This window comes from Paenibacillus sp. J22FR83, from assembly GCF_059691955.1.
The window spans coordinates 1-57,671 of the sequence record NZ_JCAUAM010000006.1 but is presented as its reverse complement, the minus strand read 5'-3'; the positions used below and the strand labels follow the sequence as shown (position 1 = coordinate 57,671).

Annotated in this window: 42 protein-coding genes and 2 pseudogenes (1 of these 44 running past the window's edge); 37 read left to right on the top strand and 7 right to left on the bottom strand. The window is 45.4% G+C overall.

The window, feature by feature from the left end; all coding sequences use genetic code 11:
• Positions 1 to 2,197 carry the 5' portion of an OmpL47-type beta-barrel domain-containing protein gene (locus tag AC58PV_RS12520; protein ID WP_497432566.1) on the bottom strand. 1,919 nt of this gene lie to the left of the window's left edge, so 2,197 of the gene's 4,116 nt are visible here — the first part of the coding sequence; the start codon lies at positions 2,195 to 2,197; its stop codon lies beyond the left edge, outside the window.
• A gap of 260 nt (positions 2,198 to 2,457) precedes the next feature.
• Between AC58PV_RS12520 and AC58PV_RS12515 the strand changes: the two genes are divergently transcribed.
• From AC58PV_RS12515 to AC58PV_RS12475, 9 genes are all read left to right on the top strand, one after another.
• Complete coding sequence (locus tag AC58PV_RS12515; RefSeq protein ID WP_497432565.1) at positions 2,458 to 4,341, top strand: alpha-galactosidase; 1,884 nt, start codon at positions 2,458 to 2,460, stop codon at positions 4,339 to 4,341.
• Between the two features lie 39 nt (positions 4,342 to 4,380).
• Positions 4,381 to 5,331 carry a carbon-nitrogen hydrolase family protein gene (locus AC58PV_RS12510; protein ID WP_497432564.1) on the top strand — a complete coding sequence of 317 codons (951 nt, stop codon included), beginning with the start codon at positions 4,381 to 4,383 and terminating at the stop codon, positions 5,329 to 5,331.
• Between the two features lie 27 nt (positions 5,332 to 5,358).
• On the top strand, positions 5,359 to 6,324 hold the full coding sequence (locus tag AC58PV_RS12505; protein WP_497432563.1) for a PLP-dependent cysteine synthase family protein: 966 nt from the start codon (positions 5,359 to 5,361) through the stop codon (positions 6,322 to 6,324).
• A 68-nt stretch (positions 6,325 to 6,392) separates the two neighbouring features.
• Positions 6,393 to 7,316 (top strand): Gfo/Idh/MocA family protein, encoded by a 924-nt coding sequence (locus AC58PV_RS12500; protein WP_497432562.1) that lies wholly within the window; start codon positions 6,393 to 6,395, stop codon positions 7,314 to 7,316.
• A 1-nt stretch (position 7,317) separates the two neighbouring features.
• The gene (locus tag AC58PV_RS12495; RefSeq protein WP_497432561.1) at positions 7,318 to 8,589 is read left to right on the top strand and encodes an enolase C-terminal domain-like protein; all 1,272 of its coding nucleotides are present in this window, start codon (positions 7,318 to 7,320) and stop codon (positions 8,587 to 8,589) included.
• Positions 8,590 to 8,605: 16 nt separating this feature from the next.
• Positions 8,606 to 9,514 carry a DMT family transporter gene (locus AC58PV_RS12490; protein ID WP_497432560.1) on the top strand — a complete coding sequence of 303 codons (909 nt, stop codon included), beginning with the start codon at positions 8,606 to 8,608 and terminating at the stop codon, positions 9,512 to 9,514.
• Between the two features lie 84 nt (positions 9,515 to 9,598).
• The gene (locus AC58PV_RS12485; protein WP_497432559.1) at positions 9,599 to 10,378 is read left to right on the top strand and encodes an SDR family oxidoreductase; all 780 of its coding nucleotides are present in this window, start codon (positions 9,599 to 9,601) and stop codon (positions 10,376 to 10,378) included.
• Positions 10,379 to 10,535: 157 nt separating this feature from the next.
• Entirely contained in the window at positions 10,536 to 11,003 is a 468-nt protein-coding gene (locus AC58PV_RS12480; protein ID WP_497432558.1) for a DUF2975 domain-containing protein, read from the top strand.
• Positions 11,004 to 11,213: 210 nt separating this feature from the next.
• Positions 11,214 to 12,059, top strand: coding sequence for a hypothetical protein (locus AC58PV_RS12475; RefSeq protein ID WP_497432557.1), 846 nt, complete (start codon positions 11,214 to 11,216; stop codon positions 12,057 to 12,059).
• A 175-nt stretch (positions 12,060 to 12,234) separates the two neighbouring features.
• On the opposite strand, the gene AC58PV_RS12470 is transcribed toward AC58PV_RS12475, so the two are convergent.
• Positions 12,235 to 12,480 (bottom strand): hypothetical protein, encoded by a 246-nt coding sequence (locus tag AC58PV_RS12470; protein WP_497432556.1) that lies wholly within the window; start codon positions 12,478 to 12,480, stop codon positions 12,235 to 12,237.
• Positions 12,481 to 13,018: 538 nt separating this feature from the next.
• Here AC58PV_RS12470 and AC58PV_RS12465 point away from each other — a divergent pair.
• Positions 13,019 to 13,594 carry a VanZ family protein gene (locus AC58PV_RS12465; protein ID WP_497432555.1) on the top strand — a complete coding sequence of 192 codons (576 nt, stop codon included), beginning with the start codon at positions 13,019 to 13,021 and terminating at the stop codon, positions 13,592 to 13,594.
• A 138-nt stretch (positions 13,595 to 13,732) separates the two neighbouring features.
• Here AC58PV_RS12465 and AC58PV_RS12460 read toward each other — a convergent pair whose 3' ends face one another.
• Positions 13,733 to 14,902: an MFS transporter gene (locus tag AC58PV_RS12460; RefSeq protein ID WP_497432801.1), complete on the bottom strand. Its 1,170-nt coding sequence runs from the start codon at positions 14,900 to 14,902 to the stop codon at positions 13,733 to 13,735.
• A gap of 128 nt (positions 14,903 to 15,030) precedes the next feature.
• On the opposite strand from AC58PV_RS12460, the gene AC58PV_RS12455 reads away from it, so the two are divergent.
• The 15 genes from AC58PV_RS12455 (at position 15,031) to AC58PV_RS12385 (ending at position 39,001) form a co-directional block, all read left to right on the top strand.
• Positions 15,031 to 15,384: a winged helix-turn-helix transcriptional regulator gene (locus AC58PV_RS12455; RefSeq protein WP_497432554.1), complete on the top strand. Its 354-nt coding sequence runs from the start codon at positions 15,031 to 15,033 to the stop codon at positions 15,382 to 15,384.
• Between the two features lie 40 nt (positions 15,385 to 15,424).
• The gene (locus AC58PV_RS12450; RefSeq protein ID WP_497432553.1) at positions 15,425 to 16,000 is read left to right on the top strand and encodes an LURP-one-related family protein; all 576 of its coding nucleotides are present in this window, start codon (positions 15,425 to 15,427) and stop codon (positions 15,998 to 16,000) included.
• A 153-nt stretch (positions 16,001 to 16,153) separates the two neighbouring features.
• Complete coding sequence (locus AC58PV_RS12445) at positions 16,154 to 16,456, top strand: hypothetical protein (RefSeq protein ID WP_497432552.1); 303 nt, start codon at positions 16,154 to 16,156, stop codon at positions 16,454 to 16,456.
• A gap of 314 nt (positions 16,457 to 16,770) precedes the next feature.
• Positions 16,771 to 18,786 (top strand): MGH1-like glycoside hydrolase domain-containing protein, encoded by a 2,016-nt coding sequence (locus tag AC58PV_RS12440; protein WP_497432551.1) that lies wholly within the window; start codon positions 16,771 to 16,773, stop codon positions 18,784 to 18,786.
• 258 nt (positions 18,787 to 19,044) lie between these two features.
• A complete protein-coding gene (locus AC58PV_RS12435; protein WP_497432800.1) occupies positions 19,045 to 19,902 on the top strand; it encodes an ABC transporter permease in 858 nt (285 codons plus the stop codon).
• Between the two features lies 1 nt (position 19,903).
• Positions 19,904 to 20,776 carry a carbohydrate ABC transporter permease gene (locus AC58PV_RS12430; protein ID WP_497432550.1) on the top strand — a complete coding sequence of 291 codons (873 nt, stop codon included), beginning with the start codon at positions 19,904 to 19,906 and terminating at the stop codon, positions 20,774 to 20,776.
• Between the two features lie 64 nt (positions 20,777 to 20,840).
• Positions 20,841 to 22,397 carry an extracellular solute-binding protein gene (locus AC58PV_RS12425; protein ID WP_497432549.1) on the top strand — a complete coding sequence of 519 codons (1,557 nt, stop codon included), beginning with the start codon at positions 20,841 to 20,843 and terminating at the stop codon, positions 22,395 to 22,397.
• 83 nt (positions 22,398 to 22,480) lie between these two features.
• Positions 22,481 to 24,739 carry a helix-turn-helix domain-containing protein gene (locus AC58PV_RS12420; RefSeq protein WP_497432548.1) on the top strand — a complete coding sequence of 753 codons (2,259 nt, stop codon included), beginning with the start codon at positions 22,481 to 22,483 and terminating at the stop codon, positions 24,737 to 24,739.
• Between the two features lie 272 nt (positions 24,740 to 25,011).
• Positions 25,012 to 33,666, top strand: coding sequence for a cadherin-like beta sandwich domain-containing protein (locus tag AC58PV_RS12415; protein ID WP_497432547.1), 8,655 nt, complete (start codon positions 25,012 to 25,014; stop codon positions 33,664 to 33,666).
• A 337-nt stretch (positions 33,667 to 34,003) separates the two neighbouring features.
• The gene (locus AC58PV_RS12410; protein WP_497432546.1) at positions 34,004 to 34,573 is read left to right on the top strand and encodes a nucleotidyltransferase family protein; all 570 of its coding nucleotides are present in this window, start codon (positions 34,004 to 34,006) and stop codon (positions 34,571 to 34,573) included.
• A gap of 292 nt (positions 34,574 to 34,865) precedes the next feature.
• Complete coding sequence (locus AC58PV_RS12405) at positions 34,866 to 35,261, top strand: VOC family protein (protein WP_497432545.1); 396 nt, start codon at positions 34,866 to 34,868, stop codon at positions 35,259 to 35,261.
• Between the two features lie 351 nt (positions 35,262 to 35,612).
• The gene (locus tag AC58PV_RS12400) at positions 35,613 to 36,524 is read left to right on the top strand and encodes an aminoglycoside phosphotransferase family protein (RefSeq protein ID WP_497432544.1); all 912 of its coding nucleotides are present in this window, start codon (positions 35,613 to 35,615) and stop codon (positions 36,522 to 36,524) included.
• 136 nt (positions 36,525 to 36,660) lie between these two features.
• On the top strand, positions 36,661 to 37,707 hold the full coding sequence (locus AC58PV_RS12395) for a YkvI family membrane protein (RefSeq protein ID WP_497432543.1): 1,047 nt from the start codon (positions 36,661 to 36,663) through the stop codon (positions 37,705 to 37,707).
• A gap of 29 nt (positions 37,708 to 37,736) precedes the next feature.
• A complete protein-coding gene (locus AC58PV_RS12390; RefSeq protein ID WP_497432542.1) occupies positions 37,737 to 38,264 on the top strand; it encodes a GNAT family N-acetyltransferase in 528 nt (175 codons plus the stop codon).
• A gap of 311 nt (positions 38,265 to 38,575) precedes the next feature.
• Positions 38,576 to 39,001, top strand: coding sequence for a hypothetical protein (locus AC58PV_RS12385; RefSeq protein WP_497432541.1), 426 nt, complete (start codon positions 38,576 to 38,578; stop codon positions 38,999 to 39,001).
• 190 nt (positions 39,002 to 39,191) lie between these two features.
• Here the strand turns inward: AC58PV_RS12385 and AC58PV_RS12380 are convergent, their stop codons facing one another.
• Positions 39,192 to 39,635: a DUF4395 domain-containing protein gene (locus AC58PV_RS12380; protein ID WP_497432540.1), complete on the bottom strand. Its 444-nt coding sequence runs from the start codon at positions 39,633 to 39,635 to the stop codon at positions 39,192 to 39,194.
• Between the two features lie 193 nt (positions 39,636 to 39,828).
• Here AC58PV_RS12380 and AC58PV_RS12375 point away from each other — a divergent pair, with 193 nt between their 5' ends.
• The 8 genes from AC58PV_RS12375 (at position 39,829) to AC58PV_RS12340 (ending at position 50,682) form a co-directional block, all read left to right on the top strand.
• Positions 39,829 to 40,638 carry a phytanoyl-CoA dioxygenase family protein gene (locus tag AC58PV_RS12375; RefSeq protein WP_497432539.1) on the top strand — a complete coding sequence of 270 codons (810 nt, stop codon included), beginning with the start codon at positions 39,829 to 39,831 and terminating at the stop codon, positions 40,636 to 40,638.
• A gap of 202 nt (positions 40,639 to 40,840) precedes the next feature.
• Positions 40,841 to 41,869: a LacI family DNA-binding transcriptional regulator gene (locus tag AC58PV_RS12370; RefSeq protein ID WP_497432538.1), complete on the top strand. Its 1,029-nt coding sequence runs from the start codon at positions 40,841 to 40,843 to the stop codon at positions 41,867 to 41,869.
• A 755-nt stretch (positions 41,870 to 42,624) separates the two neighbouring features.
• On the top strand, positions 42,625 to 44,229 hold the full coding sequence (locus AC58PV_RS12365) for a type 2 periplasmic-binding domain-containing protein (RefSeq protein WP_497432537.1): 1,605 nt from the start codon (positions 42,625 to 42,627) through the stop codon (positions 44,227 to 44,229).
• 89 nt (positions 44,230 to 44,318) lie between these two features.
• Positions 44,319 to 45,278 carry an ABC transporter permease gene (locus AC58PV_RS12360; protein WP_497432536.1) on the top strand — a complete coding sequence of 320 codons (960 nt, stop codon included), beginning with the start codon at positions 44,319 to 44,321 and terminating at the stop codon, positions 45,276 to 45,278.
• 36 nt (positions 45,279 to 45,314) lie between these two features.
• Entirely contained in the window at positions 45,315 to 46,205 is an 891-nt protein-coding gene (locus AC58PV_RS12355) for a carbohydrate ABC transporter permease (RefSeq protein ID WP_497432535.1), read from the top strand.
• An 18-nt stretch (positions 46,206 to 46,223) separates the two neighbouring features.
• On the top strand, positions 46,224 to 47,243 hold the full coding sequence (locus tag AC58PV_RS12350) for a zinc-dependent alcohol dehydrogenase (RefSeq protein WP_497432534.1): 1,020 nt from the start codon (positions 46,224 to 46,226) through the stop codon (positions 47,241 to 47,243).
• A gap of 75 nt (positions 47,244 to 47,318) precedes the next feature.
• Complete coding sequence (locus AC58PV_RS12345; RefSeq protein ID WP_497432533.1) at positions 47,319 to 49,055, top strand: sensor histidine kinase; 1,737 nt, start codon at positions 47,319 to 47,321, stop codon at positions 49,053 to 49,055.
• A 25-nt stretch (positions 49,056 to 49,080) separates the two neighbouring features.
• Entirely contained in the window at positions 49,081 to 50,682 is a 1,602-nt protein-coding gene (locus AC58PV_RS12340) for a response regulator transcription factor (protein ID WP_497432532.1), read from the top strand.
• 340 nt (positions 50,683 to 51,022) lie between these two features.
• Here the strand turns inward: AC58PV_RS12340 and AC58PV_RS12335 are convergent, their stop codons facing one another.
• Positions 51,023 to 52,483, bottom strand: coding sequence for an esterase-like activity of phytase family protein (locus AC58PV_RS12335; protein ID WP_497432531.1), 1,461 nt, complete (start codon positions 52,481 to 52,483; stop codon positions 51,023 to 51,025).
• A 251-nt stretch (positions 52,484 to 52,734) separates the two neighbouring features.
• Between AC58PV_RS12335 and AC58PV_RS12330 the strand changes: the two genes are divergently transcribed.
• The gene (locus AC58PV_RS12330; RefSeq protein WP_497432530.1) at positions 52,735 to 53,520 is read left to right on the top strand and encodes a TetR/AcrR family transcriptional regulator; all 786 of its coding nucleotides are present in this window, start codon (positions 52,735 to 52,737) and stop codon (positions 53,518 to 53,520) included.
• 541 nt (positions 53,521 to 54,061) lie between these two features.
• Here the strand turns inward: AC58PV_RS12330 and AC58PV_RS12325 are convergent.
• Both AC58PV_RS12325 and AC58PV_RS12320 read right to left on the bottom strand, forming a co-directional pair.
• Positions 54,062 to 54,844 carry an ABC transporter permease gene (locus tag AC58PV_RS12325; RefSeq protein WP_497432799.1) on the bottom strand — a complete coding sequence of 261 codons (783 nt, stop codon included), beginning with the start codon at positions 54,842 to 54,844 and terminating at the stop codon, positions 54,062 to 54,064.
• Between the two features lie 59 nt (positions 54,845 to 54,903).
• On the bottom strand, positions 54,904 to 55,794 hold the full coding sequence (locus tag AC58PV_RS12320) for an ATP-binding cassette domain-containing protein (RefSeq protein ID WP_497432529.1): 891 nt from the start codon (positions 55,792 to 55,794) through the stop codon (positions 54,904 to 54,906).
• A 227-nt stretch (positions 55,795 to 56,021) separates the two neighbouring features.
• On the opposite strand from AC58PV_RS12320, the pseudogene AC58PV_RS12315 reads away from it, so the two are divergent.
• The 3 genes and pseudogenes from AC58PV_RS12315 to AC58PV_RS12305 all read left to right on the top strand — a co-directional run.
• Positions 56,022 to 56,534: pseudogene (locus AC58PV_RS12315) on the top strand (TerD family protein); the annotation flags it as partial.
• Between the two features lie 129 nt (positions 56,535 to 56,663).
• Positions 56,664 to 57,278 carry a vWA domain-containing protein gene (locus tag AC58PV_RS12310; protein ID WP_497432798.1) on the top strand — a complete coding sequence of 205 codons (615 nt, stop codon included), beginning with the start codon at positions 56,664 to 56,666 and terminating at the stop codon, positions 57,276 to 57,278.
• 198 nt (positions 57,279 to 57,476) lie between these two features.
• Positions 57,477 to 57,671, top strand: a pseudogene (locus AC58PV_RS12305) (hypothetical protein); the annotation flags it as partial.

The window sequence follows — 57,671 nt, the reverse complement described above, 5'->3', positions numbered from 1 at the left end:
TTTCCTTCGCCGTAATATCAATGGCGTTTCCGCCATAATTGAACACACCGAGAACGATAGATTCGCCAGGCTCATTGTACACCCAAGCTACAAATTTATATTCTGTATCTGGTTTAAGACCTGTGATTTTCTGCTCCACACCAGCTCCGCCAGGGCCCAACTTTAATCTGAATTGTCTTCCTCTGACTTGCCAGTCAGGTGATGCAGGTACAGATTGAACATCAGTCGTCCCATTGGTCGTCCATTTGAGCCAGCTATCGGTAGTCCCGTTGAAGCCGCTGTTCTTGATCAAGTTCATATAAGGCGTATTGATCTGGGTGTAGGTCACGCTTGGAGGATTGACGAAATCCGGTCCTGCCTTCCAATCAACCCCACCGAATTCAAAAGCTCCTGCATCTGGTGCTGGACCTACGTAACCGTCCGTGACTCCTGCAATGACAGCCCCTGAGTTAATAGCTGTTGAACCAGAGTTTAACCGGTAGTCGTTAGCAGAGGGATTTACAAAATTCACACCCGTACTCGATGTCGTGTTATAGCCGTTTGCTGTATCTGTGGTTAAGGAGACACTGTTCGTAAAAATATTGTTATACACCCTAGATCCAAATAGCTCTTGGTTATACGGTGGAGATCCCCAGAAGCCTATGCTGCTGGTTCTATGATTCACAACCGTGTTGTTATAGATGAGTCGGTAGTTACCGGGCGTATTCATTTGAATCCCCACGTCGTTGTTGTAAATGACGTTATGATGCGCGACCACATTGTTCGCATAGTTGTCGAAATAGAGGCCGACGCTCATATCGGAGCCTTTGCTGTCGTGAATAAGATTGTGGTGAATGTCGCTGTTGCCCATATCAAGACCCCAACTATATAGCAGGGCTCCGTCTCGGGAAAGCCACATCCCATTAGAGATGTCGTTGTAAGAAATTTCTCCGCTGCCTGATCTCCAATAAATATTGAATCTTCCGGAGTCACGAATTTCATTGTAGCTGATCAGGTTGCTGGTCCCACTTGAAAGCTTCACCAGGGGATCATAGGAGGCCATATAGCTGCCGTTATGAATGATGTTGTTCACGATGCGGTTGCTATTCCCCTCAATATTGATCAACGTTCCCGAAGAGTAGCCGATTTTACTGTTCTTGATTTCGTTGTTATCTCCAACGATGCTAATTCCGCCATTAAGTTGATCAGCGTTCGTCGTATTCTGTGAGTAGTTCGAGAAATAGACATAATCAGCCTGTATGCCATCCAAAACGTTATTGCTTGAACCATTCATCGTGATGTTGGCAGCGAAGGTACGAATTCCCTTCATTTGAATGAAAGATTTTCCGTTCAAATTGAATGCGGTCTTGCGTTTTTTCACTTCAACATTGGACGGAACCCCGCCATCCGGTGCCCATAAATAGACTTTATGAGCAGCCTCATCCACATACCATTCATTTGGTGCGTCTAATGCGCCCAAAACTCCGCTGAGGAAGTACGTGCTGCCTAGTCGAGGATACAATTCCTGATAATCACCCGTAATCGGTTCGTACGTCAAAGTATGGGTCGCACTATTGTAGCCTGTTACTTTGCTGGTCATGCCTTGATAAGCGTTCCCGCCTCTTTCCCAGACTAAAGCGTTCTTCCAAAAGTCCGTAGGCTGCGTCAGATCCGAATCAACAATCGAGGTCGCCGATCCTGCGTCTGCAGTTGCAACGCCTGCTTTTAAGCCTGGCAGCGTGTATTCGCTGATATTTGGCCACCGTGCTTCCCATAGAGGAGCAACAGCCGAACCATTGTTGACGAAAAGCTGATTTTCTTTTCCTAGACTCCATGTTAGATCGGTTTTATAAATTTGTCCTGTGTGTTGCGTCCAGCCGCTAATAGGTTCGGTACCGCTTACAATTACGTTCGCACCAGGAGCTGGCTTGAATGTAATGGGTTGGCCGTTAGTTCCAGATGCAGCTGGTGTAACTGTCTCGCGATACGTACCTGATGCGATAACACAGGTGTCACCGGGCAACATGACTTGGGCGCATTTATTGATGGTTTTAAATGGGGTCGCCTCAGAGTTTTGAGCTGCGGCATCATTTCCGTTCGTAGCCACGTAGTAGGTCGTTGCAGCTGCAAATGCGCTTGGTATTGGCAGTAGCCCGCCGACAAAACCTAGCGTCATTGTTAACGCCAAGCTATAACCAAGCTTCGTTTTTTTTCGCATTACACAGTCCTCCTTGATTGATTAATATGGACATTATCCATACTTCTACCATATCAACTGGGCAAATAATAAAAAGTCAAATATCCGTACTTTACTCCTGAATCGTGCTGAATATTTTATATTTTTGTGAACCGTGGTTTCTGGGCAGTTCGAATTTACAACATAGAGTTCCATAAGAGAGAAAAGTGCAGATCTTGCACTTTTCTTTTGTTTGTATTCCAGTTTATGTTGGAAGAGTGTATGAATGGGGGGACATGGTCTTGCAGTTATTCAATCAGTTTCAATGGGATCGGGCATTATTGCGAATCGAGTGTGCCGATCGAACATTCCAATGTGGAGACGCGATTATAGAGGAAGATGTGGAGAGTGGCCAACGGACATGGCGATGGGATGCTATGGCTGTCACGATGAGTTGGAGTCATAATCAGGTGCGAAGCATAACCTTTCATAATCATGGCGTTCATGATATGTATTTGCGCACGATTAGCTTGGAATGGAAACCGATGGCTGAATATCCTTATCTAGATGCTAGAAACTATGTTCAGCTCCATCATTCTCAATGTTTCGAAAAACTTGCGGGTGTACGTCCTGTTCATCGTCCCAACGATTGGTCAGATCCGACGGAAGCTTCTTCCATGGTTACTGTCCTATCTCACAGACTGCCTGGCGAAGCTTTGTTGTTAGGGGCTGTGCCTCCATATGAAGATTGCTTGGTTAGCTTCCCGATTGGGCACGAAAGCGCGCATCGAGACGGCGCCTTCGGCATAAGCGTTCAGTTAGCCTCACCTCGCCGAGTAATTGGGAATTCATTAGTGGTGCTGGCTCACTTGATCATGCTTCACGGCAAGGACGGGAATAGCTTGTTAGAGCAATATGCGGAGCTCATTCGAAATTGTCTGCCTCCATCTCTGTTGAGCAAAGGGCGGGTAACCGGCTGGAATTCCTGGGATTATTATGCGGGAGCTGTTTCAGAACACGATATTGTGGCGAATGCACGTACATCGCGACAACAATGGGCAGACTCGATTCGCTATATTGTAGTCGACGAAGGATATCAGTCCCAATGGGGGATTTGGGAAGCGGGTTGGAAATTTCCCAACGGGCTTCATGCGCTTTGTGAATCGATTCGTGCGGAAGGCTTCGAGCCAGGAATCTGGACGGCGCCGCTCATGGTGAATTGTTCTACTTCCTTATATAGGGAGCATCCAGATTGGTACGTCAACGATAAAGTCGGCAACCCTTATATCGTAAGTATTGGGTATGGTTCCAATGCTTTACTCGACATCACCCATCCTGAAGTAAGGGAGCATCTACGTAGGGTATACACCCAGTTGCGGCAAGCCGGATTTACGTACTTCAAGTGCGATTTCACGCAGATGCTGCTAGGTGCTTCCCGTTTCTCACGTGATGATATAACACCCGCTGGTATGCTTCGTGAACTATTCTGTCTTATCCGTGATTCGATTGGGGAGGATCCCTATTTACTAGCATGCGGGGCTCCTTATGAGACGGTCATCGGTATTGCCGATTCGCACAGAACGACAGGAGATATTCACCATTACTGGAGCCATATCCGGCAAAATATAAGATCTATGTTTGCACGTTGGTGGATGCAAGGAGCAATTGGAAACACTGATCCTGATTTCGCTATTGTCAGGTGTGACCGCACGACCGAGGATCTTCTCTTGAGTCGGCGATTGCCCAAAAAGCCATGGCACTTGGGAGCCAATTGGTATGCCGGACGAGAAATGAATGTGGCTGAAGCACAGACACTGCTGCTTGCGTGCTATTTGACCGGCGGTGATATGGTTCTAGGTGATGCGCTCCATCATGTAAATGAAGCAGGATTGGCTATGCTGTCCACAGTCCTCCAGGAGCCGGTTAAACGTGGAGTGCCGATCAATCTTTTTGAATACGATGGAGATGATATGCCGATCGTAGTTGCGCAGGGGGAGGGCCGTAAACTTCTAGCACTATTCAATCTTAGCGATGATTATAGGCCGAGGAAGCTGCCTCAGCCGTTTGCGGGATTGAAAGGATCGCACGAAGAATTTTGGAGCGGGAAACCCATTACTATTTTAGAAGAGGAAGAAATCATCATGGAGCCGCATACAGCGCAAGCTTGGTGGGTCTCCATCATCTAAATCGAGGGTTCTATACCTCATGCAAGTGGGAGGGCAACGATGGCGAATTATGTAACGATAAGTTGTTTGGGTCCTAGACCTTTGGTGATCGAAGCCGATGTGACAGCTCAAGAAGCAGTTGAACGGATGATCGAACATTGGCAGAGTCAGCTGGACCAGGTGCTGCCGGATCGTCCGGATCTGATTGTATTGCCAGAAGCCTGTGACAGGCCAGATCAAAGGAAATACCCGCAAGATCATAAACTAGCGTATTATCGGGTCCGAAAAAATCAAATCCGTGATTTCCTAGCTGGCGTTGCCAAAAAGCACCGTTGTTACATTACGTATCCAGCACATATAGAAGCTGAGGACGGCAGTTGGCGCAATGCGATGCAGTTGATTGATCGCGATGGTCAAGTGATGGGTGCCTATCATAAAAACCACCTAGTGCCTGATGAATATAACAAGAACCATATTCTTTATGGGAAAGAAGCTCCGATCTTCGAATGCGATTTCGGGAGAGTGGCATCAGCGATATGCTTTGATTTGAACTTTGATGAGCTTCGGCAGCAGTATGTGAAAGCAAAGCCGGATCTGATCGTATTTCCTTCCATGTATCATGGTGGACTTATGCAAAACTATTGGGCTTATTCTTGCAGATCTTATTTTGCCGGAGCGATAGCGGGGTTACCTAGCACTGTTATAACGCCATTGGGAGAGGTGGCTGCGATGAGCACGAATTACTATTCCTTTATGACAACTAAGATTAATTTGGATTACGCGGTTATTCATATTGATGAGAATAGCGCACATTTTCTTAAGATTAAACAGAAATATGGGACAAAAGTTAAGATTCATGACCCTGGTTTTCTTGGCTGCGTGCTGTTGACTAGCGAATCGGCGGACTTAACTGTGAAAGAGATTATTGCTGAGTTTGGACTCGAGCTCATGGATGATTATTTCCGTCGAGCTGAAGAGTCCCGGTGCATGCCTGGGCGAATAGAACCTTAAATTGGTCGTGTAGAAGGAGTGGGGTACATGGTCGACTATCGTCAAACCATACTGGATGGCGCGCATCAAGCGATTGGTAACACACCGATGGTTAGATTGAGCCGTTTAACTAAGGAACTCGAGGGAGAGATCTATGCCAAGCTTGAATATCTCAATCCAGGCTTTAGTAAGAAAGATCGTATTGCGCTTCAAATCATAGAAGAAGCCGAGCAGGATGGCACGCTTACGCCAGGACAGACGGTCGTGGAACTGACTAGCGGCAATACCGGAACGGGGCTTGCTATCGTTTGTGCAGTGAAAGGGTACCCCTTTGTTGCGGTTATGTCAAAAGGAAATTCAATGGAGAGAGCGCGAATGATGCGTGCGCTTGGTGCTGAGGTCGTTCTTGTCGATCAAGCATCGGGCTCAATGCCTGGTCAAGTGTCTGGCGAGGATCTTGCGCTGGTAGATGCGGCAACTCTCCAAATCGTTCGCGAACGACGCGCATTTCGTGCGGATCAATTCCATCATCGAGGGAGTTTGCTTGCGCATGAGTTGCATACAGCAGAAGAGATATGGGAGCAAACGAAGGGGGAATTTGATGTATTTCTTGACTTTGCAGGGAGTGGTGGAACGTTTGGCGGTTGTGCCAAAAGGTTGAATGCCTATAACCCTGCCATTCGCAGTTATGTGGTAGAACCGGAAGGGGCACCTTATCTGGCGGGTGGAACGCAGTCCAATGCGAGCCACAGGCTGCAAGGCGGCGGATATAGTATGGCGTTGCCATTGATCGATCGAAATTTGATCTTTGATTTCTTGACGGTTACTGACGAGGCTGCAATGGAAGCTTGTAGGAGATTAGCGCGCGAAGAGGGGATTTTTGCGGGTTATTCGTCTGGGGCCAACGTTGCGGCAGCCTTGCAATTGTTGAAGTCGCGAGAGAAGGGGGCGCGGATCGTATTGACTATTAATGATTCGGGACTGAAATATTTAAGCACCGATCTGTACGCATAAATGAATAATGGCGAACAAGCATAGGCCAGTAACCTGGGCGAATAGAGTTTGGAGGAGGAGGATGAAGCATGCAATCGCTACGAATTGGAATTGTAGATTTGGACACCTCACACCCCGGTAATTGGGTGCCAATCATCAAAGAATTAGGTCATCAAGTAGTTGCCGTATTCGACGGGGGAACTGTTCATGAGGAAGGCTATGCCTCACAATTTGCCGAGAAATACGAAATTAAGACCGTTTGTGAATCGTTAGAAGACATGGTTCAACTCGTAAACGCCGTAATCATCCATAGTGTGAACTGGGACTTGCACGTGGAGCGTGCACGTCCTTTTGTCCAAGCGGGTAAAGCGATATTGCTGGATAAGCCGATGGCAGGGAACATACGAGACATTAGGCAGCTCCTGGAATGGGAGCGAACTGGTATTCGTCTAATAGGGGGTTCTTCGTTAAGTATCTGCGAAGAGGTCAAAGAATGGCATCAGCAGCATGACCTGGATGACCCCATTGTGACGATGTTGGCGGGTTGTTCTGTTGATGATTTTAACTACGGCATACATGCTTTCTATTTGCTGCAAGCCATCATGGGACCGGGAATCGAAAGCGTCCGCTCCGCCGGTCTTCATCTTCAACATCATATTGAACTTAACTGGCAGGATGGGCGCAAAGGATTCCTTAGTATTGGCGCGACACAAGGGTATTTGCCCTTCTATGCTACGATTGTGACGGAGAAAACAGTTAAGCATCTCCAGGTGGATAGCAAGCGACTGTATCGTTCTTTCTTGGAAGCAAGCTTGCCATACTTAGCTGGGGAGGCAGAACCTTTTCTATCCATCCATCAACTGCTTGAGGCGGAACTTGCTGCGTTGGCCGCTAGGAAATCGTTCTTGTCAGGCGGCGAAGAGATAGCCTTAAAGCAACTATCAGAGGAAGATCAAGGTTACGAAGGAGCCGCTTTCGCTGTACAGTATCGAATGAAAGTGAAGGGACACTAGAATGATAACGATTAAGAAGACGAATCTCAGTGTTGAACGTGAACCGTTACTTGCCCCATTCGGTTTCAAAGGCGGCTATGTGAATGAGCTCTGGCAGTCCCGCGTTTCCTTGGAAGATACAGAGGGGAATATCGGTGTGGGGCTGGGCGTTCAGAGCATTCTGTGGTCTGACCCACAGGTTTACACGGGGTGGGGCAATGAACGAGGCAATGTATTCATGAAGGAGATCACCCAACATGCGTTGTTAGCCGCTCAGCATATGACATTCGAAACCCCAATGGACATCTTGGATCCTCTAGTGGGGCAGGCTTATGCATATGCTTCCCGTATCTGGGAGGGGAACTCCCTCCGAGTTACCTTTGCGTTAAATGCCTTAGTTCCTATTGATCATGCAGCTTGGATGCTGCTGAGCCATCAAACACCCGGCGCTCGCTTCACAGAGCTGATCCCAGAAGAGTACAGATCCGGCTTGGTTGCTCGGCATGAACGGCTTGCATGTACGCCAGTCGTTTCGTATGGGATGACAGAGGAGGATGTTGTGGCTCTGCTTGATGAGGGCTATTTTGTGCTGAAAATAAAACTGGGTTCGGATCCAAAACAGGACGGAGATCCCGAGAAAATGATAGAATGGGATATACAAAGATTGAAAGAGATTCATCGTATCGCAGGGAACCGTACCTGCCTTCACACAGTCAACGGACGCATTGCGTATTACTTAGACATCAATGGGCGGTACGAAAGCAAGGAGCTCCTCTGGAGACTGGTGGACGCTGCAGAGCGAGTGGGGGCACTTGCCCACATTTTATTGGTAGAAGAGCCATTTCCGGAGCATATTCACGTGGATGTTTCTGATTTGCCAGTCAGAGTGACAGGCGATGAAAGTGTCCATGATGAAAAGGATGCTTTGGAACGAATTCAAATGGGGTACGGGGCTTTTGCCTTAAAGCCGGTAGCCAAGACGATGAGCATGAGCTTGCGAGTGGCGAAGCTAGCTAGTGAATATGGCATTCCTTGCTTTTGTGCTGATTTGACTGCAAATCCAGTTATGGTTGATTGGAATAAGAATCTTGCAGCGCATCTGCTGCCTGTGCCTGGACTCTCCATGGGCTTAATCGAATCCAATGGCAAACAAAACTATGCGAACTGGGAAACAATGAAGGGAAAGCATCCCATGCCTAATGGCAGCTGGATACAAACCGTTGATGGGCAATTTCATCTGCTCCCTGAATTTTATGAGCACAATGGCGGTGTATTCGGTCGAAAGGGGAAGTAAATAAGGAGGCAGTGACTTGTTTGGATATGTGGCCGTGCTTGGCGCGGTATTGATCTGGGGGCTATCCTACATCGTAATGAAATCCACAACTGCTGAGTATCCCCAACTGCTGTTTCAATTTTGGCGGTATGTTGCTGTGTCGTTGGTGTACTTCGCTATCTTCCATCGATCACTGCGGGCGATGCCGGGGCGAATCTGGCGATTGGGCTTGGTCCACCTAGGATTGGCCAATTTCGTGCTGAGTTTCTTCTCTATTTATGCGGTACAGCTTACGACTCCGACGCGCGTTGTGGTCATCAACAGCTTCATCATTTGCGTGGTACCGCTCTTGCGCTGGGTGCATGACCGATGCAAACCAACAGGGCAAGAGAAAGCGGCAATTGCGATTGCGATTGCCGCTATTGCCTTTTTGATCGGGCCACAAGAACAAGGCATGAATCTTGGCGATGGATTAGCTTTTATCGGCATGATTGGGTATGCGTATTCGATCGTCTTGACCCATCGATTGCTAGCGAAGGAGGGGGCAACGGTATCCCAAGTTTCCGTTTTGGGTATCGTGGGCTGCATGTTGTTTTTCGCTGTGGCGGCAGCGGTCTATGCTTGCTTCAACCAAGAAGCGGCAGCACTATCGGCTTTGACCTCTCAGCCTGAGACACTCGCAGGCATCGCCTTTATGGTTGTGTTCGTGTCGCTCGCAGCGAATCTCCTGCAGGTGCACGGTCAACGCCGGTTGCCTCCGGTCACCGTCTCGATCCTGTTCTGCCTGGAGCCAGCCGTTACGGCGGTGCTTGATTATGCATTGCTCGGCAACAAACCGTCGATCCGTGTGCTGCTCTGCGGCTTGCTGCTAATCGCGGCGACCCTGACGGCCACCCTGCCATTCAAATCCAAGAAGCGGAGCAAAGAAGCTACGCTTGATTTGTAGAATGCCTTCCTATCGATATCAACTTCATGTAAACTTATGGGTAGCATGTATCATGGATGGAATGGAAGGGACGGTTGGAATCTGATGAAAATGAGCGGCAATACCGTTCTTATTACTGGCGGATCTTCCGGCATTGGCTTCGAATTTGCAAGTCAGTTGTTGGAGCTTGGGAATACCGTAATTATCACGGGGCGGGATCAAGTTAAGCTAGATGCAGTTAAGCGAAAGCTGCCGAATGTACATACGTTTCAGAGCGATGCGAGAGATCCTGGGGCGATTGCGGCCTTGTATACCGCGGTGGTGAAGCAATTTCCGAAGATCAATGTCTTGATCAATAACGCCGGACTTATGCGAAAAGTAAATCTGCATGAAACGAATGTCGATCCAACGGATTTGAACAGCGAGATCGCTACGAACCTTAGTGGCCCGATCTGGATGGTACAGCAATTCCTGCCGCATCTGAAAATGCAAGAATCCGCTGCGATTGTAAATGTCTCATCAGGCCTTGCCTTCGTTCCTCTTCCGATCTCGCCTATTTATTGTGCAGCAAAGGCCGGCATTCATTCTTATACGCTGTCGCTAAGAGCTCAGTTGAAAAATACCAAGGTTAACGTATTCGAACTGGCTCCGCCATTGACAGAGACACCACTGGTGGATGCCTTCGATCCAACCGATATGTCCGGTTCCAAGGCGATGCGAGTTACTGATATGGTGAGTTATGCAATTAAAGGAATCAAGAGGGACCAATACGAAATCAGGCCAGGCCAAAGCAACGCTTTGAAAATGATGAGCCGAATCGCGCCGAATTTTATCTTTGGCCAGCTGAGTAAAACCGTTGACCGTATGCTGGGTACGTCCAAATAGTCACAACTAAAAATTTGTCAGAATGAAGTCCGCGTAAATCGCGGGCTTTTTTTGATTTATAACAATAATAATGTAATAAAAAACAATCTAAATTTATTGTTAAACAATAAATAATATGCTAAGATCATGATGTCATTAAATAAGCGAGGTGTTTTAAATGAATGTGAAACGAGGTTCAACCACGTTCTTGAAGGTCATAATTTTTCTCTTTGGAATTGGCGTGCTTGCTTTATGTATCTGGTTGCCTGTCATAGCTGTTAGAGATGCTAGGATCCATCCCGATACAGCGTACTTTGTGATCCCCTTTTTGGTATGTTCATACGGATTCTGCATTGCATTTGCTGTAGCTTTGTATCAAGCCTATAAACTATTAACCTACATTGAAAAGAACAATGCCTTCTCAGAATCGTCCTTTATATCCTTACAGATTATCAAGAGATGTGCGTTTACTGTCATTGGGCTCATTGTGATAGGAATTATAAGCTTGAGAATTCTTGCTGTAGTTACAGTTAGTGATGATGCCGCGGGCCCTACATCCTTATGTCTAATGGGAATTCTAGTAACAAGTATATTTGCAGCCATTGTGGACGTAATTCAAAAGCCATTAAGAAATGTAGCTCGATGAACGGATGTAAAAACTACAGTTAAATTACGGAAGTCGTTTTATTATGTATGGGTCAATAAAAGAGGCGTTTCAATAAGTCTACACAGACTTTAGAGACCGCCTCTTTTTGTTTGATTTTACATGTAAACGAAAGGATCAATGTAGTTTCTGTATATAATTCCCATAATAAGAAAGGATAGTGGATATGACAATGAATAGGAGGAATTAGTAATGTCTCATCATGCATTTTGGTATATGGGACTGAGTGTACTATTCTTGATTTTACTTGCCCTTGTGTTTTATAAACAAAGAAGCATGCATACTTTATTTCAATTTCTAGTCCTAGTTGAAATTGCCTACCTCATAGAGGCCGTCATCTATATTTTCTTAGGAAGCTATCTGTATCATCCCAGAATTATTAAATACAATACCTATTACGATAGTCATCTCGGTGCTATTGCTTCAAATATGCTTGCTGTTCCTGTGGTTGCACTGATCCTATCCGTATTTAGGCTGAGTTGGCTTTGGATTATAATGGGGATCGGATTGCTCGCCGGCATTGAATGGTTATTCGTGGAGCTTCAAATATACACCCTGCACTGGTGGCGAAGAGTATACACAGTTATAGGTCTACTGGTATATTTTCCACTTGCTAAACTAATATATCGGCGGATTATCATGTCAATGGGTGGGTTCCTTCATGCCATTACTTTATTTTTGTGCATCGGCCCCTTATCCGGTACGTTGCATTTTCTCCCCATTATGCTCTTCTCAAATCGAATTTACACGCCGGGATGGTATAGGAATCCCTCCTATGATACAAGCGCGTTCTCCGTTGTGTATTACGTAAGTATTTGTATAATCATAGTTGCTTTGGTGAAGATGATCTGGATACCGAAGTGGTTAAAATGTGTATTCATCCTGATGGTTACAGTAACAGTGACTTACGCCTTAAAAAAACTAGGGATTTTGTATAGTGCTGTTTGGTGGGATACATGGTACTACATGTTGATTCCGGTACCGCTTGTACTTGTAGCTGAGGCGTTCAGCAAACGTTTATATGAGGGTCGACGGTGAACGAAACTAAACGAATGTCGCACGGGTGTAAATATTTGTTACAGGATTGCAATCTAATTTTCATCTGGCATTAATGATTAAAGATTATAATAAAACTCGACCCCCTTTTAAAATATAAAACTTAGACCCACAGCCCGTTGCTGTGGGTCTCTTTTTGGTATTAAGCCGCTACTGTTTAGTCATCGTAAAACTTAATTTTATAGCTAGTTCCGTCGTAGAGCTCAATCTTAAACTCTGCTAGAGCTCTCCATTTGATATGGTCTAACCACGCCGATAGCATTGCTTCTCTTTCGATTGGACCTTGTGCTACATCAAATGATAATTTTGCTTCTTTCCCATTAAAATATTCCGCTTTAATCTTCCTAAAAGTCTCGATATCGAGTAACGACAATATACTTTCAACTAAGGAACGCTTTGACATTTAAAACACCTCCCATAATTTGGATGTAAAGTCTTTATATAGTATAAGATAGAAGTTCTAATAGTGTTTGTGCATAGATACTGGTAGATACGTGGATTTTTTAATAGGGAAATAAAGGGATTTGAACGGATGCATGGAAGGGTATGGGTATTATTATGGAAGGTAGATAACGAGGGAGATCAGATCAGGGAGAGGGGGAAGAATTTTCAAAAAAACAAGTTATGTAACAATCATTATCGCTCTGTTCTTGTTCGTGATGGCTTTGACAAGACCGAGCTCTAGAGATTACCAAATGTACTTGCTTAACATCCAGGGGATTAATTGCGAACCAGCCGAAAGCACGAATTGCTTTCATACGAAGAATGATTTGATGACTTCCAAACTAACCCATCTCATTTTCTATATGACAGCGGAATCTTATATTTTCGGAGATGAGGACAATTAAATACGTGTAATAGGTATGTTCAATCATTTCTTTGTCATCGAAAACCATCTTCACCCTTAGTGATGAACAATTGTTGCGGAGTTGAAAGTGATTATGTTTACAAGACGAAATCTGATTTCATTTATATTATTTGGTGTATTTCTAATAGCTTATATCTATCTGTTTCTGCTTATATTTCTTTTTAAATATGTTTCGCCATTCGAACTATTTAGTCCAGACAGAATGTACCATAGATCGGTAGATGTAATCCCCTTTAATACAATACATAGTTATCTATCGAACGAAAAGAATGTTTCACCGATTATCGTAATGTCGAATATTTTGGGTAATATTTTATTGTTTATGCCGTTGGGCTTGTATCTACAATTATTAAAGAAGAACAAGAAAATATCTATCAGCATAGGTATTGTTTTTCTAATCAGCGTACTTATTGAGATGTTCCAGTATGTATTTGGCATTGGGGCAACAGATATTGATGATATTATTTTAAATACTGTAGGTGGATTACTTGGGATTGTAGTGTATAAAGGTTTATTATTACTCTTCAAAGATGAGGGGAAAGTACGTCTGGCCATTGTAGTAGCAGGACTTATGGTTATTTTGATTGCTATTACTTTCAAAGCGATATTATTTTATACGGCGGGTATTAGAATAAGATTGTTGCCGTAGTGGTAAAGAGAACATATCCTTACACGAAACTCTTTGGACTCTTTATGCCCGTTCATCATAGATAGGACTTGCTTCGACGGCAGGTCCTATTTTGTCTATTTATGAGGGAGGAGAGGGAGCAAATCTATTCTAAGATAGTTAATTCTGAGCTTGTCTTCGACCAGTCTTCCCCACCCTAAAACTAATGAAAGCAGACACGAGTGCTAACACAACAATAATACTTGCCAGCCATGGATTATAGAGGACAGTGGAATTGGCGCTTATCATCGCTCCACCCGCTCCAGCGCCAGACGCCAACCCTACATGAATAATAGAGGTGTTCAAGCTAAGAATGAGATTGGAAGATTGGGGGGCTTGTTGAATAAAATACGTTTGAGTAGCTGGGCCGGCCATGAACAGAGAGACCATCATAAGTGAAATCAGTAGTAAACCGATGAGAGTCGCCCCGGCAAACAGAGGTAGAAGAGCCAGAATAACAACGTGTGCGATAGTGCTGAAAGCTATGATGCGTGCTGCGCCCCAACGATCAATTCCGTAACCACTAAAGCGGGTACCAATTGCACCAAATATACCAAAAACAAGCATGGCGATACTGATATTGGACGCTTTAAGTTGAAGGATGTCTTGCATAAAAGGGGTCAAATACGTAAACAGCACGGAATTTCCTGATTCTCTAAAAAAGGTAAGAAACAAGCCACTCACAACTACGGCACTGCCCATCACTTTGAATTGTTGTTGGAATGACAACGGTTCGTCCCCATCAATCTCTGGCAGCATACGGAAAATAACGAAGGCAATGAGCAGGCTTATCAGTCCTAAAATTAAGAAAATAGCTTGCCAGTTCAGCCAGTTCGTAATGGTTATACCGATGGGCACACCTAGAATCATCGCGCTGCTGAAGCCAAGAATGATCGTGCTCATTGCACTGCCTATCTTCTCGCGAGGAACGATTTTGGCGGCTGCACCGAATGCTGCAACAAGATAAACACCTGAACTTACACCCAGAATAATGCGTGACACCATCAAGGTGGAGATATTCGAACTCCAGAAGGAGAGCAAGCAGCCCATAATAAAAGCTGCCAATGTACCTAAGAGCACTTTTCTGCGTCCCATACGGGACGTCAGCGATACTAGGATAGGCGTCCCAATAGCAAATGATAGTGAATAGGCGGTAATTAATTGTCCCGCAAAGGCGATGGAAATATCTAAGTCTGTAGCGAGTACACGCAGGATTCCAGCGACAACTAACTCGGAGGTGGCTGTTAAGAATACCCCTAGAGCAAGTATGTAAATCGTCCATTTATTCATTGCTTTCATTCCCTTCCATCTGATTTATTGTCATTATAGAAGGGTTGCGTTAATATTGTAAGAAGGCAAAGTATTCGGATATAATCAATCTATTTTGACTAACTTACTTTTTGTTAGGGGGAAAACGGATGGCTGAGCCAACGAATTCCGAATCCTGTTTGGTAACGGGGAGTTCTGACATCTGCGAAGTATTGCAAATTCTAGGAGCTAAGTGGGCGTTTCTTGTACTGAACGAATTGCTGCGCGGGCCACAGCGATTTAATCAGCTGCAAAGGAATGTTGCTATTATTAAAACGCAGTCACTTACGGATACACTCCGCCATTTGGAACACAATGGTCTCGTCCTGCGCCAAGTTTTTCCTACTGTACCTGTAACTGTGGAATATTCCTTAACAGAAAAGGGATTAGATTTCCAAACGGCACTGAGCGAAATGAATAAATGGGTGGTAAAGTGGGGGAAGCCACAACAGGGCAACGGGTAAACCAATATTGCTCTTATTACATATAGCAGGGGGTGAAGACTTGAATACGAAATTTAACCTTAACCAGTTCGTGGTTAGAAAACAGATCCTCTCACTAGTCGGCGCTAAAATCGATATATTCGACGTTAATGAAAGGGCCATTCTGTTCTCGAAGATGAAAGCCTTCAAGCTGAAGGAAGACATTCGAATATACGGCGATGAAACGATGCAAAATGAATTGATCAGCATTCAAGCGCGAGGCGTTATTGATTTCTCGGGCGTCTTTGACGTAGTGGATGTAGAAACCGGGCACAAGGTAGGTTCATTGCGTCGCAAAGGGATGAAATCAATTCTCAAGGATGAATGGGTCATTATGGGCCCTAATGATACGGAGATCGGATTGATGAAGGAAGATAACTCGCTGCTTGCTCTTCTGCGAAGGTTCCTTACAAATTTGATTCCGCAGCATTACAACATTGAGATCGGCGGGACCAAGGTCGCAGAGTTCAAACAAAATTTCAACCCGTTTGTCCAAAAGTTAAATCTTGATTTCTCTGCTGACGATAACAAGCTAGATCGCAGATTGGGGTTAGCCGCCGCGATTCTACTAATCGCCGTAGAGGGCAATCAAGGTTAGAAGTAGTATACAACAGACTGTCTCAGAAGGTCCGAATGACCTAAGAGATAGTCTTTTTTGCTTGATAAACATGAGTCTAGTATCTCTCCTGAAAGTAGGGTATAGTTAGAAAAATTATTTGTGAGGAGAGACACTGAATAGGAGATTGATGATATGGCTTTCGGAGTATCCCGACAAGAGCTGAATGAATGGAAAAACAAATGCTCACAGGGGGAAATTGCCTTCTTGACGCATTATTGGATAGAACCTCGCTTTCCAGGCGTGAAGACCATCACTAAGGTAGGATGCTGTGATCTGGAACGCTTGAAGGCATGGTGCCTGGCGAATGGCTTAAATCCAGATTACATCCATCATCGCGATGAATATCCACATTTCGACCTAATAGGAAGCAAGCAGATTGAAATCTTAGAACGAGAACATTTGACAGATCATTTGGTTAGATTCAAGCTTCGGTAAGTCGACAAGGTAGTTAGTACAGACTTAGCTTCCAGAAGAGTTATTTACTTACGAAGAACGATAGTTGAAATAAAGCACCCCCAAAAAACACCTTTCTTGAAATCACTTTCAACAAAGGTGTTTTTTTCTATCCATTCGTGCAGAAAATGACAACGAAATAACAGATGATGATTACTTTAAGCTTGTACTATCAGCCTATCGGGGCAATAGATCCAAGAACCAACAGAATGAATATCGACGGAAACAACGTACGCTCTTTAAGATGAGGTGGTCGATGCACGACGGATGGCAGATGGAAAAGGAACGGTGAAACGATGAAGTATCAATTGAACGAGTTTGCATTTGATTTGCGAGCCAGTGTAGCTCCTGCGAATCACTTATGGGTATGTAGCGGATATAGCACGGTTGCTCCATTAGCAGGGACTGTTGCTGGCGTCAGCGGGCTATTCTCTCCACCTTTCGGCGCACAAGATATGGAAGTGCTGCTTGATTTCGTGGCAGACGGACATCTCATTAGCGATACAGGCAATAAGGGAAAAGGGGATTGCGGTCTATTGTATGCAGGCGGCGAGTGGCGGCCTGACCGGATAGAACGAACAGGAACGTACCACTACTTTGTGGAAGAACGCCTGATTTCACTCTCCGTGCGAAGCGTACTTGTTCCGCTTGCGGACCGTGCTGGGTTTGTCCTAACCGTGAAGGTTATTAACCGGACAGACCGTAGTATCCAGTTGAACATCGTTCCGAGGGTTACGCCTGGTCATCCAGGTAGCCAGTCCCTGAACGATTGGGATTTCGGCCACCCTGCTATGGGCGCGGAGGTTCATGAAGTTGAAGCGGGCATATGGGAGAACGATGAGGTAAGGGTTACTTTTTTACAAGAGACAAGGGAACCTGACTTACTCCCATCTGGGCAAGAGGCGGTTTATCGTGTAGCCATCCTGCTGACCAAGGCCGGAGAATCTGTATGCTTGGATGATAATTTAGCGGTATGGGAACAGCGAACGTATGAAACGTGGAAGAACCGGATTCAGCGGTACTGTGGCTCTATTCCCAAGTTGACCAGCGACATTCCCGGTCTAGAGGATTACTATCGGCGATCGCTCGTCAGCGGTCTCATCTGTCTATGGGAGCATCCGGATTTTGCCATGCAGCCTTTTCCGGTTGTAGCGGGGCTGGAGGGCGCCGGAATCTGCTGTTATCCGTGGGATACCGGAGGTTATGCAGCCCGGGTGCTAGGACTGATGCTGGGCAGTGATAAAGTGATCGAGCTGGCGCACATGATGGCGCGGAGCGGTATTGAGCGTCATTCGAGATTCGCCCCTAGCGGTCTAGGAAAGGATGTTCCCTATTCGTACAGTCTATGGTCCTTTTACAACTTGGTCTGGTGCAATATAACTCAGTATGGGGAAGGTTTGGAACAATATGAGTTGCTAAAAAATCTACTGCTGCACGATGAAGAACGGTTGCCGGCCTGGGGTGAATTGCTGGATTATGGCAAGCAGCATAATCTGCTCGAAATGAGGAGCGCAGCCCATGAGCATGTCGTATCCAGCCCCAATGCCGAAAGAGCGTGGTGTTATGATCGTTTGGCCGACATGGCAGAATGTCTTGAACATGAGGAAACCGTAACATGGCGTGATAAAGCCAGCCGTATCCGAGCGGCGATTCGGGATCACTTATGGGATACAGAGAATGGATGGTTTCTATGCAGACACCCGAACGGTCACGTAGAGCGGGTGTACACGATTCAAGCATTCGATACGTTAAGAATGGGTGTTTGCGATGCAGAGATGGCCGAGTCTTTATTGCTGCATTTGAAAGATGGTGCTTTTCTTGGGCCCTATGGTGTAAGCAGTATATCTGCCGAAGATACGCTGCATTATGAATTGAATGACCCCGACTGGTCTGGTGGGGGCAGTTATACCGGTGAGAGTCCGACACTCGCACTTACATTGTGGGAACAGGGGCAGCCCGCGTTAGCTTGGGATGTCCTGAAACGATTGTTCTGGATGGGCAAGCATCTGCCTTATTTCCCACAGGAGCACTATAGCGACCGACCTGCCGTTCCAAGCCATAAGCGGGGCAATATCATAGCTGGTCTCACAGGCACAGAAGCACTGGTATTTGGCATGGCAGGCATCAAACCGAAGTTGGATGGAACATTAGAAATATTTCCGCAGCCGCCGCAGGAAGGAAGTGTCTCGATTACTGGATATCGTTATCGCGACCAACAGATTGATGTCCATATGCAGCCGAACCAGTGCACGATCATTTGTAATGGAGAGCTCGTATATCGTGGAGTTCCTTGCGCATTTCGCTTGCCGTAGGATAGCAGATGACAATGGCACGGAAGAAAATGATTATAGCTAGGAACTAACAACGAAATGAATATCGACGGAAACGACATAAGGCAATTAACATGAAGGCAGTGAACGATTGTTGGAGGATGTGACTGACTTATGAATAGAACAACTGCCCAAGGAAAGCGCATGCTGGCACAGGCGAACTCAGTGGGCACATCGCACAAACCTGGATATTTGAAGCAGCTATTGCTAGATATCAATAAAGAAAAGCTGCTGTATGGCATGCTGATTCCTGGCCTTTTATTTTTCATCCTATTTAAGTATTTGCCGATGCTGGGTGTGGTCATTGCCTTTCAGGATTATCAACCTTTTGCCGGGATCTTAAGGAGTCATTGGGTCGGCCTGCAGCACTTTGAACGTTTTTTCACGAATCCGGATTTTTGGAAGCTGTTCAGAAATACGCTCGTGCTGGCTGTGTACAATCTGCTATTTTTCTTTCCGCTGCCGATTATTTTAGCTTTGATGCTGAATGAAGTTCGGAAGGAGTTTTTCAAAAGATTCGTGCAAACCATCATCTATATCCCGCACTTTATCTCGTGGGTCGTTGTTGCAGGGCTGACCTACACGCTGTTTACAACCGAGGGCGGTATTGTGAACGAAGCGCTCACTTACATCGGCGGAGACAAGATTAATTTCTTGTTAAGTAAGGATTGGTTCCGTTCGATGATTACATCGCAAGTCATTTGGAAGGAAACCGGCTGGGGAACGATTATTTTCTTAGCGGCACTCTCTGGCGTCGATCAGCAGCTGTATGAAGCAGCGCGAATGGATGGAGCTAATCGGTGGCACCAACTGTGGCATATCACGTTACCAGCCATTCAAACGACGATTATTTTGTTGCTTATTTTAAGACTAGGAAGCTTCTTGGATACGGGGTTTGAGCAAATTTTCCTCATGTTGAATTCCGGCAATCGAGAAGTAGCTGAAGTGTTTGATACGTATGTTTATACGTCTGGTCTAGTCAATGCGCAATTCAGTTACAGTACAGCTGTGGGATTGTTTAAATCTCTCGTAAGTCTAATTCTGGTTGTTTCTGCGAATGCAATGGCCAAGAGATACGGCGAGGAAGGGGTTTATTAGCATGAGAGATCGTACCATGAGCAGTAAGGCGTTCGACGTGGTCAATTATTTATTGCTTTTTATTGTTGCGGTAATTACGGTGCTGCCTTTCATTTATGTCGTATCGGGTTCACTCGTCGCATCGGAAGAGCTGCTGATCAAGAAGGTTGTACTATTTCCTACGAAAATTTCGTTGGATGCCTATAAGTTTATTTTTTCCACCAAAATCATTTACACAAGCCTATTCATCACCTTATTCATTACAGTTGTCGGAACGCTGATCAATCTGCTGCTTACTACATTGATGGCTTATCCGTTAGCACGTAAAACATTGCGCGGTCGGAGTAAATTCATGCTGTTAATCGTAATTACCATGCTCTTCAGCGGAGGTATGATTCCCACGTTCCTTGTTGTCAAAACGTTTGGATTACTGGACACGTACTGGTCCCTATGGATCCCTTCGGCGATCAGCGCGTTCAATCTGATACTGTTGAAAAACTTTTTCCAGCAGCTGCCTGAGGGTTTGGAGGAATCAGCGAAAATGGATGGTTACAATGATTTGCAAATTTTGTGCAAAATCGTTGTTCCGTTATCCTTACCCGCTATGGCGACGTTTGCGCTATTTTATGCAGTAGGACACTGGAACTCCTATTTTACGGCCATTATGTACATCAACGATGCGAAAATGTGGCCTATTCAAGTGTGGCTGCGCCAAATTGTCCTTCTCTCGGCAGGTGGCTTTACGGACGCCAGTGCAGCTTCGGAAATAGCAGCTCCGCCTCAAAGCATCAAGTATGCGGTTATCGTTGTAGCAGCTGTTCCGATATTGCTCTTTTACCCCTTCTTGCAGAAACATTTTGCCAAGGGAGTTTTGCTAGGTTCGGTTAAAGGATAGCCGGTCAAGGCTAGTAAGATCGTCTATCTTTCTATACAATAAAATGACATAACGGAGGGTTTGTATGCGACAAATGAAGGGTCAATTGAAAACTGGGTTAGCTGTTACTTGCACGACAGTCATAATGGCGTCTGTATTAGCAGCTTGTGGTGGTGGAGATCCCGTAAGTGACAGTACGAAGACTACGCCTGGGAGTACGGGGAGTACGAGCACCGCTCAAAAGCAGATCAAATTCAGCATGATGTCTCCTTTCTATGGCCAGCAGCCACCGGCGACAGATGATACGAATGCGGCTTTCAAAGCCATTCAGGAGCAGACGAATAGTAAGCTAGATATTACGTTCGTTCCTGGCGCGTCCTATAATGATAAGTTGAATGTGACGATCGCTTCCGGCAATCTCCCACAAGCGATGGTCGTCTTGGACACCAAAAATTCGGCGATTATTAATGCTGTCCGTTCCGGCGCATTTTGGGAAATCGGCCCGTACCTCAAAGATTTTCCGAAAATTAGTAAGTACTGGAATGATAAGATAGCAAACAATATTTCTGTAGATGGTAAAATATATGGGCTCTACCGTGACCGTCCTTTTGCTAGAAAAGGTATCATCTTCCGTCAAGACTGGCTCGATAACCTCGGGCTGCAGCAGCCGAAAACCGTAGATGATCTGTATAATGTTGCGAAAGCATTTACCTTAAACGACCCTGATCAGAACGGGAAGAATGATACGTACGGTCTGACTTTGACCGATGATAACTTGATCACGGATGCGAGTCTTGTCCTTGTTACTGCATTAGGCGGCTTTAATCAGTGGGGCGTGCAGGACGGCAAGGTGATACCTGACTTTATGACCAAAGAATACATGGATTCACTCAAGCTGCTCAAAAAAATGTATGATGAGAAGCTGATTAATCAGGACTTCGGCGCCATCAAAGGAACCAAATTGCATGAAAACATTAATTCAGGCAAGGCTGGTATCTATCTAGCAAGTATCGATGACGCACCGAATAAGCATGCTGATCTGTACAAATTGAATCCGAAGGCCAAGATGGATTTCGTCATCGGGCTGCAAGGGCCGAAGGGAGTTAAACTACCTGCGAATTCGGGCTATTCCGGTGTATTCATGTTCCCTAAATCTAGTGTGAAAACAGAAGCGGAACTGAAGGATATCTTAACTTACTTCGAGAAAAATCTGCAGGACGATGTATTGAAAACGTTTGCGTGGGGTGTGGAAGGCGTTCATTATAAAACAGAGAACGGTAATCCCGTATTCACTAACGAGCAATTATATAAGGATCAAGTTGGTGACCTCGGGCAGCTTCGTATCGCGCCTTCAACCTTGGCCTGGCCGACGGAACCTGATATGGGGAAAAAAGTGAAGAAGCTATATGAAGAAGGGGTCGCTAATGCCGTGCCAAGTGTCATCGAGCCGTTCCTTTCCCCGACGAAAACGCAGCTGGGCTCGGAGCTCGATAAGCTGATCAACGATGCTCGCGTTCGTTTCATCATGGGCGAGATCGATGAGGCTGGCTTTAATAAAGTCACGGAGGAATGGCGCAAAAAGGGCGGCGATAAGATCATCGAGGAATTTACAGCTGAACAAAAAAAGGCTCAACAAAAATAAGGGTAATACGAAGCTGCGCTTCTTCCCTGTATAAATTGGGGGAGAGGCGCTGCAATGATTGATATTTCTGTGGGGGCTTGTTTATGAAATTACGTGCGTCTACCTTTTTATCCAGGCTCATATGGTTTACACTGCTGCTCGCGACGATTCCTGTCATGATACTGGGGGCTTTTTCCTATTATCAGGCTTCGAACGCGGTGCAGACCAAGGTCTATGAGAGCAATCAGCACATGCTGAAACAGACAGAATCACAAATTGAACAGTTACTGAGGCTGATTGATTACTCGGCTATTCAATATATGAATCAACCGGTCGTGATCGACGCCCTTAAGGGAGAATTAGCTGGTACGGACGGATACGTTCAGAAAGTGAAGAGTCTGCTCGAATCGATGAGTAAGCTGCAAAGCAATGAGCTCGGTACGATGGGGATGGAACTTATAAGCATAGCCAACAAATGGTCCATTAGCGATACGGGTTTGTCCATGATGGAAGCGAAAGCTGTGGAAGGGTATGCGGGATGGGTGAATGATCCTAGAACGTCATTCTGGTCCACAAGTTCTACTGGAATGAAACTCATTAAGAAAATACCAGCGTATTCCCCTAATCCGTCGGGGCTGCTGATCATGTCGATTCCGATTTATGATGTCAATAGTTTAATCAACAAGGATACAATGATGGGCAACGTTCTGCTGTTAGATGATCAAGAGGTCGTCTTCGCTGGCAATGCTGCTAATCTGCTTGGGAAGCAGATTCAAGAACTAAAGATCGGCTGGAATCCATCCATTACTACTGCGGAGCAGGGTTTCTATACATCCCGTTCGGAAAGGGAGCGTGTCGGAATCAGTTACCGGAAGTCCAATTATAACGGTTGGACGTATGTATCGGTGGTGTCCATCGATGAACTAAACAAGGAATCGCAGGGCATAGGGTGGTTCACCCTGTATATTTGTCTTGGTATTTTATTGTTAGCTCTACTCATTTCTTATTTAGGTTCAAGGAAGATGTATAAACCGATTCGGAAGTTGTATGAAGTCGTGCGCAGTTCCCCTGAAACCGTCGGCACCGAGGGGGCTATTGATGAATTCGAATTTATTAATCTGCGTTTTCGAGGGTTGATGCAGAGGGAGTCAAGTCTATTACAAGAGGTTTTGGGACAGTCCCATCAAATGAGGGAATACTTTGTTTTCAAGCTTTTCCAGAGCGATATGGCGAGGACCGAAGCTCAGGATAAGCTGGAGGCTTTCGGTCATCCAACAGCGTGGAATAACATGTGTGTCATGACAATCCAGATCGATACGTTATCCGATACGCGTTTTGAAGAAGAGGATCAGGATTTACTGCTTTTTGCAATAAACAATATCGTTTCCGAGCTTGTTGCCCCTGAGCAGAGGCTGCCGCCTGTCGTTATGGGAGACTCCCAGGTTACTTTGCTAGGAGGTGCCGAGACAGATCCCAAGCTGTTTAAGAGTCTTCTTGACACGGCAGCACATCAGATCATGCAGATGATCAAACGTTATCTAGCGTTGAAAGTAAGCATTGGTTTCAGCCATATGTTTAACGACATTAAGCAAATCCGTCATGGCTATGGCGAATCGTTGCAAGCGCTGAAGTACCGCATGAATCTGGGGGAAGAGTCGATTCTGTTCATTGAAGATGTGCAGCCAGAGAAGAGCATGCAGTTGAGTTATCCAGATGCTGCGGAGCGGCAGCTGCTGGACGCCTTGAAGCTTGCGGACCGCGAGCAGGCTACTCGCTGTCTTCATCAATTCATAGCCACGCTTGCTGGCGATGAGCGAACACATGAAGAGTATTTCATGTCCTTCGTCCGTCTTCTCGTGCAAATGCTGCAGGCTGTGAAGGACGCAGGCGTGGTGCCTAAACATCTATACCCTGATGAGCAAACCTTGTTTATACAACTGTTTCAATTGAAAACCGTGAGTGAGGTGGAACGGTGGTTTCTAGATGTGGTCATGCTTCCGTTCCTCATTCACTTGGAACATAAGCTAGATGCGCAGTATCAGAGCATATCTAGTCAAATTATTCATATGATAGAGACGGGCTTCGATACCGATCTTTCACTAGAAGTGTGCGCACGCCGCATGAATTACAGCCCGAATTATTTGACCAAAGTATTCCGCAAGGAGACAGGTGTTAATTTCAGTGATTACTTATCGGAGTATCGGATGAGCATGGCGAAACAATGGCTGTTAGAAACGGATATGAAAGTATCCGAGATCGCGGAGAAGTTGAAGTATAATACGCCAGCCAATTTTATTCGTTATTTCCGCAAATTGGAGGGAACGACGCCTGGTCAGTTTCGTGAGCGTTTTTTAAAGAAATAGAGGGATACAGAAGAGCTTGCCATGTGGCGGCTCTTTCGTTTTATTCCAGCGTTAATGATTAGCAAACAAGTGAACAAATGTAGGACATTGGTAGCATAATTTCGACATAAACTATTAAAAAATTAATACTTTTCTAAACATTACATGATAAAATACCGATATAATCATTATAAACATCGACAAATTCCTACAAGTGGTAGGTAATTAGAAGTGGTATTAGAGGACTACCTTTGTGTCTCTGTTGATGAAAACTAGGAAAAGAGGTATAAACGTTGAACAGACGTCGGAAAGCCGGATGGGCCAAACTATTAATTGCTGCACTGCTATTCCAGTACATACCGTTTTTATACGGCGGGTCGAGTGTAGCTCAAGCTCAAGATGTGGCTCCCGGGACTAACACAGTGCTGCAGAATACATACGGTCCTGCAACAAAAATTACGGATTATACGTGGCAGAGAGTAACAACGAATCTTTCACCTGGTGCAAGACAAGGTGCTTCCATGGTATTTGACGAAATGGCTGAGAATGTGGTCATGTTCGGAGGTCAGGGTAATAGTGGTTTATTCGATGAGACTTGGATATGGGATGGCTATGAGAAAACATGGCAGGAACTTCAACATCTAACTCCTTCTCCGTCAAAACGGAAGGGAGCAGCCATGGCTTATGATCCAGCCACGAGGAAAGTTCTTCTATTCGGAGGCGAGGGTCAGTCTGGCGCACTGCTAGGTGATACTTGGCTTTGGGATGGCATGGAAGCCAAGTGGGAGCAAGTTCAAGGGCTTACGGACACCCCGATAGCTCGCGGAGGCGCTCAGCTTGCCTATAGCGGTGATCAGTTAATTCTGTTCGGCGGATACTCAGGCAGCGGAAGTTCTAAGCATCTTCAGGACGATACTTGGCTGTGGGATGGAATTGGCTGGACTCAGGCTACGCCTGCAGATAAGCCGCCTGCATCGTATGGTGGGCAGATGGCTTTTGACGGCAAAACTGCTGTGCTTTACGGTGGGAACAAAGGCTCTATTACGAAAGAGTATACGAGTGAAGGTACGGAAGCAACGAAGACAGTTACACACGATGACAGCTCTCCGTTATTATGGAAATGGGACAGGGAAGCAAATAACTGGATTTCGACAGCTGGTCCAGAGGGATACGGACGTTGGGGGCAGGCGATGGCCTACGATGGACGGCGTGTTGTCTTTTTTGGCGGAGAACGTGATTATGTTCATACTTATAATAACGAATTGGTTCCGAGATTAAAGCTGCCGTCGAGCACATATCCACCTACGAGGGGAAGTATGGCCTATGGCTGGAATGGAACTAAGTGGGAAACTGCTCCGTTGAAATTTTCTACCGGAGTTATGTATAAAAGCAATATGGACGATAAGGGAAAGGTTTATGAAGTCCAGGGGAAACCCAATCAGGTGCCTTTTCCATTAACCAATGCCAGCATGGCGTTTGACGGCAAAAACTTCGTCATGTTCGGCGGAAATCGCGATGAAATTATGATCATGGATATGGTATTCGGCGCTAAAGTCGGTGCTGAGCCTGCAGCAATTATGAATGAAACTTGGCTGTTCGGATATACGCCACCTACAGCACCTGGTGTTAAGCTTACGGTGGATCCGATTCTTAAGTTTGATCTTAAGCATATCGATGATACCGTCAGTGTAATTACGAATGTCTATGACGATGGAACGAAAGAAATTACAGCACGAGGGGTCGAGTATCGAGAGTACTTTCCAAGTGTAGGAGAGACACCAGAGAAATTCGGCGATTGGGTTAAAGTACCATATACGGGTACAGAAGAAGGGACGAGCTCCTTTACAGTAGAATTAAAAGGCCTTACATGGCATCAAGAATATCAAACACGTGGCTATGCAACAAATATCATTGGTACAAGCTACACAGATATAAGAGGATTTAACATGAAAGATGATCCGAATATGTTAAAACCGGATGTCGATTATGACCGTGTAGGCGCTTCGGTTCTGCATGTGAAAGACAAGAAGCGATTGGTCGCAGTCGGTGTAGGCATTCCTAATTTGCTTCGTAAGCCTCTAGCTGATATTCATTACTATTTACAAAGTAAGGACGGCACTCAATATGCGCTTACTTACAATGTTATTAATGAACGTCAGTTGGAATTGACATGGAAAGATGAATTGCCGCCGGGGAAATATGATATACATCTGGAGCATGATTTCTATGAAGATTATGTATATACTGAAGGTTTGATGATAACAGCGCTAGACTTCTACAAACCAAGAAACTTCGCTAGAGTAGATGTGCCGAGCTCGTCTGCTAGCAATGAGGCAAACAGTCTTGGTCTGCAGGGGCCGTTCACGGAAGAGCCGGACCCTGATAAGGTAGGCATCTATGTGCTAAATGATACTACCGAGCCGGTAATCATTAACGATTCGGTCATGTTCAAGGGAACGAGCCTTACTGTGAACAAAAGAGTAAATCCAGCCACAATAACCGGCGATGGCCGTTTATATGTTAACGGCGGTGGAGCACTCGGTTCGAATGTGTCTTACACGATTCATGAGGGGCCGTTTACCATCACGTCAGACAAGTTCGCTTTGGATTTGAGCAGCACGCAAGCGACGGACTACTTGAACATGGATATGCCGGTCAAGGCAAGCTCGTTTATTTTTACAAAGGACGGCTTGCGTCTAACTGGTGATCTGGAAATCGGTTTGCAAGTAGGAACTCAAAAGGTGAAGGAAACGGTGCCGTTTGATGGCCTGCAATTCCGCAATAACCGCTTTTATTTGTCGGGTACCTTCACGATGAAGAATAGCTTCCAGGTAGGCCCAATCAAAGCAAGTGATACGAAATTCGTTGTGGAAAGCCGCATTCCTTATGTCGGTGTTCAGGGAACAGGCAGCTTACCAGATACGAACTTAAGTTTCGATTTGAATATGAAAACGAAACAAGGACGCTTGGATGCCGTAAGTTTTGGCATGTACAAGAAAGTAAAACTTGCTTCCACAGGTCTACAAGTCAATTATCTATTCGGCAATGTGGACAAACTTGCAGAGAAATCGCAGATTCCTCAGAAGTTCAGTGTCACTGGATCTGTGAATGATCTCATTGTTCCTGAAATGAAGCATCCACAGGCCAATTACAAGTTTAATCTAATCGGTACCGATTCCATTGATATGAATCTATCGAACTACGGCTTTAATGGCAGTGGAATTGAATACTACTATTGGCTGCCAGTGAAGAACATGGACATGCAAACAGTAGTGAATCCAGCAACCGCTGGAATCAAAGGATTTTCTGCACCGGGCTTTGCAACGAAAGGTGACATCAACCTTTTTGAAGTCGTCAAAGGAGCAATTGGCACGTACTCTTTTAATCAAAAGGGATTCAACGGTGCTATTAAAGGAACAGTTTATGTTCCAAAAGGAATTCCGCGTATTGGCGGAGCGACTGTGAGTAACGTTGCACTTAGTGTAAATGAAAAGGGTATTAATGGTACTTTCAGACATAACGGGGTAGGCGCTAATCTGAAGTATACGTTCAATAACAACACGATTCTGTTCGAAGTGGAAGCAGAGCCACCTAAGAAATCTTGGTGGGAAAAAGGTTTGGATTTCATGAACAATGTTTCTGATTTTATGGATGCAGCAGAACCATGGCTGGACATTGCGGAAGAATTGTTCTTAAGGAATACAGATTCGGGCAAAACGGTGAATGATGTCAGAATTGCTGCTGCCAACCCGCTGAAGCGAGTCTTTGATCTAGCACCTGTCAGTTTGTCTTTCCAACCGGAGGAGTCAGTTCATATTGATGCGAAAGCGCGCATTGTGAATGGACAGCTCACGTCAGTGGATCAAACACCTCTGATCACAACAGAAACGAATGCTTCCAATGGGAAGTCGACGGCTTCTTTCACGGTGGATCATTCCTATACAGCACTTATTGCCCTAACAGGAGATCAACGGACTGCTGCACTGAAAGGTACTGCTTCTAAACAAAGTTATGAGCAGACCGTGTATCCGGAAATCAGCTATGACGCTGACAACCAAATGACCTATATGCGTGTAGTGTTGTTTGCAGGCAAATGGAGCCTGACAACAAGCGGTAATAGTCACATTCAAGTGAATGAACTGTTATTTGCCAGCGAGTCGCTGAAGTTGGATGAATTGGCGAAGCAGTGGTCGCAAACACCAGATCGCTCGGTTACTACGCTTACAGTGAAAGAGCGTGGAAGCTACGTCCTTAAAGTTGGTGAAGCTCAAGGGGATATTATTGTCTATAAGCCAGACGGACGTCCTTATAGCTTACAGACAGCACAGAACGAACCAGATTGGAATGCTTTCGAAGAAAAAGGTTACGTGTACACGTTGGTGGATGCGGTTGAGGCAGGAACTTGGATGATCAGCGCAGGCACAAGTCCAAGCGCCGTATTAAACAGCGTTCCGTCCAAAACGAAAATAGAGGATGTCATGCAAGGGGTACAGGATCAAGTTTATCCTACCGTGTTTGATATGACTCCGACAGAAAATGGCCAAGCGATCGTAGAGATTTATGGCGCAAATGAACAGACGAAACTGTATACGCCAAAAGGTGATCTGTACAAGCTTCAACCTAACACTGGTCTGCCAGGAATGAATGTTCTGTATGACGAATCACAGCAAAAGAAAACGATTTTCCTAGACGATGTTGATTTGAAGGGACAGTGGAAAGTTGTAAGCAGCTCTTATACAAGTGTTATTGCCTACAAGTCAACTAGGAAGTTCAAGTCAATTAAACCTTTGGCGATGGAAGGCCGATTCAGCAAATATCTTGAGATTGCTGAGAATGGCAATTACATGCTAACGGTGAGCGGCGGCAATGCCAATACTGTCATTACAGCACCTGACGGTACGCCGTACACACTGAACTTCGATGCTCCTGACGGCAACGCCTATTTACAGCCGGCTTCAGACCGAGTATCAAGTTCAAACTCAAGCGGAGATCCGCTCCAACAGACGAAGATCTCTACACCAAATCCAGTGAATGACGGCAGAGATACACTTTATGTGTCACTTCTGAATGCGCCAGCTGGCAAATGGATGATTCAAAATGCTACAAAAGTTGATCTGCAAATTCAGAAATTAATTCCTCAGCCTGAAATTAAAGCTTCAGTGAATGCTGTAGCTGGCGTGGAAAATCGTATTCAAGTAACGTGGTCCATGGAGAATGCATCGTCTGATGCGCAAGTAACCATGATGTTAACAGACAGTGCTGATCAATGGGTTGGAGAAGTTATTCAAAGCGGTTTGCCATCATCCGGCAGTAAAGCTATTGATCTTCCGACTTCCTTGCTGCCTGGAACTTATTATCTTTCTGTTGTAGGAGAAAGTGCAGATCAAGCACCGATCCATGCTATTACGGATGCAACTGTAGAGGTGACTGCTCCTATATCGTTGAGCACACCTGAGCAACCTGAGGTGCTTTCTACTGGAAATGGAGAAATATCCTTGCGCTGGGCTTCAATTGCAGGTGATGTGACAGCTTATCGCATTTGGGCTAGTGAAAGCACGAGTGGTAAAGCTGCAGTTCCAATCATGGATCTGGCTCCTCAAGCGGGAAGTGAGCAAAATGCTGTTATTACCGAGTTGACTTCTGGTAAAAAATACGATGTCTCTGTCTCAGCTATTGGCAATGAGCAAGGACGTATTGTGCTCAGCCTAACGTCTGCGAGTGTGTTGACAGATTTGCCAGTTCCACAACCGTCAACGTTATCTGTGGCGATTGACGCTGGTGCAAAAGCAGTCATTGAACAATCGTATACGTCGTACGACGGAAATAAAGAGAAGCTGATGCTTACTGCAGCTGAACAAGCCTCCTTGAAGGTGACTGCTGATCAAGATGCTACTGTGACTTTGTTCGTAAACGGACAGCAGCTTGGCAGCAATGAGCAAGTAACTGCAGGAGGAACTGCCACATTTGTTCTGCAAGATCTGCTTCAAGTTGCCGTATTGAAAGAACGGGAATATAACCTGTTAGTTGAATCTGTGAATGTGCGCGGTGACCGCTCTACGGAATATCGCAAGTTGTTCATTGACCGCACTGGACCGATGTTAATCGCTTCAGGTGGTGATGACGCGCAAGGCAAGCCGATCTCACTGAATGGTATTGTCACAGATATTAGCAGAATTTATATAACTGGCCAAACAGATACGGGAGCTAAACTTGTTGTTAATGGTATCAATGTTCCATTGGATGATAAAGGGAAATTCTATTATTACGCACCATTGCCGTGGGGAGCATCAACCGATCGCGTACAGTTTACGATGACGGCTACTGATGGAGTTGGCAACAAAACCGAGTATGGATTTGAAATCATCCGAGGTATACCTGAAGCGATTCCGGCAACACCTAGCGATCTTGCGGCACTGACAACGGGCAATGCACAGATGAGTGCTCCGTATCAATTCGGTACAACCACTTATCAAGCATCCGCTTATTCGGACAATGTTCGTGTGTTTGCAGTTCCGATGGCGGCTACTTCTATCGTGACGATTGACGGCACAACAGTTCCTGAGAGCGGTTATGTCGATGTCGCAGTACCTGCTAATGGGAAATCGGTATCCATCAAAGTTCATTCGGCTAGCGCAGGTGATAAGTTCTACACACTTGCTCTTGATGGAACAGGTTCCAGCGAAGCCTTATTGACTGCATTGAAGCTGAACAATGTCACGGCATCCCAACCGGGAGATGTACTTCCGGCGAAAACTTTCACAGGGACGGAAGAAAACTATGCCGTTTATGTGGATAATACCGTAGACACAGTAACCTTGACACCTGGTGCCTTGAAAGTCGGTTCCGGCATTGAAGTCAATGGTCAATTGGTTCAGGGCGGGCAAGCTTCTCAGGCGATTCAGCTGCAGATTGGCAAGAATGAAGTGCCTGTGGTTGTGACCTCACCAGACAAATCGGAAAAACGTAAGTACCAAGTAACTGTAGTTCGAGAAGTAAGCGGTAATGCACAACTGCAAAGCTTGGGACTTGCTACTGACGGAGCTCAGTTGTTAACTGAATTCAACCCAGCCGTATCCAATTATGAGGTTCTTGTACCTTATACAGCTGGTGAGTTTAAGCTTCTGCCAGTTGCTGCTCAATCGGATGCAGTCATCTACATCAATGGTCAAAAGGTAACGAACGGAATAGTCTTGTCACTTCCACTTACGAAGGATGCACAAACCTTTACTATTAAGGTGGAAGCTCAAGATGGTACCGCGCTCTCCTATGCAGTTTCTGTATTGCGTAAGCAGACAGTGCCTGGTCAGCCGCCATTACTGGCGAGTTTAGAGACTGATACTATCTTGGACGGTGCTTTCACGCCATACAAGCTTAAATACGGAACGCTTTCAGTAACTGAAGGCTATAGCGCGTTAATTAAGGCGATTACCAATGATCCAGACGCGACTGTAACGGTGCGGAATGTAAAACGTAAAGGCGGAGGCACTTTTACACCTGCTTTAGAAATTGGAAGCAATACCATTATCGTCAATGTGGAGTCAGCTGATCTTAAGTCTTCACAAACGTATTCCATCGACGTCAAACGTGTACCGGAATCTAGTGATACTAACATCCGCCAAACGACTGTCGCAGGAAGTTCTGGAGGTTGGACATTCCAAACCAACATCGTGCGAACCCAATCGGTAGATCGCAAAACGCTTGATACCGTGAAATTGAATACTTCAGATGCACGTAAGATCTTGGAAAAGGCTGCAGAGAATAAGGATCATGTTGCTCGTATCTATGTAACAGACTTACCAGACAGTCCTGCAGATGAGCGAATTGTCAGCTTAAATGCTGAAACGGTAAGCTTGCTTGCAGATGGTGGGATGGCGCTGCAACTGGTGTTGCCTGATGGGCAAATCACAGTATCAGTAGAGTCCCTACAGCAAATGGGCAAAGACGGAAAAGATGCTTACTTCCGAATTGTTCCAGTCCGTGCTGAGGCTGAGCGCAGTGAAGTAACAACACGCGTGCAATCCGCTGATCTTGTGCTCAAAGATGCAGAAGGTAGATCGGTCACCATAATCGGTCAACCTCTTAAGATTGAGACCAACTATTCGGGATACAAGACGGAAGTCGTGTTCCCGCTGAATAACTTGAGTTTGCCAGAAAACGCAGCAGCGGCTAAACAAGTACTGGATGGGCTTGCTGTGTACATTGAACATAGCGACGGCGAAAAGGTGCTTACGCAAGGAGAAATCCGTTATGATGCGGATGGCAAACCAATCGGGATTGCTATTGAGATCAGTAAATTCAGTACATTTACCATTATTCAGAAAAATGGAGCGGGAGCGCTGAAACCTTATTTGTCCGGTTACCCAGACGGTACATTCCACCCATCGCAAGCCATTACGCGTGCGGAATTGGCGACAATTCTGAATCGTATTGGTGCTGCTAAGTCGGGCAATGCATCAGTTTCGGCACAACCGAGTGGTTATCCGGACGTTGCCAAAGGACATTGGGCTGCAGAAGCCATTGCCAATATGCAGCGCGCAGGAGTGATGCTCGGAGATGATACCGGCTTCCGCCCTAATGATGCAATTACTCGCGGCGAGATTGCTAACATTGCTGCTAGACTGCTTCCTGTTGGAGCAACTGGATACACTGCTTATGCAGGTTACAGCGATACGCAAGAGCACTGGGCTTTCGAAGCGATTAAGCAAGCTTCGCAAGCAGGCATTTTACAGGGCTATTCCGACGGCACCTTCCTGCCGGATAATCAATTGAATCGTGCGGAAGCAGTGACGATATTAAACCGATTGTTCGGGCGACCGACAGCCGACGTGAAGTCATCCAGCTGGCCGGATGTTCCGCAGGAGCATTGGGCACTTCGTGAAATTGAATCAGCCTCGGGTACTGTACAAGTGTTGTCTGATGGCAGTGTATACGTAGTACCTAGTCATTAATAAGTTGTAAACATGAAAGCCCATGAGTCTAATCAACTCATGGGCTTTTTCTAACCCATCTGGCAGCAGAGCATTTGTACAATGAGGAAATTGCATGGTGAATGATGGGAGTAACCATATTATTAGCAGTATGGTATGCATTGTACTTGGGATTAGTAGAGGATGCCTATTCCGTGCAGCATTTACATCTGGGGTGGAGAGTAACTTCTAATGGGACGGCTCCATAGAATTACCATTTTATGTGTGGTTTTACCTGTAAAAGTGGAATAACTTTACATTAATAACTCTATCTTATATAATATGGGAATATATGTTCCTTTTAAGAGGAGTTGAGTTAATGAAAAGCAAAGAGGATATTATTGCCCTTGTACATACAGATGAATGGATGATGGACATCCTTAGGGCTGCTCGGTCCTTACAACTCCCTGATTGGTGGGTTTGTGCAGGCTTTGTTCGTTCGAAGATATGGGATTTTCTTCATGACTTTAAAGAACGAACTCCACTCTCGGATGTAGATGTTATTTATTTTGATGCATCAAATGTAAGTGAGGATATTGAAAAAAGACTGGAAGAACAGTTGAAACAATTCATCCCGAACATACCTTGGTCCGTAAAAAATCAGGCAAGAATGCATCTGATAAATAACAATTCTCCCTATTCGACTTCGACGGATGCTATGTCCAAATTCCCTGAGACAGCAACTGCTCTTGGGTTGACATTAGATGATGAGGATCATGTAGGTTTAACTGCCCCATGTGGAATTGACGATGTACTTCAAATTATCATTAGGCCAACCCCCTTTTTCATAGAGAATAAGCACCTATCAGCTATATATAATAGACGAATTGAACAGAAGAAATTTAAAGAGAAGTGGCATAAGGTGACTGTGATCCATATTACTCATTGAAAAAGATGACTTCCGATTGCTCAGAGTTCATCTAATAAATGGCGTTTATGAATGAGAAAGTAATCGTTGTGGCATAATTACGAATCCGCTTGCTTTGCGTAATTTAAGCAGTTTAATCACTCGAACTTTTGATGTGGCATTGGTTATCTTCTCCCAACATCTTAATGTCTCATAAGATAACCAATTACTTCCTGTATTATTCGGACTGGGCTTGGGCAAAGGATTGACAATGGAGAGGGCAATTCGTATGATCCGACTAGGATTATAAATAAATGCAAAGGGGTCGAATGGGATGACGACAGCTGATTGGGCGAACAAAATTACTGAGATCACATTGTTTGTAGAAGATTTGCATCGGTCGAAGGTATTTTACCAAGAGACGTTTAAACTTGCGATTATATATGAAGATGAAAACTGCACAGTGTTTAATTATGGCAATACAAGCATTAATCTGTTAAAACAATCGAATGCCCACGAATTAATTGAGCCGGCGCAGGTTGGTCGCAAAGAAGATGGCGCGCGGTTTCAGTTTACGATCCAAGTGTCAGACGTTGACCGGGTATGTAATGAACTGGAGGCATGTGGCGTTAAGTTATTGAATGGACCGATAACGCGCCCTTGGGGGCGGCGGACGGCTTGTTTTGCTGATCCAGACGGGCATGTGTGGGAGATTGCACAAGTGCTGTAATTCAGAATGGCGTGACGCGGAATTGGGAATGAAAAGAATATCGTATGAATGGGTATTACGTGCGCTCCAAGTAAATAGATGGACTTTCTACAGGTATTTGATACGATATTTCATTGAAATATCAATTAGATGTATTTTATGTAGGTAATCTCAGTGAATGGGGCAGATTCGTGGAAAATAGAGGGAATTAACTACATGTTTTACAGTTAAATCGAATATTCGAAGGAATTGCCCTAAAATAACTGTATGTTTTCCATGTAGTAACTACCAGCAGTCTGCGCCGAGCTACAGTTTCCGCACAGAAGATAATATAATGATCTGTGAAATTTTCTCATCCTAAGGAGCATTCCTATGAACCTATCCCATCTCCAAAAGCATATCCCCCTCCTGCACAGCGTAACTGAGATGACACGGATTACGAAAGGATTTTCCTTCGATAATAAGTACTTTGTATATGAAAACAGCGAAACACCTCACTATGTCTTGCGCACGGCCCCACTGGAGCAGATGAAAAAGAAGGAATTAGAATTCGAAGTTGTTACGAACGTATTTAATCGAGGGGTAATAACATCGAAACCAATACAGTTCGGCGTGATTGAATCGCTCGATGTTTGCTATATGCTGCTGAGTTATATGGAAGGTGAGGATGCCTTTGACATATTACCTTCCTTGTCGGATGACGAGCAATACCAAGTTGGTCTAGAAGCTGGACGAGAGTTGCGTATCATGCATGACATACCTGCCTCACACTCCGAAGACTGGCATGACATCAGATTCTCCAAACATTCTCGTCAATTTGAGAGTTATCGCAAATGCGGTGTTAAGCTGCCCGAAGAGGAAGCTATCGTCTCCTTTATTAATCTCAATGCGAAGTACATGCGCAATCGCCCTAATCGCTTCCAGCATGATGATTTTCATACGAGCAATCTGCTCATTCATAATCGCAACTATGCGGGGGTCATTGATTTTAACCGATACGATTGGGGAGACCCTTATCATGATTTTTTGAAAATTGCTTATTTTAGCCGCGAAATTAGTATCCCGTTCTGTAGAGGTCAAATACTGGGTTACTTCGATGGCAATGTTCCAGATGAGTTCTGGCGATTATATGCGTTGTACACGGCAATGATTATTTTCCCGACAGTTACATGGACACTGCAGGTGATCCCTGAGCAGCTCGAATCCATGTTAGGGAGAATTCGCGTTGTGTTGGGTGATCATCACAATTTTGAGAAGTGTATCCCTAATTGGTTTAATTCGTGAGTGGCGCAAATTGTGACGCTGAGTAATTGAGCAAATGTGAAAGCATAACATCAGGTCTCTCCTAATAAATGGCATATACAAGCTTATCTTACATACAATGAAGATGTATAAGATACTGCTTGACTATGGGGGAGCCATGAAGTCGAAAACGCGTATGATTTTACAAATCGCTGCAACATATATGGGGACTGTAGTGGGGGCGGGATTTGCCTCAGGCCAGTCTATTATGCATTTTTTCACCATTTATGGAACATATGGCGGTGTGGGCATAGGGATTGCAACGGCCTTTTTTATATGGATTGGGACGAAGATGATGGTCCTCTCGCATCGACTTAAAGCGTCTTCGTATCAGGAACTGAATGATTATTTGTTTGGAAAATTCTTTGGCAAAGTCGCGAATACCTTGACATTTATTATCCTATTCGGCGTGACGGCTGTGATGATGTCGGGTACTGGTTCTATTTTTGAAGAGCAATTGAGACTGCCCTATCAATTTGGAGTCATCATTAGTATGTTATTGTGCTACTTGGTCATGAACAAAGACATGCATGGGATTCTAGCCATTAATTCACTTGTGATGCCATTGATGCTTTTTTTTATGGTGCTTGTGATCATCCGAGTTGTTGGCATAGATGGAATCGGGGAAGCTGTGAATTGGCAAGAACTGCAAATGAGCGCCCATTTGAAATGGATCATGAGTCCGTTTACGTACGTCGCCTTAAATTTTGCTTTTGCCCAAGCAGTCATGGTGCCATTAGGCAGTGAGGTACAGGATGAAAGCATATTGAAATGGGGAGGTTTATGGGGAGGCATTGGGCTTGGTGTGATGCTGCTCATTAGCCATTTTGCGATACATTCGCGGATGCCGGAGATCTTGAATTTTGAAATTCCGATGGCTGAAATTATAAGAGGCTTTGGACGTTTCTTCCATGTCTTATTCATCCTGGTTATATACGGGGAAATTGTAACGACGTTAATTGGAAATGTGTTCGGACTTACCCGTCATATTGGGCGCATACGTTCATTGCCACGCAATTGGGTTGTTTTGGCTATTTTGCTGATCTGTTTAGGCATTAGTCAGGTGGGCTTCACTTCGCTTCTAACGTATTTATACCCACTCTTCGGATATATGGGGATGATCCTTCTTATTTTTCTAGTAGGAAAACCTTTGCCTAGTAAGTAATGAACATCAATAATGAAGGAGTTTTGGTCATGGTGGTACAAAATTTTGCTGATTTGGAAATCCGCCGATTAAACCATATGGATGTTCCAGCTATTCGAGCGCTGATGGTTGATGTTGTATCTCGTCTTGCATCACAAGAACTTTTTGCGATGGATGATGAACAGTACCTGAGCGCTCATATTGAAGAACAAGGTGAAATCTACGGCGCTTTTCAAAATGGAAAGCTTGTGGCTTACTCTGTGCTGGCGTTCGCTAGTTCAAGTGAAAGTAATCTGGGCAGGGAGTTCGGAGTTCCTGAGTCAGATTTAGCATATGTAGCGATTCTCGATGCAACAATCGTTCATGAAACCGTCCGTGGTCATGGATTGCAACGTTATTTCCACGAATTGCGGGAAAAGCGTGCGCGGGAGAAGGGCTGCCGATACGTATATTCAACCGTTCATCCGGACAATGTGGTGAGTAAACGCAATTTAGAATTGCAAGGATTTGCGCTTCAGTTTACACGCCTCATGTACAATGGGAAGCCGAGACACTGTTATGCCAAAAGGTTGATATAAGGACGGCCTCATGTATAACGGGGTCAAACTTTGGGCATACTAAAATTAATGCGTTAGAATTGGAAAAAGAAGTAACCTGTTTACCGGATAATGTTCGAATAATATTGTATCCATATTGGAATTGAAAATGAATAAAGTATTGCCTGCAATAAGTTAATTTCTCTTTTCAGATAGAACGCAAGAAGAAAGAAGCCGTGATCGATGATCTGGCTTCTTTTTTTGTGTTATCAGAGTGAAACAAAATTCATGCTAATATGTTAAAATAAGGTAAAATATAGTAAGTGAGTAGAAGTGAAGGAGTTGACCATCGTATGACTGTTCAATTGCCTCGTAAGGTCACTAGAAGAGCTTTTCTGAGCACATCAAGTAAAGTTGTATTAGGTGTGTCTGGTTTGTTAGTTGGGAATACGGCCTTGTTCTATTACGGAGCGGTTCATGGGAAGAAGATGGACGATTCGGCTAAACGGGAGATTCCCTCTAGTTTCGTAAAGGTCGGCCAATTAGAGCAACTGCGTGCGATGAATGGCTACGAAAAAGTTTTTTATACAACTACGATCGAGGATGCTTGGGTGAAGACGCCAAAACACGGCTTCGTTTATGTGACCAAAGATGCAAACGGTGCACTTGTCATTCTTTCACCAGTTTGCACACATCTAGGCTGTTCGGTGGAGCCGGCAACAGAGGCGCAGCGTAACCGAAAAAAGGATCTTTTTTTCTGGTGCCCTTCGATATTGTAGGAGCGTCTGTGGGCATGGAGCTGCCTGGATTGGAAAAGTATCAGCCTCTCATCATTGAGGGGAATGTATATATAGATATTGCAACTCCGAAGAAGTGAGTCCGGATAGCTGCCCAAAAAGGAGTTAAGAGCACACGCTCTTAACTCCTTTCAGTAGATGAGAGAGTCTTCAGCCACGCCGTGGCTGTGACTTACGCAGATCTTCGCGCTAAATATTGCTTCCACTGAAAATAAATGAAGCATCCAAAGCAAAAGCCGCTTAACGCGAGCACGACAGCTATAGTAAGCATACTCAGTGTGATGTAGGCCAGCGTCATGAAATTGAAAAGTGAAGCAGTAAGGGTAACGATGAGAAAAAGAATCGCTAGCAAATTGTTGAACCGAAGGAGCTCGCGGCTTTCCGTTCGTGTACTGACAGGAAAGAACGGAGCGAACAGTCGGACAAAAAGGTTGTATTTTACGCCATAAGAACGACTAATTAGCTGAATGATCAAAGGAATGGCAAGAATCCAAAGCTGCTGGGTGAGAACACTGGTAACGATACTTAACAGAATACCTAGTTGATTACCTCGTACGCGATGCAAGGGTACTTCATCTACACAATCGTAATTGTCATGCAAAAGTGGGTTGGTCATGGTTATCCTCCATTCACATTGAAATAAAGTATCCTCATTATACATCAAATCCGAGTATTTCGATACGAATTTATTTAAATTCACATTAATAGCAGGATAGTAGGAATCATTAGCATGATTAGTACTTCTAAGTGACCGGTTATTTCGATATGCTAAAGACACAGAAATAAAGATTCAACTGGAGGGAATAAGGATGACACAATCACTAGTTAAATTGACGAAGGAACAAAAACAGCATTTTGAAACTGAGGGTTACGTAATCGTGAAGGGGCTATTCTCAGAAACGGATTTAGTTACGATTGATGAAACATTTGAAGCGATTAGCCAGCAATCAATTCCTGGTCATTTTGATCCTGACTTGACGGCTGAAGTTGTAGATCCATTGAAACGCTACCCGCGTGTCATGCACCCGCATCGGTTTAATGAGACTGCGAAAACCTACATGCTGCATCAGCCTGTGTTAGAAGTGTTAGCAGATTTGTATGAAGAAGAAGCGCTCGCCGCACAAAGTATGTTTTATTACAAACCGCCAGGTTCCCGTGGGCAAGCGCTTCATCAGGATAACTTTTATTTACAAGTAGAACCGGGCAATTGTATTGCTGCTTGGACAGCGATCGACGCGGCTGATGAGGAAAATGGAGGATTGCTCGTTGTACCGAAAACGAATGCCCTTGAAATCTCGTGTCCCGATCTCGCAGATTCGAAGGAATCCTTTACGACCCACTACGTGAAACCGCCGAAAGACGAGAAGGCAATGCCCGTCATCATGGACCGCGGAGATGTTCTATTTTTCAATGGCAACCTAATTCATGGTTCTTACCGCAATAAGACTAAAGACCGTTTCCGCCGCGCGTTCATCTGCCATTATGCCAATGCTTCTGCGACACATATTAGTAATCATTATCGTCCTTTGTATCGAGCAAATGGGGAGGCTGTCTCCTTGGAGATCAACCCGAGTGGCGGTCCTTGCGGTGATGAGTTTGAGACGGTATACCCGCATTAATGTGAATTGACAGATGAAAGCAATCGTTTCCAGGGCGTAGTCATGCTTTGGGGGCGATTTTTTTTGACGATAAAAGGATGGCAGCCGAACTGTTTTTCTCGAAATATTCTGTGATTCTGGTGCATTTCCCTTGACAGCTTATGCAGTTCAATTTAATCTAAAGTAGCAAGTTAAACGTTTAACCGATGGAGCTGAAACATAGATGAGCAGACCCAAACAAGTCACCATTGTAGAAGTGGCAGCAGCAGCAGGAGTATCGATTGCCACGGTCTCCAATGTGCTGAATCGAGGTGGAATTCGGTCGTCCAAAGAGACGATTCGTAAAGTGGAACTGGCAGCGGAACAATTGGGATATCGACGCAATACCATGGCCGCGGGGTTAAGTCGTAACAAAACTTTTGAAATTGGCCTCATTGTGCCAGGGTTAACGAGTTATTACGGAAGGTTAGCCGAGTATTTACAATTGGAAGCTCATCATGCGGGGTATCATTTATCTGTTTTTTCTTCAGGCGGATTTGATCCGACGATCGAGCGAAGAAATTTGGAAGTATTATTACAGCGAAGAGTGGATGGACTCATCTGTCATGGTTTAGCGATGGGGAAGGATTCCACGCGCGCAATCGTAAATAGTGGAACGCCGCTTGTTCTTATTAATGGCTGGGGGTGGCCGGAGGACATTGCTGTTGGTGCTGTGAATTTAGGCTTTGCCGAGGCGTGCAGACAATCAACGAAATTGCTTGCCGATCGCGGTTGTGATTCACTCATCTACGTCGGCAGTAAGCACTCGAACGTTATTGATGAACAGCGCAGGAACGGATTCCATCTGGGTTTAGAGCAACTGCCCGTGGAGATTCCGCATCGCATTGTTGAGATGAAGGAACTGGATGTGGATGCCTTTCTCCAAGAGGTAGTAGCGGGGCCAGCACAGCGAACGGGAATCATCGCTTTTGATGATCATGTTGCATTAAAGCTACTCTCGGCAGCCAATAGGCAGAGGATCGACTTCCCAAACCGCATACAAATGATCAGTATTAACAACGACTATATGGCTATGCATAGTTATCCTGGTATATCGAGTTGGGACATTCCGTATGAGCTCCAGGCTCAAATGGCCATCCATAAGTTGCTTCATAAGTTCGGCCACACGGTAGAAGCGAGCGAGGAACGCGAGTTTGAAGTTCCGCTAACTTTTATAGAACGAGAAACAAGCAGATTAACGGTTGCAAAATGAAGAAAATGCCGCAGTCTCCTTTATGGGGGGTGCGGTTTTTTTATATGCGGTCACTCCTCAGTGAAATTGTGTGCCATAATCCATAATCGGGAATAGTCCGATTTATCCGAATTAAAATGAGAATTTCTGTCTATTATGGGCGAATAGTCAGGTTTTGCCGAACTAAATGCTCATTTTCCTCGCAGCGGCGTTGTTTAGGCAGATTTAGTTGGGTTATTTAGGACAAATTAGGTTGCAATGAGGCGGAAGGTGAAATTAGTTCGGCAAATTCGGACTAATGGATGCAAATGACCACTTGAGCTCGACGAAACACTGGATAAATGCCACGCGGCTTCTTGTGTGATGGGCTGTGGGGAAGTGAGAATGGCTTGTGAAGTTTTCTAGTCTACGATGTCGAAAAATTCCACACTTTTTAGTCAGTTCTGTATTATCTCCACTATTTCTTGAAATCGTCTGCTAGTTTCGACCATGTAACCAACCTATACTAAGAACAAGTAAACATTACCAAATAGCTAAGCCCAGCAGTAATGAATGACATGATTAGTTTTTGAGATTTGTGGTTTACGGTTACGATCGGTATACGATTCGCGGTGCACACTTACTCTTTTTATTCTATTGTATCCGCTTTCAGTAATTGATCTTACGAATCGCTCCAAGCAATCTCTTACATTAATCATTCCTGCAATCGCGTTCCGCATCAAGTTTCCGCATCATGCTCCACAGCTCACGCAAGTATAAATAGGAGGGGTGTTTTTATGATGAAAAAATTAACGCTAGTAGGACTCGCCACGATGTTTGCGCTTACAGGATGCTCAGATAACAAAGCCACGGAAACATCAGCAACAGCAACAGGTTCACCCAATGCGACCGGCGCGGCGAAGCCAGCTAAGCTCGCTTTGAACTGGTCAGTAGCCAGTCCGTACCTAGCGAATGTGACGTTACCTTCCGGTGACAAAGATTTCGTGAAGAAGGCCATCGAAGAGAAATTCAACGTAGATCTAAAAATCGACTATATGGTGATAGGTAAAGAGTACCATGACAAGCTCAACGCCACATTGGCGGGAGGGGCAGCTCCTGATCTTTTCATCGCGGGCGGAGCAGAGTCACAGAAATATATCACGGATGGGATCACGGCTAATCTAACTCCTTACTTCACGAAAGAAGCCATACCAAACTACTACAAATGGGTATCCAAAGAGGAAGTAGACGCGTTCCAGCTCAAGCAAGGGGAATTCACACGGGGGATTGATCCTTTCCAACGTAACTCCTATGCGTCTTGGTACATCCGTCAGGATTGGCTAGATAAGCTGGGGCTTAAATCTCCGAAAAATTACGCCGAATTGACCAACGTCCTAACACAATTCACCAAAGGTGATCCCGATGGCAACGGCAAACAAGATTCGTACGGATTTTCAGCTGCAGGCAGTGGTGTAACCTTACCTCTCGATTTCCCGCAATGGTTAAATAATGGTTTCGTCGCAGACTTCCAAATTGTTGACAACAGTTACGTGGATAACCGTACTGACCTTAAAGTGCAAGGTGTCCTTGAACAAGTCGTGGAATGGAACAATGCAGGAATTGTTGATCCGGATTGGTTCTTAAATAAAGCACCTGCTCATTTTGATAAAGCGGCTCAAGGCAAAGTTGGTATGATCTTTAGTCTTGATAAAAACACGGCATTAGAGAGCTCTGCGACAAGCGTGCAGAATCGTTCAAAGGCGCTGGATCCCAAAGCAAATTGGCAGCCTATTTACCCGCTGGATAAACCGGTACTTTGGAAATACAACGTACCTGAAGCTACGATCTTAATTAGTAAAACAACGGCCGATAAAACCCCTGACAAAGTGAAGCGCTCTTTGGAAATTATGAATTGGCTGACAGGTGAAGAAGGCTTCCTGCTTACGCATTATGGTCAAGAAGGCAAACATTATACGAAATCCGGCAATAAGATTACATTGAACGTAGCTAACTTCGAAGCCGATATCGCCAAAGCGGGCAATTGGTTGAACGTGTACGCTGCCTTTACGCCGGATGAGCCGAATGTACTTGGGCTTGAGCTGATTGATTCCCGTATTTCTGAGCATGACCGTGCAATTCTGAAAACGGTTGAGAGCTTTCCGAAGCATAACGCCTTGCCTCCAGTGAGCTTAGTTCCTCCTGCTGGTATTAATATTGGAGATTTCCGCAAAGAAATGAGTAAGTTCCACATCAAAGCGGTGTTGGAAGACAAAAGCGGCAAAAACTGGCCGCAATACCGTGAAGAGCTGATGACGAAATACAAAGGCAGAGATATTTTCACGGAGTACACGAAGCAAATTAACTCGGTACTGAAGGATAAGAAGTTGAACGATTTCAAATAAATGTGGCTAGGCATCGAGGGGAACCCTAGGTAAGTTCAAGGGTTTCCTTCTGCCTTCTATCAAGAAATGACAACTAGGAGGAGATGGCGATGGCGGAAACCATAGCTGCAAGACAAGAGAAACCTACCGTTTCACGCCCGATGAGGCAGGGCAAGCTACGCAGTATATATCTGAGCAGATGGTTTTACCTCATGATGATTCCTGGCTTGATCTATTATGCACTATTTCATTATGCTCCGATGATGGGAGCCCTGATTGCCTTTCAAGACTACAATCTAATGAAAGGAATTTGGGGAAGTCCTTGGGTGGGTTTCGATAATTTCCGTGTTATTTTTGATAATCCCGAATTTATACGCATTATGAGAAACACCTTATTGATTAGTGTTTACAAAATCGTTGGCAGCATGGTACCCGATGTTATCCTTGCACTAATGTTGAATGAAGTTCGGGTCAGATGGTTTAAACGCGCTGTACAAACGATCACGTATGGGCCCTATTTTCTGTCGTGGGTCATTGTGTACGGCTTAGCGTTCTCCTTCCTGGCGCCAGGATCTGGTTTAATCAGTACCTTCGTACGTGATATGGGTTGGGGATCGATTGATTTATTAACGAATAAGGATTTCTTTAGGCCCTTACTAGTTCTGACAGAAATTTGGAAAAATACCGGATTCGGAGCAATTATCTACTTAGCAGCTCTGGCATCCATTAACCAGGAACTTTATGAAGCTGCCGTCGTAGATGGTGCAGGACGTTGGCGTCAGCTCTGGCATATTACGTTGCCGGGTATCCGTGATGTATTCGTGCTTTTGCTGATTATTCGTATCGGCGGCATCTTGGATGCAGGCTTCGATCAGGTTTTCATCTTTTTAAATGCGCGTGTCTATGATGTGGGAGATATTGTAGATACTTGGGTGTATCGCTACGGATTTGAGCGACTTGAGTTTGGCGTAGCTGCAGCCATGGGTGTGTTCAAATCGGTTATTGGACTCGTGCTCGTAATTGGCGCAAATAGACTGGCTAAGAAAATGGGAGGCTCTGGCATATGGTAGCTGCAAACCGCAATGTTGGAAAAGGAGGGAATTCGCATGTCTTTTGTGAGTAGTCATAAAACCAAAGGGGATCATGCAGTAGATGCGGCGATTTATACCGTCTTGGGCTTATTCGCCTTGGTTACGTTATTCCCGCTCTACTATGTGGCTATCGTCTCCATTACACCCTATGTGGAAGTCATGAAAAATGGCGGTTTCGTCATTTGGCCCGAACATATAACACTTCAAGCGTACAAAGAAATATTCAGCTCTCCACGGATTCCTCAAGCTTTAAAAATTACGGTATTCATCACGGTGGTAGGGACGACGCTGAATCTGGTTGTGACGACACTTCTGGCGTATCCGCTATCCAAAAAATCAGTGCCTGGCCGCAACTTTATCTTGATGGCGCTCGTATTTACGATGATTTTCAGCGGCGGTATTATCCCGCTTTACATTTTGGTGCGCAGCCTTGGCTTGTATGATTCGGTCTGGGCACTCGTGATACCCGGTATGGTATCCACCTTTAATTTGCTGATTGTCAAAACGTACTTCGAGAATCTACCTGCTGAAGTCGAGGAAGCTGCTAGAGTGGATGGCTGTGGGGAACTAGCTACGTTATTCCGTATTGTTCTGCCCTTGTCAGCGCCGATCATGGCGACGATCGGTTTGTTCTATGGCGTTACCCATTGGAACGAGTATTTCAAAGGAATTTTCTATCTATCTGACAAATCGCTCATGCCGATGCAGGTCGTGCTGCGAAGTATGATTCAAACGCCGAATGTCTCGACAGAGTTGTCGATTAATTCACTCGTACTGGATGCTCTTCCGCCAGAAACGATCAAGATGGCCGTCGTCGTTGTGGCTACCTTGCCGCTATTAATTATTTATCCTTTCTTGCAGAAGTATTTTGTGAAAGGCGCACTGCTAGGTTCAATTAAGGGGTAATGGAGGATTGTAACGGCTATGAGAGCAGTCATTGCACGATCAGGCAGTGTGGAGATCATTGACATGGAGGAGCCAAATGTAGAAGCCAATTACGTATTGGTGGAAACGACCTGCTCTGCGATCAGTCCAGGCACCGAAATGATGCTGAAAGATATACGGTCTACCGAGCCGATTTTCTTAGGCTATAGCGCCATGGGGCAGGTTAGGGAAGTCGGGGAGGGTATTACGCATGTGAAAAAAGGGGACCGCGTCGCTTGCTATGGTTCGCCGTTTGTTCGTCATGCCGAGCTCCTCAAAGTCCCGAAGCATTTGGTAGTTCCCTTGCCCCAGCAAGTGGACGCCCAAGAAGCAGCTCATGTAGGGCTCGGCGCTATTGCTATTCATGCATTGCGGCAGGCCGATCTGCGATTCGGCGAGTCTGTCCTTGTTGTTGGCTTAGGCATACTAGGGCAGATCGCGTGTCAAATTGCCGAGGCCTCAGCTAACATCGTCATCGGTATGGATCGTGTAGCTGAGCGTGCGGAGAAGCTCAGAGCCTCCGGCACGCAGTTGGTTTATACCAACGAGGAAGACATGACCCATAACCTACCGGATATTACCGGAGGAGTTGGTGTGGATGCAGTCATTCTGTGTGTCGGTGGCGGCAACAGCGAGATGATTGATAAAGCGCTGAGCTGGATTCGCGATAAGGGGACGATCGTTATCGTCGGTGATGTCAGCATGACGTTCAATCGGGAGCTGATGTTTCAAAAGGAGGCGCAAATCCTCATTTCCCGCGCAGGCGGACCTGGACGATATCTGAAAGATTACGAGATGAAAGGGATTGACTATCCGATCGGGCTCGTCCGTTGGACCGAGGGCCGCAATATGGCCGAATATATTCGTTTATTAGCAGAGGGGAAGCTGAGCGTGGCGCCTTTGATCTCACACATTTTGCCATTAGAGCGTATCGGGGAAGCTTATGACTTATATCGTCAAGCGCCACAGCAAGTGCTGGGCGTCGTTGTCCGTTATGGAGATTCTCAGCGCGGGAGCTAGTTAAATCTCTATTAATTTTTTATACTATAAATAGGAGTTTCATAATAGGGTCTGTAGGGTATAGGGGGATCTGGCATGTTCCGTCGGCTTAGAAGAACTAACTTCATTTCCAGCGTCTCCACGAAGCTCTTTATCCTTACGTTTATGTCAGTCATCGTGCTGTTTCTGGTGATTGGCGTATTCAGTTACCAACGGCTGTTCGAGCCTATCAAGCAAAACAACGAAAAAGTGCTGCAAGGCTCCGTCGTGCAAGTCGAGAACTATATTAAAACCCTAATGAATAATATACAAACGCAACTGATTTTCCTCTCCACGCCAGTCCTCTCTAATATGGGGGAAAAAGATTTCGTCCAACTCATGGAAAATGTACTCACCTATCATCAGGAGGAGATTTCCAGTATTTACGTGATTGAAGATAACGTGGTGCGGATCTCCTCTCCGTTTGGGTATCGTGTTTATGTTCCCCAAGAACGCATAACAGAAATCACCAATCATACGAGCAAAACGGGCTTCTGGTGGAGCCCTCCTCATACGATCAATGACCACTTCGTGCTGACAGTCGCTAAGCAAATCGACAACCGGCGGGTGGTAGCCATGGATGTTAATCTAAATGCGCTGACGGGTCCGCAAATTATTCAGGATAATCCGGATAATCAGCGGCGTATCTATTTATTTACAGGCCAGGGCGATTACCTCTCCACGAACACGTACCTAGCGTATCCGAAGACGTATCTCAATCATTTGGAAATGAAAGAGGCGTTGCAGGCACTTACGCAGCAAAGTGGTACGTCCTTTAACACCGTTCACACCTCATTTGGCAACTATATGGTCCTTAGTTCTAATCAAAACCGCTGGGATTGGTTCGTCTTCTCCGTGATTGAGGAGTCGCAGGCTTTTCCATTATTAGAGTCGCTGAAGGAGCAATTGGTATTCGTATTGTTAGTTGCCATCATCCTTGCATTCATCCTATCCGTCTGGATTACGAATTATATCCGCAAGCCAGTGACGGCGATTACAAAGCAATTCAAGGCAGCGGCACGCGGTGAGCTCGAAGCTCGCATTAAGCTTAAACGCAATGATGAGTTCACGCATATCGCTAATGGTTTCAACGGCATGATGGACGATATCCAGTCCTTATTTGACGATTTGCGCATAGCGGAAGAAAAGAAGCGACATCACGAGCTTAAGGTGCTCCAATCGCAGATTCATCCCCATTTTCTGAATAACACGCTTAATGCCATCTATTGTTTGGGGGAAACGGGACAAACGCAGGAGATGTGCGAGATGATTCGCTCATTGATGGGTTTGTTGCAATATTCAACAGACAAGGTAGGGGACATCGTAACCGTCGAGGATGAATTGGCGCAATTGGACAATTATGTGCAGATAATGAACCTGAGGTATGGAGACGTATTTGTCATGGATATGGCTGTACCTGAGATCTACAATGGGACACCGATCCCGAAACTGACGTTGATTACGTTGGTAGAGAATAGTATTTTCTATGGACTCAGTAAGGAAGGCGTCAACCATATTATTGTTTGTGGCAAAGAGCATGATGGGAACAGCGTGCAGCTGGAAGTCTCTGATACGGGACCTGGGATTCCACCAGAGAAGCTGAAACAATTGCTAGAAGATTCAGGCACTGCCAATCCGAACAAAGGGTTGAACAATCTGGGGATGCGAAATATCCAAGAACGATTGCGGATGACATTCGGGTATGCGTATGGGCTGCATTTTGACAATGAACCGGATGAGGGGTTAACGGTGACGATTCATCTGCCGGCCGGAGAGTCGAGTGAGCAAGGATAGCATCAGGGAGAGGGGACGAGCGATCATGCTGAAAATACTGATGGTGGATGACGAGAAATGGGTAAGGGAGCGCTTTGCGCAGCGTATTCCTTGGTCAGATGGGGGATTTGCGTTCATGGGAGCGGCCTCTAGTGCCAAAGAAGCAATTAGCATGATCGAGCGGGAAGTTCCTCATCTGCTGCTGACGGATATTACGATGCCCAATATGAACGGACTGGAGCTGGCTGCCTATGTACGGAAAAGGTGGCCGCGCATCCGAATCGTTATCCTAACCGCTTACGGTGAGTTCGAATATGCGAGGCAGGCGATTGAGTTAGGTGTGGATAACTACTTAATTAAGCTCGCGCAAACGCCAGAGCAAATTCTAGAAGCATGCCGCAAGGTGGCTGAAGACCTAGTGCACGAGATGGATATTGATCAGAAGCTGGCGATGCAGCTCAAGCTCGAACGCGAAAAGAAGTGGGCAAAGAAGCGCCAATGGACAGATCGGCTGTTGGAAGACGAGGTAAGCATGCAAGAGTTTCCAGTGCCAAGCGAATGGCTGGCAGGTGTAGAATCTGCGAGTTATGTGACGGGAATTACGCTAGGTTGGCGTGCGACGGAGAGTTCAGGGCAAGAACATGCCTCTCTTGAGGAGTTGGAGCAGAGGCAAAGCCAACTAGCTGATCTACTTGAAGCCAAACTGGATGGGCAGATGTTAGGCGAGGGTAACGGATTGGCGATTCTCCCTCTGCAACACAGCCACTTGCTACTTCTCGTTGGCTCGAAGCGAGAGGTACCTGCTTTTCATTTGAATCAATTAGCAAGAATGGCGCAAGAGGCAGTAAGCAGCATTATTTCTACGAAAAGCCTCGTTCATATTGGTTCGGTAGAAGAGCAAGGGAAGTCAAGATTGACAGTGAAACGGCTAGCTGATCTTATGCGCAAAGGTCGGGATGGACTAGCTGCGTATTTCTATTCCGAAAGGGAGAAGCCCTCAATCGTGCTTCGGCGACTCGATGCGCAGCAGACAAGGGAGTGGGCGGCGGCAGTCGTCAAGGCTTTGCAGCGTGAGAATACGGAGGCTTTCCGCGAGGCTGCAAAGGTGATGATCACGCTAGGCGTGCCGCCCATTCATCCGGGCGATCTGCTCCGTCTGACGAGGCAGATGCTGCAACCTGAACTTGTGCGGCTGCCAGACGTAGTCGTCGCTAGGCTAAGCGGCATCGATCGATTGACGTCGTGGAACACGTACTGTGCGTGGTGGCAGGCAACCATTGAGGCCATCTGTGATTGGTGGAACCTGCAAGCCCAGCCTCCGGTGACAGTACGCAAGGAGATCCAATGGATGTGCCGCTACATTCGCGAGCACTATCAAGCGGATTTGCAGTTGGCAGAGCTTGCCAAGCTCGTGCATATGCATCCCTCGTATGCGGGTCAAATGTTCAAGCAGGAGATTGGCGAGAACTTCCTCGAATACGTGAACCGGGTTCGTATGGAGAAAGCAAGCGAGATGCTGGAGCGAACCACGATGAAAATATACGAAGTGTCCAGCGCAGTCGGCATCTCCGACTATCGTTATTTCTGTAAATTGTTTAAAAGCCATACAGGAATTACACCGACCCAGTACAAGAGTAAGATGGGGTGAGTGGGGGAGAAAATGACCGAAACCGGAACCCAACCCCTGTTCACACCTTCCGACAAGTAATAAATGCATTTTCTGTAGTTAATTTCACTTATTTAGTGGGATTACGGGGAATAAATGTATTTTCTACCGTTAATTTTTACTGAAATGGTCAGATTAGCTAATTTGGAAGATATTAACTACATTTTTTCCATCTAATTCGAAATTGAAGCAAAATAATCGAGAAATAGCTGGATTTTTTCCAGTTAATTCAATTATTCGAGGCTCTACAGAGAGTCCATACGAAAACGTAAATAGGCCTGGTTGTCCATTAAGGACTTCCAGACCTATTCGTTACGTGTACTTATTTAATTGTGTATGGCAACTTAAATGTCCAGAGCAATGTACCATTTTCTGGCGTTTTGCTGTCAATACCGAAATCGTTATCGTTCGTGATGGCAAGGGTATCACCATTGATGAGTGAAACACCTTCAATTTTCTCATAAGGGAACTTGAATTGAACAGCATCCAATACAGTACGCTTCGTTGTAGGCAGAATACCGTTAGCTTTGAGATCGGCAGTCGTCATTTGCTCAATTGTTTTGCCTGCTGCTGCTGTAGTGTCATACTTGCCAATAATATTCGTAGCTGTTGAAAGGTCAATCGCATAAATACGTTTCAACTGTGCTTTATCGCCAGCGAATTTATCCCGCTCATCGATTAACAGGGTGTTCTCGTTCACAACAACCATATCGGAGATGACAATATCGCCTTGAACTAGATCTTTAAATTGCTTGGCATCTTCCAGGACATATACAAACTCACCAACAGGATTAAGCGTCGCTAAATCAAATTTAATAATCCGAACCTGGCGTGAATTGTCCATAGCTTTATCTGGATTGCGCAGCGCGTTCTGCATAGCCATGAACATATACTTGCCATCAGGCGTAATGCCAACAGCTTCAGCTCCGCGGTTTTGGCGCAGTTTGTTATAGACTTCAGGCAGCGTCTCGCGGGAAGGTACAAGTGGAGCGGAAACTTGAGCAGCCCAACCTTTTGGCACAATACGCTCAATGATCGTACCGTCGCGTTTCACATGAACAATGGATGGACCATATTCATCAGAAATCCAGAAGGAATCATCTTTCGGATTGTAAGCTAAACCTTCGATATCAAGTCCGTACGGGTCGTATGCTAATACCTTCTCGCCTTTTGCATCGTAGGGCTCTTCATCGCGCCCTTTAATATTTGGCAGTCCCGTAATTGTAGCTTTGCCTGTTACAGGGTCAATACCTGAGAGTTTCAAAGGGAACTTGTCTAAAATATTGATTTCACCTTTGCTTACTTCGATTTTATAAATCGTAGGTACATAGTCTGGAAGAGGGAAAGTACGTACTGTTTTACCGTTGATAGTAGGTTGACCGTTCGGCCCGCGATCGGCCGTTGTATAGAATACATTATCAGGGTCGCCTGGAATATGCGTTAAGGATGAGCCTACTCCCATCTTGATGCCTTCTGCAAGGTTGGGTGCTTTGAGCTCATATTTACCAGTCAAAACAGGTTTGTCCGTCAATGAAACACTGCTGCGAAACTCATCCCAATCGACATATTTGCCCAAAGATTCAGATAGTGCGCGAACTGGCAGGTACAAGCTACCGTCCAAATTAACAGCAGGAGCTGATGGTTTAATCGCTTGCCCATTGCTTGAGTACGCTACGTTTTCGGAAGTTTCCCCGTTTACTTGCTGAGCCGTTACTGTTCCCGAAACAGCGACAGGAAGTGTTAGCATTAAAGTTGTCAGTACAATCCATTTACTTTTTTTCATATGATGTAATTCTCCCCTCGGTTTTGTCCGCATTTCTCTTGACTTCTTACTTATACCAAACCAATGTAATGGTCATGTAAATTCAATATTACGGAATTGTAAATTTTAACAACATCATCTTTAAGCAGTGGGAAGGACGTAGTATGTCTGATGAATGGAGGTAGTAATTTGGATGATGCGAGAGTGAATATGGTATACTGTTTATGTGATATACATTTTCGGAATGCATGGATAATGGAGGAATGAACAGCATGGAGATCGGCGACGAGATCGATGATGAAATTATACAGAGCTTACCATCAGGCGTAGCTCTTAGTTGGGGAATTGTTAAGCCGTCCCGCAGAGGGCCCAAAGGTGAGCTTAGCATCAAGAAAATCGTTGACGCGGCCATTGATATTGCTGACAAGGATGGACTTACAGCGGTGTCGATGAGCAGAGTAGCCCAATCACTGGGATACACGACGATGTCGCTCTATCGCTACATTACAAGCAAGGAAGACTTGCTCGTGCTTATGCAGGATGCGGTGTGCGACATTCCAATTCCACCAGAAGCGCCAGGCAAGCCGTGGCGCGAGGAAATGGGGGAATACGTCTGGGCATGCGTAGATATGTTCCGCAAACATCCGTGGTATAGTGATATTCCGATCACGAGCGTCCCCCTTGCTCCAAATAATCTTCAGGTAATCGACTGGATGTTGAGAATCATGCGGGATTTTCCGTTGAATGATTTTGAGAAAATGTCGTTTCTACTCCTCGTCAGCAGCTATTCTAGAGCATGCGGCCTGATTGCAAGGGACATGGATAAGGCGATCCGTGATGGCGCGAGCCCAGAGACATTTAGCGGTGTTAACTATGGGTCTGCATTAAAACAGCTGGTGAAACCGGATCGTTTTCCCAATCTGCATCCGATCTTAATGGCAGGCGCTTACACGGATGAGGCGGAGAATCCGATCGGCAACGATCTAGCGTTTGGACTCGAACGAATTTTGGATGGAATTGAGCATTATTTGCGAGAGAAAGGTGCGGGGCGGGAGTAACCGGCATAAATAAAAAGCGGCTGTCACAAGTAGAAAATATTACTTGTGGGCAGCCGTTTTTTAAACTCTTAGCGTATCTACTGTGAAAAATGCAAAAGTGCAACCTTTTTGATCGAGCTAGCATCTCAAAATTGAAATGCGTGCAAAAGTGCAACTATTTCTGCCTCAACGACCCCTTGGGCACGGTTTTGGTGGAAAAGGATGCCTATTTGCACGTATTTATCAAATTTGAGGGGTTTTACCCGAGAATAAGTGTATTTTTGCATTTTTGGCCGGTTGTCCTAGGGGATGAAGCTGAGGGGGAACTGTCGATAATGTCTCCTACATGCTCTGTATTACTTGCAACGTGCTACCGTGGCTATCCCCACCCACAAATAGCGTTACTCCATAACGCTATCCCACCAAATCAATCACATTCAAGGAAAATAGAATGATGGTATAACGCTATTTCTGCCTTTTAGAGGGAAATGAGCTAATTGGAGGAGAATAGCGTTATGCCATAACGTTAAATGGGGCTAGTTCGGCGTTTGCGAAGACTCCATCACTTCCCGCTCTTCCTACGGAACGAGAGTAAACACCAACCAATGGCAATAAGTAGCAAGCTAACGCACCAGCCGATGGCCCACCAACCGTTGTTCAGCACCGGTGTGCCCATCAGCAGCCCGCGGATGGTCTCGATAACCGGCGTGATCGGCTGATGGTTAGCGAATCCTTGCATCCAAGTCGGCATCGTGCTCGTCGGGACGAAAGCGCTGGATAGATAAGGGAGGAACAGCAGCGCGAATCCGTAGCCGCTGGCAGCCGAAGGGCTGCCTGTGACAAGACCAATCGCAGCGAATAACCAGGTAAAGGTTAGAATGAACAAGATAATGAGACCGATGGCTCCAAGCCATTCGATGAATGTTGCATTTGGGCGGAAACCAACGAGCAGGGCAACGCCAATGACCATACAAGTAGCAAGCAAGTTTCGCGCAAGGCTTGCGGCGACATGCCCGGTAATGACACTAATGCTGCTGATCGGCATGGTTCGGAAGCGATTAATAATGCCGTTAGTCATGTCGGTCGCCACATCCACAGCTGTGCTCGATGAGCCGAAGCCTGCGCACAATAAGATGATGCCTGGCACGACATAGTTTACATAATTACCGCTTGGATCAAGGGCGCCGCCGAAGATATAGGTAAACAGCAGCATCAACATCACAGGGAGCATGATGGCCATCATCAGCGACTCGATGTTGCGTAAGCTGTGTCGGATGCTCCGTCCGACGAAGACGGCGTTGGTTGTTACGAACGAAGCTGCCTTTGGCAAAGCAAGATTATTCATGTTTGGTCGAGGGGGGTTCGAGTTCATCGGCTGTAGATTCTTCAGTGCTTGATAATCACTCATACGAGGGAAGCCTCCTTATGATCAGTTGTCGTCAAAGCAAGGAAGACGTCATCCATACTTGGCTTGCGAATGGAGATACGTGTACCTGGCGGGCAGGAGCCCGCGATCTCGTTCAATGTTTGGCAAACATCTTGAACAGTGCCACTCGTCGGAATGGATAGGATGACTTCATCCAACGAATTCCGCAGCTCAATGACTTCGCCGCCAACACGTGCTTTCAATGATTCCGCAGAGCCGGATGCGACGATGCGTCCATGATTCAGCACAGCGATTTCGTCTGCAAGCTGATCGGCTTCTTCCAGATATTGCGTCGTCAACAAGATCGTCATGCCTTGCTGTTTCAACTGGAGGATAGTCTCCCACAGGGATCTGCGGCTGACCGTGTCCAAGCCCGTCGTCGGTTCATCGAGGAAGATGACCGGACGACTAACGACAAGGCTAACGGCCAGATCCAGTCTGCGGCGCATACCGCCAGAGTAGGATTTGACACGCTTGCTAGCTGCGGCCTCCAGCTCGAATTGCTTCAGCAGCTGAGCTGCGCGAGTGCGCGATTCGTCAGCAGATAGACCTGACAACCGGCACATCATCATGATATTCTCATAGCCGGTCAGTACTTCATCTACCGCAGCGAATTGCCCGGTGAGTGTGATTAAGCCGCGAACCGCTTTGCGGTCAGCGATCACGTCATAGCCTTCGATTCGCGCAACCCCGCTGTCAGGCTCGGATAACGTGGACAAAATATGAATCAATGTCGTTTTCCCAGCTCCGTTAGGCCCAAGCAGTGCGAATATCGTACCTTTCCCCACCTGTAAATCAATGCCATCTAATACGGTTTGTTTGCCAAAGCTTTTGTGCAAGCCCATAACTTCAATGGAATTTGTCGTCATTCATTATCTCCCCGTTCTTTGAATTGTGGATCATATAAACAGTATATATAATACTCAGTTATTTATGATCGTTCTCAAGACCGATATTGCACTCCGTCGTGCGTCTCATCTCATCGGCTTCGAACTTGCCCATTGGGTAGGGCTGCATAATTTTCTTTTTGAGAGTTCAACATTGTATGGTACTGTTGAAGATATGACGACATTTTTCCATATAAGGAGATATACATATGTTTCTTTCAAAAGGACAAAAGATAGATGTAACCAAGGGGAAAGGGTTATTAAACGTAAAATTACAATTTGGATGGTCAGCAGACTCGAAATTGAGCATTGATTCGTCTTGTTTTGTTTTATCTGATAACAATCGGTGTGAGAAAGATGAAGATTTTATCTTCTACGGAAATCCATCTGGGCTAAATGGGGCAGTGGTACATGGTCAAGCTGGTGGGCAAGACAAAGAAGCCATCTCCCTATGTTTGGCGAAGATGCCAGCAACGACAGCTAAGATTGCTTTTTCACTAACGATTCATGAAGGTGAGAAGAACGGATACAGTATGAAAGATGTCTCCAATCGGTATGTCAGACTCATGGATGCCGATCGTAACGAAGAACTATTTCGTTATGAATATGGATCAGACTTGTCACAAGAAACAGCAATCGTCGTTGGTGAGTTATATAGGCACAATGGTGAGTGGAAATTTAATGCAATTGGCAGTGGTTTTTTTGGAGGATTAGCAGCGTTATGTACGAGCTTTGGCCTAGTGATCGAAGAGGAAGCAGCACAAGAAACGGTTGAAATAGAGACCAAACCAGTCCTCTCGACGATTGACCTGCGCAAGAAAATTGTTCAAATCACACTAGAGAAGAAAAAGATGAAGGATGTTGCCGCCAGAGTTGGTTTAGTGCTCGACATTTCCGGATCTATGATTCCCTTGTATAGAAACGGAACCGTTCAGGAGGTTGTTGAACGGATACTCGCTGTAGCATGTCAATTTGATGATAATGCGACTCTGGATGTGTGGGTGTATGACAACGAGTTTAGTCGATTGTCTTCCGTAACGGAGCGGGATTTCGATCAATATGTGGAGAAACATATTCTTAATAACCGAGAAATCCATAAGTTTGGTCGTAATAATGAACCTCCAGTTATGAACGATGTGATTCGTAAATATACAGTTGAAGAGGATTCACCGCTTCCTGCGTTTGTTATTTTTATTAATGATGGTGGAGTTGTAAAAGCTATAAAAAAAGTAATCGTGGAATCTTCGCTTCAACCACTCTTTTGGCAATTTGTCGGAATTGGAAATTCCGATTTCGAAGTCCTGAAGAAGCTGGATACGATGGAAGGTCGAATTGTAGACAACGCTAATTTTATCCATATTAAAGATATTGCTAAGATATCCGATGAAGATTTATATAATCAGCTGCTGAATGAATTTCCGTTATGGCTTAAGGAAGCGAAGGATAAGCGGGTTATCCGCATTTGATGGAAGAGGACCTTAAACATTTTCAAGGGCTGCCCCAACTAGGGCAATGTCATTAAGATAAGGCGCAGGACCATAAATCAAAGAAAGAGCAGGTTATCGAAAAGATAGCCCGCTCTTTTTTGCATATATGATGTAAAAAACTTGACAAGCAGTTAGAAATGTGTGGCGAAGCCCCTTGAAAAACGAGGAGGTTACGCCATGAATGAGTACGCAAATTCACTTAAAAGAACACTGACATCTCTCATTGAAGAAATGTCAGCGCTACCCGCACCTTACGTCAAAAACCCTGAAAAAGATTTTACCCGCAAGAAAAAATTGCCCTTTGAAACCGTATTGCAGCTCCTGATCTCCATGGGCGGCAACAGCCTGTATAAGGAAATTTTGGAATCGCAG

Excerpts from the sequence above, each read along its gene's own strand:
- AC58PV_RS12405 (WP_497432545.1), top strand. The coding sequence starts at position 34,866 with ATGACGACAGCTGATTGGGCGAACAAAATTACTGAGATCACATTGTTT.
- AC58PV_RS12470 (WP_497432556.1), bottom strand. The coding sequence starts at position 12,480 with ATGTCAAAGCGTTCCTTAGTTGAAAGTATATTGTCGTTACTCGATATC.
- AC58PV_RS12495 (WP_497432561.1), top strand. The coding sequence starts at position 7,318 with ATGATAACGATTAAGAAGACGAATCTCAGTGTTGAACGTGAACCGTTA.
- AC58PV_RS12345 (WP_497432533.1), top strand. The coding sequence starts at position 47,319 with ATGTTCCGTCGGCTTAGAAGAACTAACTTCATTTCCAGCGTCTCCACG.
- AC58PV_RS12355 (WP_497432535.1), top strand. The coding sequence starts at position 45,315 with ATGTCTTTTGTGAGTAGTCATAAAACCAAAGGGGATCATGCAGTAGAT.
- AC58PV_RS12445 (WP_497432552.1), top strand. The coding sequence starts at position 16,154 with ATGGCTTTCGGAGTATCCCGACAAGAGCTGAATGAATGGAAAAACAAA.
- AC58PV_RS12430 (WP_497432550.1), top strand. The coding sequence starts at position 19,904 with ATGAGAGATCGTACCATGAGCAGTAAGGCGTTCGACGTGGTCAATTAT.
- AC58PV_RS12425 (WP_497432549.1), top strand. The coding sequence starts at position 20,841 with ATGCGACAAATGAAGGGTCAATTGAAAACTGGGTTAGCTGTTACTTGC.
- AC58PV_RS12505 (WP_497432563.1), top strand. The coding sequence starts at position 5,359 with ATGGTCGACTATCGTCAAACCATACTGGATGGCGCGCATCAAGCGATT.
- AC58PV_RS12510 (WP_497432564.1), top strand. The coding sequence starts at position 4,381 with ATGGCGAATTATGTAACGATAAGTTGTTTGGGTCCTAGACCTTTGGTG.
- AC58PV_RS12370 (WP_497432538.1), top strand. The coding sequence starts at position 40,841 with ATGAGCAGACCCAAACAAGTCACCATTGTAGAAGTGGCAGCAGCAGCA.
- AC58PV_RS12390 (WP_497432542.1), top strand. The coding sequence starts at position 37,737 with ATGGTGGTACAAAATTTTGCTGATTTGGAAATCCGCCGATTAAACCAT.
- AC58PV_RS12395 (WP_497432543.1), top strand. The coding sequence starts at position 36,661 with ATGAAGTCGAAAACGCGTATGATTTTACAAATCGCTGCAACATATATG.
- AC58PV_RS12340 (WP_497432532.1), top strand. The coding sequence starts at position 49,081 with ATGCTGAAAATACTGATGGTGGATGACGAGAAATGGGTAAGGGAGCGC.
- AC58PV_RS12440 (WP_497432551.1), top strand. The coding sequence starts at position 16,771 with ATGAAGTATCAATTGAACGAGTTTGCATTTGATTTGCGAGCCAGTGTA.
- AC58PV_RS12480 (WP_497432558.1), top strand. The coding sequence starts at position 10,536 with ATGAATGTGAAACGAGGTTCAACCACGTTCTTGAAGGTCATAATTTTT.
- AC58PV_RS12485 (WP_497432559.1), top strand. The coding sequence starts at position 9,599 with ATGAAAATGAGCGGCAATACCGTTCTTATTACTGGCGGATCTTCCGGC.
- AC58PV_RS12380 (WP_497432540.1), bottom strand. The coding sequence starts at position 39,635 with ATGACCAACCCACTTTTGCATGACAATTACGATTGTGTAGATGAAGTA.
- AC58PV_RS12360 (WP_497432536.1), top strand. The coding sequence starts at position 44,319 with ATGGCGGAAACCATAGCTGCAAGACAAGAGAAACCTACCGTTTCACGC.
- AC58PV_RS12420 (WP_497432548.1), top strand. The coding sequence starts at position 22,481 with ATGAAATTACGTGCGTCTACCTTTTTATCCAGGCTCATATGGTTTACA.
- AC58PV_RS12335 (WP_497432531.1), bottom strand. The coding sequence starts at position 52,483 with ATGAAAAAAAGTAAATGGATTGTACTGACAACTTTAATGCTAACACTT.
- AC58PV_RS12460 (WP_497432801.1), bottom strand. The coding sequence starts at position 14,902 with ATGAATAAATGGACGATTTACATACTTGCTCTAGGGGTATTCTTAACA.
- AC58PV_RS12330 (WP_497432530.1), top strand. The coding sequence starts at position 52,735 with ATGGAGATCGGCGACGAGATCGATGATGAAATTATACAGAGCTTACCA.
- AC58PV_RS12350 (WP_497432534.1), top strand. The coding sequence starts at position 46,224 with ATGAGAGCAGTCATTGCACGATCAGGCAGTGTGGAGATCATTGACATG.
- AC58PV_RS12375 (WP_497432539.1), top strand. The coding sequence starts at position 39,829 with ATGACACAATCACTAGTTAAATTGACGAAGGAACAAAAACAGCATTTT.
- AC58PV_RS12435 (WP_497432800.1), top strand. The coding sequence starts at position 19,045 with ATGCTGATTCCTGGCCTTTTATTTTTCATCCTATTTAAGTATTTGCCG.
- AC58PV_RS12400 (WP_497432544.1), top strand. The coding sequence starts at position 35,613 with ATGAACCTATCCCATCTCCAAAAGCATATCCCCCTCCTGCACAGCGTA.
- AC58PV_RS12455 (WP_497432554.1), top strand. The coding sequence starts at position 15,031 with ATGGCTGAGCCAACGAATTCCGAATCCTGTTTGGTAACGGGGAGTTCT.
- AC58PV_RS12325 (WP_497432799.1), bottom strand. The coding sequence starts at position 54,844 with ATGAATAATCTTGCTTTGCCAAAGGCAGCTTCGTTCGTAACAACCAAC.
- AC58PV_RS12475 (WP_497432557.1), top strand. The coding sequence starts at position 11,214 with ATGTCTCATCATGCATTTTGGTATATGGGACTGAGTGTACTATTCTTG.
- AC58PV_RS12410 (WP_497432546.1), top strand. The coding sequence starts at position 34,004 with ATGAAAAGCAAAGAGGATATTATTGCCCTTGTACATACAGATGAATGG.
- AC58PV_RS12465 (WP_497432555.1), top strand. The coding sequence starts at position 13,019 with ATGTTTACAAGACGAAATCTGATTTCATTTATATTATTTGGTGTATTT.
- AC58PV_RS12310 (WP_497432798.1), top strand. The coding sequence starts at position 56,664 with ATGAAGGATGTTGCCGCCAGAGTTGGTTTAGTGCTCGACATTTCCGGA.
- AC58PV_RS12320 (WP_497432529.1), bottom strand. The coding sequence starts at position 55,794 with ATGACGACAAATTCCATTGAAGTTATGGGCTTGCACAAAAGCTTTGGC.
- AC58PV_RS12365 (WP_497432537.1), top strand. The coding sequence starts at position 42,625 with ATGATGAAAAAATTAACGCTAGTAGGACTCGCCACGATGTTTGCGCTT.
- AC58PV_RS12385 (WP_497432541.1), top strand. The coding sequence starts at position 38,576 with ATGACTGTTCAATTGCCTCGTAAGGTCACTAGAAGAGCTTTTCTGAGC.
- AC58PV_RS12500 (WP_497432562.1), top strand. The coding sequence starts at position 6,393 with ATGCAATCGCTACGAATTGGAATTGTAGATTTGGACACCTCACACCCC.